The organism is Enterobacter sp. RHBSTW-00175 (genome assembly GCF_013927005.1).
Lineage (GTDB): Bacteria > Pseudomonadota > Gammaproteobacteria > Enterobacterales > Enterobacteriaceae > Enterobacter.
Map to the genome: position 1 here is coordinate 2,185,639 of NZ_CP055930.1, position 55,299 is coordinate 2,240,937.

General features: G+C 55.1%; 58 protein-coding genes and 1 tRNA gene (1 of these 59 only partly in view). 29 read left to right on the plus strand and 30 right to left on the minus strand.

The annotated features are described in order from the left end of the window. Positions 1 to 317: 317 nt before the first annotated feature. The 9 genes from HV107_RS10315 (at position 318) to uhpT (ending at position 8,414) form a co-directional block, all read left to right on the plus strand. On the plus strand, positions 318 to 632 hold the full coding sequence (locus HV107_RS10315; RefSeq protein WP_182063105.1) for a type II toxin-antitoxin system HigB family toxin: 315 nt from the start codon (positions 318 to 320) through the stop codon (positions 630 to 632). Then, positions 629 to 1,048, plus strand: a complete 420-nt coding sequence (locus HV107_RS10320) for a type II toxin-antitoxin system HigA family antitoxin (RefSeq protein WP_182063106.1) — start codon at positions 629 to 631, stop codon at positions 1,046 to 1,048. Before HV107_RS10315 ends, HV107_RS10320 begins: the two co-directional genes overlap by 4 nt. Before the next feature lie 149 nt (positions 1,049 to 1,197). Then, positions 1,198 to 1,296, plus strand: a complete 99-nt coding sequence (gene ivbL, locus HV107_RS10325; protein ID WP_182063107.1) for an ilvB operon leader peptide IvbL — start codon at positions 1,198 to 1,200, stop codon at positions 1,294 to 1,296. Positions 1,297 to 1,398: 102 nt separating this feature from the next. After that, entirely contained in the window at positions 1,399 to 3,087 is a 1,689-nt protein-coding gene (gene ilvB, locus HV107_RS10330) for an acetolactate synthase large subunit (RefSeq protein WP_182063108.1), read from the plus strand. Positions 3,088 to 3,090: 3 nt separating this feature from the next. Then, entirely contained in the window at positions 3,091 to 3,378 is a 288-nt protein-coding gene (ilvN, locus tag HV107_RS10335; RefSeq protein ID WP_182063109.1) for an acetolactate synthase small subunit, read from the plus strand. A gap of 77 nt (positions 3,379 to 3,455) precedes the next feature. Further along, entirely contained in the window at positions 3,456 to 4,049 is a 594-nt protein-coding gene (gene uhpA, locus HV107_RS10340; RefSeq protein ID WP_182063110.1) for a transcriptional regulator UhpA, read from the plus strand. Beyond that, complete coding sequence (uhpB, locus tag HV107_RS10345) at positions 4,046 to 5,545, plus strand: signal transduction histidine-protein kinase/phosphatase UhpB (protein ID WP_182063111.1); 1,500 nt, start codon at positions 4,046 to 4,048, stop codon at positions 5,543 to 5,545. Before uhpA ends, uhpB begins: the two co-directional genes overlap by 4 nt. A 9-nt stretch (positions 5,546 to 5,554) precedes the next feature. Beyond that, positions 5,555 to 6,874, plus strand: a complete 1,320-nt coding sequence (locus tag HV107_RS10350; RefSeq protein ID WP_182063112.1) for an MFS transporter — start codon at positions 5,555 to 5,557, stop codon at positions 6,872 to 6,874. Between the two features lie 142 nt (positions 6,875 to 7,016). Then, on the plus strand, positions 7,017 to 8,414 hold the full coding sequence (gene uhpT, locus HV107_RS10355) for a hexose-6-phosphate:phosphate antiporter (protein ID WP_182063113.1): 1,398 nt from the start codon (positions 7,017 to 7,019) through the stop codon (positions 8,412 to 8,414). An 85-nt stretch (positions 8,415 to 8,499) separates the two neighbouring features. On the opposite strand, the gene HV107_RS10360 is transcribed toward uhpT, so the two are convergent. From HV107_RS10360 to HV107_RS10375, 4 genes are all read right to left on the minus strand, one after another. Next, complete coding sequence (locus HV107_RS10360) at positions 8,500 to 9,000, minus strand: type VI secretion system tube protein TssD (RefSeq protein WP_182063114.1); 501 nt, start codon at positions 8,998 to 9,000, stop codon at positions 8,500 to 8,502. Positions 9,001 to 9,002: 2 nt separating this feature from the next. Beyond that, positions 9,003 to 9,332 carry a putative T6SS immunity periplasmic lipoprotein gene (locus HV107_RS10365; protein WP_182063115.1) on the minus strand — a complete coding sequence of 110 codons (330 nt, stop codon included), beginning with the start codon at positions 9,330 to 9,332 and terminating at the stop codon, positions 9,003 to 9,005. After that, complete coding sequence (locus HV107_RS10370) at positions 9,329 to 9,889, minus strand: type IV secretion protein Rhs (protein WP_182063116.1); 561 nt, start codon at positions 9,887 to 9,889, stop codon at positions 9,329 to 9,331. The genes HV107_RS10365 and HV107_RS10370 overlap by 4 nt, the downstream gene beginning before the upstream one ends. Positions 9,890 to 10,143: 254 nt before the next feature. Continuing rightward, positions 10,144 to 11,046 carry a LysR family transcriptional regulator gene (locus HV107_RS10375; protein WP_182063117.1) on the minus strand — a complete coding sequence of 301 codons (903 nt, stop codon included), beginning with the start codon at positions 11,044 to 11,046 and terminating at the stop codon, positions 10,144 to 10,146. A gap of 99 nt (positions 11,047 to 11,145) precedes the next feature. Here HV107_RS10375 and HV107_RS10380 point away from each other — a divergent pair, with 99 nt between their 5' ends. The 5 genes from HV107_RS10380 to HV107_RS10400 all read left to right on the plus strand — a co-directional run bounded on the left by HV107_RS10380 (position 11,146) and on the right by HV107_RS10400 (position 14,142). After that, complete coding sequence (locus HV107_RS10380) at positions 11,146 to 11,598, plus strand: DUF1198 domain-containing protein (RefSeq protein WP_182063118.1); 453 nt, start codon at positions 11,146 to 11,148, stop codon at positions 11,596 to 11,598. 97 nt (positions 11,599 to 11,695) lie between these two features. Beyond that, positions 11,696 to 12,214, plus strand: a complete 519-nt coding sequence (locus tag HV107_RS10385) for an SRPBCC domain-containing protein (RefSeq protein ID WP_182063119.1) — start codon at positions 11,696 to 11,698, stop codon at positions 12,212 to 12,214. A gap of 167 nt (positions 12,215 to 12,381) precedes the next feature. Then, complete coding sequence (gene nepI / locus HV107_RS10390) at positions 12,382 to 13,572, plus strand: purine ribonucleoside efflux pump NepI (RefSeq protein WP_182063120.1); 1,191 nt, start codon at positions 12,382 to 12,384, stop codon at positions 13,570 to 13,572. A gap of 56 nt (positions 13,573 to 13,628) precedes the next feature. Beyond that, positions 13,629 to 13,901 (plus strand): type II toxin-antitoxin system Phd/YefM family antitoxin, encoded by a 273-nt coding sequence (locus HV107_RS10395; RefSeq protein WP_182063121.1) that lies wholly within the window; start codon positions 13,629 to 13,631, stop codon positions 13,899 to 13,901. Next, entirely contained in the window at positions 13,876 to 14,142 is a 267-nt protein-coding gene (locus HV107_RS10400) for a Txe/YoeB family addiction module toxin (RefSeq protein ID WP_182063122.1), read from the plus strand. The genes HV107_RS10395 and HV107_RS10400 overlap by 26 nt, the downstream gene beginning before the upstream one ends. Before the next feature lies 1 nt (position 14,143). On the opposite strand, the gene HV107_RS10405 is transcribed toward HV107_RS10400, so the two are convergent. From HV107_RS10405 to HV107_RS10435, 7 genes are all read right to left on the minus strand, one after another. Next, a complete protein-coding gene (locus tag HV107_RS10405) occupies positions 14,144 to 15,049 on the minus strand; it encodes a DMT family transporter (RefSeq protein ID WP_182063123.1) in 906 nt (301 codons plus the stop codon). A gap of 141 nt (positions 15,050 to 15,190) precedes the next feature. Next, positions 15,191 to 16,345, minus strand: coding sequence for an IS481 family transposase (locus HV107_RS10410; RefSeq protein WP_182059390.1), 1,155 nt, complete (start codon positions 16,343 to 16,345; stop codon positions 15,191 to 15,193). Between the two features lie 138 nt (positions 16,346 to 16,483). Continuing rightward, positions 16,484 to 17,863 carry a carbohydrate porin gene (locus HV107_RS10415; RefSeq protein WP_182063124.1) on the minus strand — a complete coding sequence of 460 codons (1,380 nt, stop codon included), beginning with the start codon at positions 17,861 to 17,863 and terminating at the stop codon, positions 16,484 to 16,486. Positions 17,864 to 18,003: 140 nt separating this feature from the next. Next, complete coding sequence (locus HV107_RS10420) at positions 18,004 to 18,306, minus strand: PTS lactose/cellobiose transporter subunit IIA (RefSeq protein ID WP_014068296.1); 303 nt, start codon at positions 18,304 to 18,306, stop codon at positions 18,004 to 18,006. Positions 18,307 to 18,317: 11 nt separating this feature from the next. Further along, positions 18,318 to 19,691 (minus strand): glycoside hydrolase family 1 protein, encoded by a 1,374-nt coding sequence (locus HV107_RS10425; protein WP_182063125.1) that lies wholly within the window; start codon positions 19,689 to 19,691, stop codon positions 18,318 to 18,320. A 17-nt stretch (positions 19,692 to 19,708) separates the two neighbouring features. Next, a complete protein-coding gene (locus HV107_RS10430) occupies positions 19,709 to 21,034 on the minus strand; it encodes a PTS sugar transporter subunit IIC (RefSeq protein WP_182063126.1) in 1,326 nt (441 codons plus the stop codon). Positions 21,035 to 21,045: 11 nt separating this feature from the next. Then, positions 21,046 to 21,360: a PTS sugar transporter subunit IIB gene (locus HV107_RS10435; protein ID WP_023333974.1), complete on the minus strand. Its 315-nt coding sequence runs from the start codon at positions 21,358 to 21,360 to the stop codon at positions 21,046 to 21,048. Between the two features lie 294 nt (positions 21,361 to 21,654). On the opposite strand from HV107_RS10435, the gene HV107_RS10440 reads away from it, so the two are divergent. Beyond that, the gene (locus tag HV107_RS10440; RefSeq protein ID WP_182063127.1) at positions 21,655 to 22,605 is read left to right on the plus strand and encodes a LacI family DNA-binding transcriptional regulator; all 951 of its coding nucleotides are present in this window, start codon (positions 21,655 to 21,657) and stop codon (positions 22,603 to 22,605) included. Positions 22,606 to 22,633: 28 nt separating this feature from the next. On the opposite strand, the gene HV107_RS10445 is transcribed toward HV107_RS10440, so the two are convergent. From HV107_RS10445 to HV107_RS10470, 6 genes are all read right to left on the minus strand, one after another. Next, complete coding sequence (locus tag HV107_RS10445; RefSeq protein WP_182063128.1) at positions 22,634 to 22,930, minus strand: YicS family protein; 297 nt, start codon at positions 22,928 to 22,930, stop codon at positions 22,634 to 22,636. A gap of 87 nt (positions 22,931 to 23,017) precedes the next feature. Next, on the minus strand, positions 23,018 to 24,172 hold the full coding sequence (locus HV107_RS10450) for a multidrug effflux MFS transporter (RefSeq protein ID WP_182063129.1): 1,155 nt from the start codon (positions 24,170 to 24,172) through the stop codon (positions 23,018 to 23,020). A 51-nt stretch (positions 24,173 to 24,223) separates the two neighbouring features. Next, entirely contained in the window at positions 24,224 to 25,585 is a 1,362-nt protein-coding gene (locus tag HV107_RS10455) for an efflux transporter outer membrane subunit (protein WP_182063130.1), read from the minus strand. Continuing rightward, entirely contained in the window at positions 25,585 to 28,695 is a 3,111-nt protein-coding gene (locus tag HV107_RS10460; RefSeq protein ID WP_182063131.1) for an efflux RND transporter permease subunit, read from the minus strand. The genes HV107_RS10455 and HV107_RS10460 overlap by 1 nt, the downstream gene beginning before the upstream one ends. Next, on the minus strand, positions 28,695 to 29,816 hold the full coding sequence (locus HV107_RS10465) for an efflux RND transporter periplasmic adaptor subunit (protein WP_182063132.1): 1,122 nt from the start codon (positions 29,814 to 29,816) through the stop codon (positions 28,695 to 28,697). Before HV107_RS10465 ends, HV107_RS10460 begins: the two co-directional genes overlap by 1 nt. 147 nt (positions 29,817 to 29,963) lie before the next feature. Beyond that, on the minus strand, positions 29,964 to 30,533 hold the full coding sequence (locus HV107_RS10470) for a TetR/AcrR family transcriptional regulator (protein WP_182063133.1): 570 nt from the start codon (positions 30,531 to 30,533) through the stop codon (positions 29,964 to 29,966). Between the two features lie 187 nt (positions 30,534 to 30,720). Here HV107_RS10470 and HV107_RS10475 point away from each other — a divergent pair, with 187 nt between their 5' ends. Further along, on the plus strand, positions 30,721 to 31,140 hold the full coding sequence (locus HV107_RS10475) for a GNAT family N-acetyltransferase (RefSeq protein ID WP_182063134.1): 420 nt from the start codon (positions 30,721 to 30,723) through the stop codon (positions 31,138 to 31,140). Here the strand turns inward: HV107_RS10475 and HV107_RS10480 are convergent. Continuing rightward, entirely contained in the window at positions 31,137 to 31,784 is a 648-nt protein-coding gene (locus tag HV107_RS10480) for a TetR/AcrR family transcriptional regulator (RefSeq protein WP_182063135.1), read from the minus strand. The genes HV107_RS10475 and HV107_RS10480 overlap by 4 nt on opposite strands. A 93-nt stretch (positions 31,785 to 31,877) precedes the next feature. Between HV107_RS10480 and HV107_RS10485 the strand changes: the two genes are divergently transcribed. The 4 genes from HV107_RS10485 to HV107_RS10500 all read left to right on the plus strand — a co-directional run bounded on the left by HV107_RS10485 (position 31,878) and on the right by HV107_RS10500 (position 36,238). After that, entirely contained in the window at positions 31,878 to 33,365 is a 1,488-nt protein-coding gene (locus HV107_RS10485; RefSeq protein WP_182063136.1) for an MDR family MFS transporter, read from the plus strand. Between the two features lie 170 nt (positions 33,366 to 33,535). Next, the gene (nlpA, locus tag HV107_RS10490; RefSeq protein WP_182063498.1) at positions 33,536 to 34,354 is read left to right on the plus strand and encodes a lipoprotein NlpA; all 819 of its coding nucleotides are present in this window, start codon (positions 33,536 to 33,538) and stop codon (positions 34,352 to 34,354) included. Positions 34,355 to 34,478: 124 nt separating this feature from the next. After that, positions 34,479 to 35,258 carry an MBL fold metallo-hydrolase gene (locus tag HV107_RS10495; protein WP_182063137.1) on the plus strand — a complete coding sequence of 260 codons (780 nt, stop codon included), beginning with the start codon at positions 34,479 to 34,481 and terminating at the stop codon, positions 35,256 to 35,258. Positions 35,259 to 35,284: 26 nt separating this feature from the next. Then, positions 35,285 to 36,238, plus strand: a complete 954-nt coding sequence (locus HV107_RS10500; protein WP_182063138.1) for a GlxA family transcriptional regulator — start codon at positions 35,285 to 35,287, stop codon at positions 36,236 to 36,238. 28 nt (positions 36,239 to 36,266) lie between these two features. Here HV107_RS10500 and HV107_RS10505 read toward each other — a convergent pair whose 3' ends face one another. Together HV107_RS10505 and HV107_RS10510 are read right to left on the minus strand one after the other, a co-directional pair. Next, on the minus strand, positions 36,267 to 37,355 hold the full coding sequence (locus tag HV107_RS10505; protein WP_182063499.1) for an AAA family ATPase: 1,089 nt from the start codon (positions 37,353 to 37,355) through the stop codon (positions 36,267 to 36,269). A gap of 54 nt (positions 37,356 to 37,409) precedes the next feature. Then, entirely contained in the window at positions 37,410 to 38,375 is a 966-nt protein-coding gene (locus HV107_RS10510; RefSeq protein WP_182063139.1) for a LysR family transcriptional regulator, read from the minus strand. Positions 38,376 to 38,489: 114 nt separating this feature from the next. Between HV107_RS10510 and HV107_RS10515 the strand changes: the two genes are divergently transcribed. Both HV107_RS10515 and HV107_RS10520 read left to right on the plus strand, forming a co-directional pair. Continuing rightward, on the plus strand, positions 38,490 to 38,804 hold the full coding sequence (locus HV107_RS10515) for a DUF1330 domain-containing protein (protein WP_182063140.1): 315 nt from the start codon (positions 38,490 to 38,492) through the stop codon (positions 38,802 to 38,804). A gap of 11 nt (positions 38,805 to 38,815) precedes the next feature. Beyond that, complete coding sequence (locus HV107_RS10520; protein WP_182063141.1) at positions 38,816 to 39,343, plus strand: NAD(P)H-dependent oxidoreductase; 528 nt, start codon at positions 38,816 to 38,818, stop codon at positions 39,341 to 39,343. An 83-nt stretch (positions 39,344 to 39,426) separates the two neighbouring features. On the opposite strand, the gene HV107_RS10525 is transcribed toward HV107_RS10520, so the two are convergent. The 3 genes from HV107_RS10525 to HV107_RS10535 all read right to left on the minus strand — a co-directional run bounded on the left by HV107_RS10525 (position 39,427) and on the right by HV107_RS10535 (position 41,723). Further along, positions 39,427 to 40,386 (minus strand): DUF523 and DUF1722 domain-containing protein, encoded by a 960-nt coding sequence (locus tag HV107_RS10525; protein ID WP_182063142.1) that lies wholly within the window; start codon positions 40,384 to 40,386, stop codon positions 39,427 to 39,429. Positions 40,387 to 40,488: 102 nt separating this feature from the next. Continuing rightward, positions 40,489 to 40,863 carry a hydroxyisourate hydrolase gene (gene uraH, locus HV107_RS10530; RefSeq protein ID WP_395675796.1) on the minus strand — a complete coding sequence of 125 codons (375 nt, stop codon included), beginning with the start codon at positions 40,861 to 40,863 and terminating at the stop codon, positions 40,489 to 40,491. A gap of 134 nt (positions 40,864 to 40,997) precedes the next feature. Continuing rightward, the gene (locus tag HV107_RS10535; protein WP_182063144.1) at positions 40,998 to 41,723 is read right to left on the minus strand and encodes a MerR family transcriptional regulator; all 726 of its coding nucleotides are present in this window, start codon (positions 41,721 to 41,723) and stop codon (positions 40,998 to 41,000) included. Between the two features lie 117 nt (positions 41,724 to 41,840). Between HV107_RS10535 and HV107_RS10540 the strand changes: the two genes are divergently transcribed. Further along, positions 41,841 to 42,365, plus strand: coding sequence for a lipocalin family protein (locus tag HV107_RS10540; protein ID WP_182063145.1), 525 nt, complete (start codon positions 41,841 to 41,843; stop codon positions 42,363 to 42,365). A 77-nt stretch (positions 42,366 to 42,442) separates the two neighbouring features. Continuing rightward, complete coding sequence (locus HV107_RS10545) at positions 42,443 to 43,441, plus strand: class I SAM-dependent methyltransferase (protein WP_182063146.1); 999 nt, start codon at positions 42,443 to 42,445, stop codon at positions 43,439 to 43,441. Between the two features lie 485 nt (positions 43,442 to 43,926). Here the strand turns inward: HV107_RS10545 and HV107_RS10550 are convergent, their stop codons facing one another. Continuing rightward, positions 43,927 to 44,535 (minus strand): hypothetical protein, encoded by a 609-nt coding sequence (locus HV107_RS10550; protein ID WP_182063147.1) that lies wholly within the window; start codon positions 44,533 to 44,535, stop codon positions 43,927 to 43,929. A 176-nt stretch (positions 44,536 to 44,711) separates the two neighbouring features. Here HV107_RS10550 and HV107_RS10555 point away from each other — a divergent pair, with 176 nt between their 5' ends. Next, on the plus strand, positions 44,712 to 45,149 hold the full coding sequence (locus tag HV107_RS10555) for an acetyltransferase (RefSeq protein ID WP_182063148.1): 438 nt from the start codon (positions 44,712 to 44,714) through the stop codon (positions 45,147 to 45,149). A gap of 109 nt (positions 45,150 to 45,258) precedes the next feature. On the opposite strand, the gene HV107_RS10560 is transcribed toward HV107_RS10555, so the two are convergent. Then, positions 45,259 to 45,438 (minus strand): hypothetical protein, encoded by a 180-nt coding sequence (locus HV107_RS10560; RefSeq protein WP_182063149.1) that lies wholly within the window; start codon positions 45,436 to 45,438, stop codon positions 45,259 to 45,261. Positions 45,439 to 45,491: 53 nt separating this feature from the next. Then, on the minus strand, positions 45,492 to 45,776 hold the full coding sequence (locus HV107_RS10565) for a SymE family type I addiction module toxin (protein ID WP_182063150.1): 285 nt from the start codon (positions 45,774 to 45,776) through the stop codon (positions 45,492 to 45,494). Positions 45,777 to 45,901: 125 nt separating this feature from the next. On the opposite strand from HV107_RS10565, the gene HV107_RS10570 reads away from it, so the two are divergent. Both HV107_RS10570 and HV107_RS10575 read left to right on the plus strand, forming a co-directional pair. Continuing rightward, the gene (locus tag HV107_RS10570) at positions 45,902 to 46,093 is read left to right on the plus strand and encodes a toxin-antitoxin system HicB family antitoxin (protein WP_182063151.1); all 192 of its coding nucleotides are present in this window, start codon (positions 45,902 to 45,904) and stop codon (positions 46,091 to 46,093) included. Positions 46,094 to 46,155: 62 nt separating this feature from the next. Next, positions 46,156 to 47,367: a DUF3644 domain-containing protein gene (locus HV107_RS10575; protein ID WP_182063152.1), complete on the plus strand. Its 1,212-nt coding sequence runs from the start codon at positions 46,156 to 46,158 to the stop codon at positions 47,365 to 47,367. An 8-nt stretch (positions 47,368 to 47,375) separates the two neighbouring features. Here HV107_RS10575 and HV107_RS10580 read toward each other — a convergent pair. Then, positions 47,376 to 47,470 (minus strand) — tRNA-Sec (locus HV107_RS10580). Positions 47,471 to 47,797: 327 nt separating this feature from the next. Here HV107_RS10580 and yicI point away from each other — a divergent pair. Beyond that, the gene (gene yicI, locus HV107_RS10585; protein ID WP_182063153.1) at positions 47,798 to 50,116 is read left to right on the plus strand and encodes an alpha-xylosidase; all 2,319 of its coding nucleotides are present in this window, start codon (positions 47,798 to 47,800) and stop codon (positions 50,114 to 50,116) included. 60 nt (positions 50,117 to 50,176) lie between these two features. Here yicI and HV107_RS10590 read toward each other — a convergent pair whose 3' ends face one another. Continuing rightward, positions 50,177 to 51,880, minus strand: a complete 1,704-nt coding sequence (locus HV107_RS10590; RefSeq protein WP_182063154.1) for an AsmA family protein — start codon at positions 51,878 to 51,880, stop codon at positions 50,177 to 50,179. Positions 51,881 to 51,999: 119 nt separating this feature from the next. Then, a complete protein-coding gene (locus HV107_RS10595; RefSeq protein ID WP_182063155.1) occupies positions 52,000 to 53,391 on the minus strand; it encodes an NCS2 family protein in 1,392 nt (463 codons plus the stop codon). Between the two features lie 225 nt (positions 53,392 to 53,616). Here HV107_RS10595 and gltS point away from each other — a divergent pair, with 225 nt between their 5' ends. Further along, the gene (gltS, locus tag HV107_RS10600) at positions 53,617 to 54,819 is read left to right on the plus strand and encodes a sodium/glutamate symporter (RefSeq protein WP_182063156.1); all 1,203 of its coding nucleotides are present in this window, start codon (positions 53,617 to 53,619) and stop codon (positions 54,817 to 54,819) included. 2 nt (positions 54,820 to 54,821) lie between these two features. On the opposite strand, the gene recG is transcribed toward gltS, so the two are convergent. Next, positions 54,822 to 55,299 carry the end of an ATP-dependent DNA helicase RecG gene (gene recG, locus HV107_RS10605; RefSeq protein WP_182063157.1) on the minus strand. Its footprint extends 1,604 nt past the window's final position, so 478 of the gene's 2,082 nt are visible here — the last part of the coding sequence; the start codon falls outside the window, past its right edge; the stop codon is at positions 54,822 to 54,824.

Sequence of the window (55,299 nt, forward strand, 5' to 3'; positions counted from 1 at the left end):
CGCGCACTGCGAACACCCTGAGTATAGATAAATACTGTATATATGAACAGTATTTTATAGACAAAGATTGTCAGAGGGTACATACTCAGAAACGTCAAAATCCGTGCCTTAAATTGCGCGTTCGTCGCCGATCGCGTATACTTTTTGCGTTGACGTAACACAGTGTGTTCTGCGGTTACCAGCCGCAAACCCTGAAAAAAACCTCGCTCCGGCGGGGTTTTTTGTTTTCCGGGCAAATACAACAAACGAGTCAGTTGACTAAATGGCAATGCATGTTATTGTTGCCATATTGGCAACGGACGCGGTGGGAATGCAGGATGCATTTAATTTCTATGAAGGCAATTTTGGATGCAGTCATTACCTTTCCACAGCATAAGGAAGAACTCCTTTTTCTGGGGAGAGTCATCGAAAAGAGCAATTGCCCTACGCCTGCTGCGCTGAAAAAGCTGTTTCCAACACTTGATAATTTTAAGTATCTGGATAAGCACTATGTTATTGATATAGCGAACAACAATCTCAGAGTGGTGGCTCTCATATTCTTTGAAAGCCAAAAGTTTTATGTGCGCCATGTTTTTACTCATAAGGAATATGACCGTTTTACGGAGAAACATCGCACTAAGGGGAAGAAATGATGATCGTTGCTGATGCAATGAAAGCTACGTATGCCCTTGTTGCGGCTGTTCCTCTGCTGGGTGAACATCCTAACGAACAGGATTACAAAGACGCTCTGGAACTGGTTGAGTATCTTCTTATGAACGAACCGGGTAGCCCTTTACTGGATATCGTATGTGCAAGAATTAGCCGCTACGAAGCGAACCAGCCAGACATTGTCGCGTTACGTCTGGAGATGGAATCTGTACCTGTCGGTATTGCGGTTTTAAGAACCTTAATGGATCAGTACAACCTGACGATATCTGATTTTCAGGATGAAATTGGCAGTAAATCAATGGTTTCAAGGGTGCTTAACGGCCAGAGGCAGCTCACTCTGAACCACATTAAAAAGCTTGCAGCCCGATTTGGTGTATCGCCCGCGCTATTTATTGAATGACAAAAAATCAGGCTTTTTTTGTTTTCATCACTCAACAAACGAAACGTGATCTTTGACGCATTTTTGCGCAGATGAAAATATTTCCATTGTCACGCCGAAAAACCTGTGTTTGTATGAATTCTATCAATGATTCCAAACACAGGTCCCCAATGACTTTATCCATGAACACCGCGACCCTACTAAAAACTGCGCTACCAGCCGCAGTGGTCGTCGTGCGTGTGGTGGTGGTCGTCGGCAATGCGCCGTAGGGACTGGAACAACACACGATTCCAAAACCCCGCCGGCGCAAACCGGGCGGGGTTTTTAGTTTAAACGCCTCCCGGAAAGTCGGCCCATAAAAGGACTGGAGCATGGCAATTTCGGGCACAACATCCACAAAGACGCGTTTCACCGGCGCGCAGCTGATCGTTCATTTGCTGGAACGTCAGGGCATCACCACGGTTGCGGGTATCCCTGGCGGGACAGTGCTGCCGCTGTATGATGCGTTAAGCCAAAGCACGCAGATCCGTCACGTACTGGCACGTCACGAGCAGGGCGCAGGTTTTATCGCCCAGGGCATGGCGCGTACGCAGGGTAAACCGGCGGTTTGTATGGCCTGTAGCGGGCCGGGTGCGACCAACCTGGTCACCGCCATCGCCGATGCGCGCCTCGACTCCATTCCGCTGATCTGCATTACCGGCCAGGTGCCGTCCTCGATGATCGGTACGGATGCATTCCAGGAAGTGGACACCTACGGCATCTCTATCCCCATCACCAAACATAACTATTTAGTTCGCGATATCGCCGAGCTTCCACAGGTTATCAGCGATGCATTCCGCATTGCCCAGTCTGGCCGTCCGGGCCCGGTGTGGATAGACATTCCTAAGGATGTACAAACCGCAGAAATCGACATCGACGTGCTGCCTGAGCCGGGCGGCCGTGCCCCCGCGCCGGAATTCAGCGCTGATAGCGTGCGTGATGCAGCGGCGATGATTAATGCCGCCAAACGCCCGGTGCTCTACCTGGGCGGCGGGGCGATTAATGCTTCAGAAGAGGTGCGCCAGTTCGCTGAAAAAGCCAACCTGCCAACCACCATGACCCTGATGGCACTTGGCATGTTGCCAAAAGCGCACCCGCTGTCACTGGGAATGCTGGGAATGCACGGCGCGCGCAGCACCAACTACATTCTGCAAGAATCTGATTTATTGATTGTTCTTGGCGCACGTTTTGATGACCGGGCGATAGGTAAAACCGAGCAGTTCTGTCCGAACGCCAAAATCATTCACGTGGATATCGACCGCGCCGAGCTGGGTAAAATCAAGCAGCCGCACGTTGCTATTCAGGGCGATGTTGCCGAAGTTCTGGCGCAACTGATCCCACAAACAGACGCGACCGGGCGTGAAGACTGGCGTCAGCTGGTAGCCGACCTGCAAAAAGAGTTCCCGGGCGCCATCCCGACCGAAGGCGACCCGCTCAGCCATTACGGGCTGATTAACGCCGTTGCCGCCTGCGTGGATGACAGCGCCATCATCACCACCGACGTGGGCCAGCATCAGATGTGGACTGCACAGGCTTATCCGCTGAACCGTCCGCGCCAGTGGCTGACCTCCGGCGGGCTGGGCACTATGGGCTTTGGCCTGCCTGCGGCGGTTGGCGCGGCGCTGGCTAACCCGGATCGCAAGGTTATCTGCTTCTCCGGTGACGGCAGCCTGATGATGAACATTCAGGAAATGGCGACCGCGGCCGAAAACCAGTTAGACGTGAAAATCATTCTGATGAACAACGAAGCGCTGGGGCTGGTGCATCAGCAGCAAAGTCTGTTCTACAAGCAGGGCGTGTTTGCTGCGACCTATCCCGGTATGATCAACTTTATGCAGATTGCCGCCGGTTTTGGCCTGCATACCTGCGATCTGAACGCAGAAGAAGACGCGCACGCGGCGTTGCAGGCGGCGATTTCACGCCCGGGCCCGGCGCTGATCCACGTGCGTATCGACCCTGAACAAAAAGTGTATCCGATGGTACCGCCGGGTGCGGCAAATACTGAGATGGTGGGAGAATAAGCCATGCAGAAACAACATGATAACGTCATTCTGGAACTCACCGTCCGTAACCACCCTGGCGTCATGACCCACGTCTGTGGGCTGTTTGCCCGTCGCGCGTTTAACGTAGAAGGCATTCTCTGCTTGCCGATTCAGGGCAGCGAACACAGCCGCATCTGGCTACTGGTTAACGACGATCAGCGTCTGGAGCAGATGATGGCGCAGATCGATAAGCTGGAAGATGTCACCAAAGTGGAACGCAACCAGTCCGATCCCACTATGTTTAACAAAATTGCGGTGTTCTTCGAATAAATCGCTCATTGCTTGAACACCCACGCGCTTATCGATAAGGTAAGCGCGTTTTTTTATCCGCCCGCCAGGAACGCGCCATGACCACTATCGCCCTTATCGACGACCACCTTATCGTCCGCTCAGGATTTGCTCAGCTTCTGAACCTTGAACCTGATTTTCAGGTGGTGGCCGAGTTTGGTTCTGGCCGCGAGGCGCTGGCCGGTTTGCCCGGGCGCGGGGTGCAGGTCTGTATCTGCGATATCTCAATGCCGGATCTCTCAGGGCTGGAGTTGTTAACCCAGCTGCCAAAGGGAATGGCGACCATCATGCTTTCGGTTCACGACAGCCCGGCGCTGGTGGAACAGGCGCTTAACGCGGGGGCGCGCGGATTCCTTTCCAAACGCTGTAGCCCGGACGAACTTATCGCCGCCGTACGCACCGTCTCCACTGGCGGCTGCTACCTGACGCCGGATATTGCCATCAAGCTGGCGGCAGGACGCCAGGATCCGCTGACCCGACGCGAACGCCAGGTGGCGGAGAAGCTTGCTCAGGGAATGTCGGTAAAAGAGATTGCAGCTGATCTGGATCTGTCACCCAAAACCGTCCACGTCCACCGTGCCAACCTGATGGAAAAACTCGGCGTCAGCAACGATGTCGAGCTGGCGCGCCGCATGTTTGATACCTGGCAATGAGTCCCGTTTTCTCGCGGCTGATTGCCGTGGTCGCCAGTTTTTTTATCTTCTCTGCCGCCTGGTTTTGCCTGTGGAGTATCAGCCTGCATCTGGTTGAACGCCCGGCGCTGGCGGTGCTGCTGTTCCCCTTCGGCCTGCGTCTGGGATTGATGCTGCAATGCCCGCGCGGTTACTGGCCGGTGCTGCTCGGCGCTGAGTGGCTGATGCTGGTGTGGCTGGCGCAGGAAGTGGCGCTGGCGCATCTGCCCTTATTGATTTCCGGCAGCGTGCTCGCGCTTATCCCGGTTGCACTTATCTCCCGATACCGTCACCAGCGCGACTGGCGCACGCTGTTGCGTCAGGGGGCGGCGCTGATTGCCGCCGCGCTGCTCCAGTCCCTGCCGTGGATGGGTGAAAAAGAGATGCTCAACGCGCTGCTGCTGACGCTCACTGGCGGCCTGACGCTCGCGCCAACCTGCCTGGTTATCTGGCATTACCTCACCAGCACCGTCTGGCAGCCGCTCGGCCCGGCGCTGGTGTCTCAGCCGGTAAACTGGCGCGCGCGGCATCTCATCTGGTATCTGCTGTTATTCGTCGTGAGCCTGTGGTTGCAGCTCGGCCTGCCTGCGGAGCTTTCGCGCTTTACACCGTTTTGTCTGGCGCTGCCGATCATTGCGCTTGCCTGGCATTACGGCTGGCAGGGGGCGCTGATCGCCACACTGATGAACGCCATTGCCCTGATTGCGAGCCAGACCTGGCACGATCATCCGGTAGATTTACTCCTTTCTCTGCTGGCGCAAAGCCTGACCGGGCTGCTGCTTGGGGCGGGCATTCAGCGTCTTCGTGAACTGAACCAGTCCCTGCAAACCGAGCTGGCGCGTAACCGTCGTCTGGCAGAACGCCTGCTGGAAACCGAAGAGACTGTACGACAGGAGGTGGCGCGTGAGCTGCATGACGATATCGGCCAGACCATTACCGCCATCCGCACCCAGGCGGGCATTGTTCAGCGTCTGGCGGCGGAAAACGCGGGCGTGAAGCAGGGAGGGGCGCATATCGAACAGCTTTCGCTCGGGGTGTATGATTCGGTTCGCCGCCTGCTGGGGCGGCTGCGTCCACGTCAGCTGGACGACCTTTCCCTTGAGCAGGCCGTGCGTTCCCTGATGCGCGAGATGGAGCTGGAAAGTCGCGGAATTGTCAGCCATCTCGACTGGCGCATCCATGAGCCAGGGCTGAGCGAAGGCCAGCGCGTCACGCTGTTTCGCGTCTGCCAGGAGGGGTTGAACAATATTGTTAAGCACGCCAGCGCCAGCGCGGTAACCCTACAGGGCTGGCAGCAGGATGAACGTCTGATGCTGGTGATTGAAGATGATGGCTGCGGCCTGCCTCCGGGTTCGGGCCAGCAGGGTTTTGGCCTTGCGGGGATGCGCGAACGCGTAACGGCGCTCGGCGGGACATTGACCCTCTCCTGCACCCACGGCACGCGCGTTAGCGTCAGCTTGCCGCTGCGTTACGCATAAGGACTCACCATGTTTAAAACGCCTGCCAACGCCACCCCTATAAGCGATAAAGCAGAAATCGACGCCCGCTACCGTTACTGGCGACGCCATATCCTGGCAACCATCTGGCTCGGTTACGCCCTGTTCTACTTCACCCGCAAAAGTTTTAACGCCGCAGCACCCGAAATCCTGGCCAGCGGCGTGATGGTGCGCACCGATATCGGCCTGCTGGCGACGTTGTTTTACATCACCTATGGCCTGTCGAAGTTCTTCTCCGGTATTGTCAGCGACCACTCTAATGCCCGCTATTTTATGGGCTTCGGGCTGATTGCCACCGGGGTAGTGAATATCCTGTTTGGTTTTTCCACCTCGCTGTGGGCCTTTGCGTTGCTGTGGGCGCTGAACGCCTTTTTCCAGGGCTGGGGCGCGCCAGTGTGCGCCCGCCTGCTCACCACCTGGTATTCGCGCAACGAGCGTGGTGGCTGGTGGGCGATATGGAACACCGCGCATAACGTTGGCGGCGCGTTGATCCCGATTGTGGTGGGTGCGGCGGCGCTGCACTACGGCTGGCGGGCGGGAATGATGATTGCGGGCGGCCTGGCAATACTTGCCGGGGTATTCCTGTGCTGGCGTTTGCGCGACAGGCCGCAGACCGTGGGGCTGCCTGCGGTGGGCGACTGGCGGCACGACGAAATGGAAATCGCCCAACAGCAGGAAGGCGCAGGGCTGACCCGCAAAGAGATCCTCACCAAATATGTGCTGAAGAACCCCTATATCTGGCTGCTGTCGCTCTGTTACGTGCTGGTCTACGTGGTGCGTGCGGCGATCAACGACTGGGGTAATTTGTATATGTCCGAAACGCTCGGCGTGGATCTGGTAACGGCGAACTCGGCAGTGACCATGTTCGAGCTGGGTGGGTTTATCGGCGCACTGGTGGCGGGCTGGGGTTCGGACAAGCTGTTTAACGGCAACCGTGGCCCGATGAACCTGATTTTCGCCGCCGGGATATTGCTCTCGGTCGGCTCGCTGTGGCTGATGCCGTTTGCCAGCTACGTGATGCAGGCGGCGTGCTTCTTCACCACCGGTTTCTTCGTGTTCGGCCCGCAGATGCTGATCGGTATGGCAGCGGCAGAGTGCTCGCACAAAGAGGCGGCAGGCGCGGCAACGGGCTTTGTCGGGCTGTTTGCTTACCTGGGGGCATCGCTTTCCGGCTGGCCGCTGGCACGGGTGATCGACATCTGGCACTGGAGCGGTTTTTTTGCGGTGATCGCCATTGCAGCGGGGATTTCTGCCCTGCTGTTGCTGCCATTTTTAAACGCTCAGGCCCCACGCGAAACCAGTGTGATGTGATGCGCTTCACCTTTTCGCCCCGAGTGGTGCAAAACCAGGAAATTTTCCCGGTTTCACCTGGACGGTATCTCAGGCGTCTCTCCCGGCTGATTTTTACAATGCCTGCCATTCGCAGGTATAAAAATCAGCTCAGGAGCAAACCATGCTGGCCTTCTTAAACCAGGTACGTAAGCCGACCCTGGATCTGCCGCTCGATGTGCGGCGCAAAATGTGGTTCAAACCCTTCATGCAGTCCTACCTGGTGGTCTTTATTGGCTACCTGACCATGTACCTGATCCGCAAGAATTTTAACATCGCGCAGAACGACATGATCTCGACCTACGGGCTGAGCATGACGCAGCTGGGGATGATTGGCCTGGGCTTCTCCATCACCTACGGCGTGGGTAAAACGCTGGTTTCCTATTACGCCGACGGCAAAAACACCAAGCAGTTCCTGCCGTTTATGCTGATCCTCTCCGCCATCTGTATGCTCGGCTTTAGCGCCAGCATGGGCACTGGCTCGGTCAGCCTGTTCCTGATGATCGCCTTCTACGCACTCAGCGGTTTCTTCCAGAGTACCGGCGGGTCGTGCAGCTATTCCACCATCACCAAATGGACGCCGCGTCGTAAGCGTGGGTCGTATCTTGGCATGTGGAACATCTCCCACAACCTCGGGGGGGCGGGTGCGGCTGGCGTGGCGCTGTTCGGTGCTAACTATCTGTTCGACGGGCACGTGATCGGCATGTTTATCTTCCCATCGATTATCGCCCTGATTGTCGGTTTTATCGGCCTGCGCTTTGGCAGCGACTCCCCGGAATCTTACGGCCTTGGTAAAGCTGAAGAGTTGTTTGACGAGGAGATCAGCGAAGAGGACAAAGAGACCGAAGAAAACGAGATGACCAAATGGCAGATCTTTGTTGAGTATGTGCTGAAAAACAAAGTGATCTGGCTGTTATGTTTCTCAAACATCTTCCTGTACGTGGTGCGTATTGGTATCGACCAGTGGTCTACCGTGTATGCCTTCCAGGAGCTGAAGCTTTCCAAAGAAGTCGCGATCCAGGGCTTTACCCTGTTTGAAGTGGGCGCGCTGGTCGGCACGCTGCTGTGGGGCTGGCTTTCTGACCTTGCCAATGGCCGTCGTGCGCTGGTGGCCTGCGTGGCGCTGGCCCTGATCATCGCGACCCTTGGTGTTTATCAACATGCCAGCAACCAGTACGTTTACCTCGCATCGCTGTTCGCGCTTGGCTTCCTGGTGTTTGGCCCGCAACTGCTGATCGGCGTAGCCGCCGTCGGCTTCGTGCCGAAAAAAGCGATCGGCGCTGCCGATGGAATTAAGGGCACCTTCGCGTACCTGATTGGCGACAGCTTCGCCAAGCTCGGTCTGGGGATGATCGCCGACGGCACACCGATTTTCGGCCTCACCGGCTGGGCAGGCACCTTTGCCGCGCTGGATGCAGCAGCCATTGGCTGTATCGTCCTGATGGCGATGGTCGCGGTGCTGGAAGAGCGTAAGATCCGCCGCGAAAACCGCGCACAGAAGCAGAAATTGAAAGCAGCCTGAGTGTGCAGGTAACGTTTTGCCCGGTGTGATGCCGGGCTTTTTTATGCCTGCCGCTAAGGCGCATATCATTTAAATCTCAACTGATTTATCTGTTATTTTCTTGCTGCTTTGACGGCTTTATCCATGCATCATCATACTTTATATTTCCTTTATGGTAGTTCCATTCAATCTCTCTAAATCTTAGCCCTATAACTTCATGCATATTTGGCACAGAGCTTCCCGGATAGTAGATATGAGTAAAATCGACAGAGGAGATAACTACGCTTTTCAGCGTAATGCTATAAACTTCTACCTCAAATCCCGCCTCTGAAGTTTCATAATATTTAAGTACGGCTTTCTGTAATCGTCTGGATTCACAAACGGCAATAGCAAAGAAGGGACTTGTTTTATCTAATTGCTTATGAATTTTTATCGGGTCATGCTGTCGCGTTCCCGTCATGCTTCCCGTAAAACTATCAACACTTTGCCTTAAACCGTAGCTACTATTCAAAACCTCAATCGCCCCTTCTCTACCTGGAGCCTGACAGTCGCTATTGACCTGCACTCCATGGTCATCGTATAAAAATAAATATGCTGGCAGTGTCATATCTATAATCCTCCATCTTTATCAATAAAGAATGCATCAGTGTATTGTTTACCATTGAGGCCATAGTAAATATTATACTGATAACCATTTTCTAATTTAACGTTGATGCATGTTTTAGGGTAAGATAATTGAATGTTATCTTTTGCTGCGATAACCGTGTATTTACCTTTCGGTGAGTAGTAAACATTATAATGGTTTAGTATATCTGTTTTGTTCACACTAAAGCAGATGGTGCCAGCTTGAATAAAAACACTACGGTGCGCAGGAGCTGGTTTACCGCCTGGGCAGCCAGAAAGAAGGACTGTAAACGAAGCAACGATTAACCTTTTCATCCAGGGAACCCATTCATGGCAGAACGATATTTATGAATCAAGGTGTAAATAGATTCGTCAGGAGTATAATCAAGATATTCATATAACCCTTTATTACCTTCAAAACCGTAATTGAGTAATAGCCAATAATCGCTGGCTATTGATGCTTGTTGCTCTAAGCCGTAATGAAGAAAATGAGATTTATCTAAGCTGTAACTATAATCTGCAAACCGGGAAAACATGCCTCGTGTTCTGACAAACATTCCTTTTTGTGATTGCCATGCATGAACCATTTCATGCATGAATCTAAGCTTTTTTGTTAGATCTTGTTCTAATGAGAAGTCTGGTGAATATGTTTCCTCTCTGAACCAAAGTTCACCGTTGGGCGTCATTGCAACATCTACAGGTTGAAGGTTAAAGGGGAGATGGCTTTCACGATGTACCCAAATTAAACTGTAATTGAGACTTCCACCGAAAAGTGTTTTAGACAGCGCGATCTCGCCTATCGTAAGTTGTCTTACCCCTCCAGGCATTATGGCTGTCCCTGAGGTGGGTCTAATTCGTTCATCTACTGACATTTAATATCTTCCCAGTCCCTGATTATTATTTTTCTCTCTAACTTAATGAAAAGGGTGTGTGAATCTTGTGATAAAACTCTCAAAGCTAAAGTCTTTTGAGGTAATTTTATTTAAAATCCAATGCGGGGTCTGAAATAAAATTAATGGAAAAGATAATAAGCAGAGGAGTGACGTTAATCATTGCTAATGTCAATATTATTGAGCAATGTTATTTATCCATTGCTCTTATAAATACAAATATTACCGGTTTCAATTTATTGCCGCCCGCTCGTCTCCAGCAACAACTCCCTCAGCCACTGCTGCGCCGGGTTACGGTGCGTGCGTCCGTGCCAGGCCATGCTTTTGGTGAATCCGGCTACCGGAACAGGCGTGTCACACACAAACATATCCGCCCGGTTTTCGGCCATGCGCTGCGGCACTACGGCGATCATATCGCTGATGGTCAGCACCTCCGGCAGCACCAGGAAGCTGCTCACCGATAATCCCACGCGTCGCTCGCGCCCGGCCTTTGCCAGCGCATCGTCGGTCACGCCGTGGAAGCTTTCGCCCTCATAAGACACCAGCACATGCTCCAGAGTACAAAAGCGCTCAAGTGAAAGCGGTTTGCCCGCATCCGGGTGATCGGCGCGCATCATGCAGACGTACCGTTCATCATAAAGCGCGCGGCTGTGGAGCTCATCAGGTGTGGTGTGCGGCGTCAGCAGGGCGAGGTCGATTTTCCCCTGCTCAAGCTGGGCGACGAGGCGCTCCGGCTCTACCGGCACCACGCGCACGCGGATGTGAGGGGCCTGCACCTTAAGGGCGGCAATAAACGGTACGATCACCGCGCGCAGGGCGTAGTCGGTGGCGGCGAGGGTCACGGTGATGCTCGCCGTGAGCGGGTCAAAAATGACGGGCTGCAACAGCACATCGATATCCGCAAGAATGCGCTTGATGGGCGCGGCCAGCGCTTCCGCGCGGGTGGTTGGCACAATGCCGTGTGGGGCGCGGATAAACAACGGGTCGTCGAAGTAATCGCGCAGGCGGTTTAGCATCCCGCTCACCGCAGGCTGCGTAAGGGCAAGGCGCGCCGCGGCTCGGGTGACGCTGCGCTCGTCCAGCAGGGCATCCAGTGCTTTCAACAGGTTAAGATCCAGCGTGCGCAGATCTGCTTTCATGACGATTTTCCACCTCTTTTCAGTTCACTATTATGGCGCTGCCTGCTGTTGACGCTGCGCGTTTCCCGATATGATGAGCGGCTTATTTAAGGAGAACGCATGGTCTGGATAATGCTGGCAACCCTCGCGGTGGTGTTCGTGGTCGGATTTCGTATCCTGACCTCTGATTCCCGCCGCGCGATCAAACGTTTAAGCGAGCGTCTGGGTATCACCCTGGTGCCGGTAGAATCGATGATCGATCAGTTTGGTAAAACGCCCGGCAATGAGTTTATCCGCTACCTTGAGCGCCCGGACGAAGCCCATCTGCAAAACGCGGCGCAGGTGCTGCTGATCTGGCAGGTCTGTATCGTCAACGGCAGCGAAGAGAACCTGCACACCTGGCACCGGCTGCTGCGTAAAGCCCGCCTGGCGGCACCGATTACCGATGCGCAAATCCGCCTCGCGCTGGGTTTTATGCGCGAGATGGAGCCAGACCCGCAGGAACTTAATGCCTTCCAGCTGCGCTACAATCAGCTCTTCTTGCCGCAAGAGGGCGTGTTTTACCTGCACTGATATCACGAATCGTGATGAAGAGTATAAAGTATCATCATTAGATTTATACCACTCGCGAGCGCAACATCACCTCATCAACAACATGACGAGGTGAACCATGAAACAATCCGCGATTATCTGGCCGAACGACTATCTGCCAGGCACCACCGATAACTTTGCATCTAACGAAATCATCGTCGCCGGGCTGAGCGCCAAAGACATTTGGGCGCAGCTTAACGACACGACTCTGTGGCCGGGCTATTACAGCAACGCTGAAGATATCCGCTTCCATGACGGCAGTGGTCCTGAACTGAGTGCCAACGCCCGTTTCCGCTTCACCACCTTTGGCTTCCCGGTTGAAGCGCAGGTGACGGAATATGTGCCGCCGGTTGACGGTGAAGCGGCACGTATCGCCTGGCACGGCTGGGTGGAAGGAGAGGCGAACTCGCGTCTGGACGTGATCCACGCATGGCTGTTTGAAGACCTGCCCGGCAACCGCGTGCGCATCCTGACCCAGGAGTCACAAAAAGGCGTTCCGGCACAGGAATTAGCGCGTACCGTGCCGAACCCGATGATTAACGGCCACCAGGAGTGGATTGTCGGATTAGCCAATGCCGCCCTTAAGGCTCGCGGGTAATTTTGCCCGGTGGCGCTTTGCTTACCGGGCCTACAAACCCCGTAGGCCAGTGCAAGCGCAGCGCCGCCCGGCAAAAAAAGCTGCGAAAGTTGTCAAAACGTTAAATCCGTCACACTTTTGATGATAAACTGCGCAGCTTTTCCGCACATTTATCTTCAGGTGACGCCATGACCGAACATATCCAGCCCACGACCAGACCGCAGACCAAAGAGGTTTCACGCCCGAACTGGTCGGCGGTTTTCTCCGTGGCATTCTGCGTTGCCTGCCTGATTACCGTCGAGTTTTTACCGGTCAGCCTGCTGACGCCAATGGCGCAGGATTTGGGTATTTCCGAAGGTGTAGCGGGGCAGTCCGTTACCGTAACTGCGTTTGTGGCGATGTTCGCCAGCCTGTTTATCACCCAGGTGATTGGCACGATTGACCGCCGCAAAGTGGTTATCCTTTTCAGCGTGCTGCTGACGCTCTCCTGCCTGCTGGTTTCTTTTGCCAATAACTTTACCCTGCTGCTGCTTGGGCGCGCCTGTCTGGGGTTAGGGCTGGGCGGTTTCTGGGCAATGTCGGCATCTCTCACCATGCGCCTGGTGCCCGCGCGCACGGTGCCTAAAGCCTTGTCCGTTATCTTTGGTGCCGTGTCTATCGCACTGGTGATCGCCGCGCCGCTGGGCAGTTTCCTCGGTGGGATTATCGGCTGGCGAAATGTGTTTAACGCGGCGGCAGTCATGGGTTTGCTGTGCATTATCTGGGTGTGGAAAGCATTGCCGTCCCTGCCGGGTGAAGCGGCGCATCATAAACAGAACATGTTCAGCCTGCTCAAGCGCCCGGGCGTGCTGGCGGGGATGAGCGCCATCTTTATGGCCTTTGCCGGGCAGTTTGCCTTCTTTACCTATATCCGCCCGGTGTTTATGACCATGGCGGGGTTTGATGTGGATGGCCTGACGCTGGTGCTGTTGAGCTTCGGTATTGCCAGCTTTGTCGGTACGTCGCTCTCATCCCAGTTCCTGAAACGCTCCCTGAAGGTGGCGCTGGCGGGTGCCCCGCTGGTTCTGGCGATAAGTGCAGCGGTGCTGGTGCTGTGGGGCAGTGATAAGTGGGTGGCGTCGGCGATTGCGATTATCTGGGGCTTTGCCTTTGCGCTGATCCCGGTGGGTTGGTCGACGTGGATCACCCGAACGCTTGCCGATCAGGCCGAAAAAGCCGGGTCGATTCAGGTGGCGGTGATCCAGCTGGCGAACACCTGTGGTGCGGCGGTCGGCGGCATTGCGCTGGATCATCTGGGGCTGACCTCACCGCTGGTGATTTCCGGCACGCTGATGCTGTTGACGGCATTGCTGGTGGCGGGGAAGGTTAAGGCACGTTGATTGATAAATAGTCACTTCGGCGATATACTTGTACCGTAACTTGTACAGGAGGCAGTATGCAGGTTGTGACTTTTACTGAAGCCCGAAGCCGGCTCAAAGATGTGTTAGATGATGTGAATGAAAATGTGGAGACGACAATAATCAGCCGCCGCAACGGTGGGGATGCAGTTGTCATGTCTCTTCAGCACTATAACTCGATGATGGAAACCATCCATCTGATGAGCTCGCCTGCCAACGCCAGCCGACTGATGGAATCAATCGCTCAGGCAAATACGGGAAAAACCACACAGAGGGATCTGATAGATGACCAGGCTTCTGATTTGGACTGATAACGGCTGGGATGATTACCTGTGGTGGCAACAGCAGGACAAGAAAACGCTTCGCAGAATCAACAAGCTGATTGAAGATGCGAAGCGCCATCCTTTCGACGGACTGGGCAAACCGGAACCGCTAAAAGGCAACCTTTCCGGCTATTGGTCACGCCGGATAAACGATACTGATCGCCTTGTTTATGGCGTAACGGATAGCGCCATTACCATCCTGATGTGCCGCTATCACTATTATTCCTGAATTACGCCGAGGTCTTCACCCGTCTTCTCGAATCCATCGAAATCAACACCACCGACGACACAATCAATAGCGTGCCCAGCCAGTCCGGCAGGGTGAACGCCACGCCCAGCAAGATGACAGACAGCAATGCGCTGCTCAGCGGCTCGGCGCAGCTCAGAATGCTCGCCTTCGGCCCGCCAATCATCTGTGCGCCTTTCAGATACAGGCTGAACGTCAGCGCTGTACCGATCACGACCAGATAGAAAAACGCCAGCAGCAGGCTGCCATCAATGACAAACGTTGTTCCGCGCCCGGCGTAGAACGGCGCCAGCATTAACCCGGCAATCAACATACTCCAGCCGACAATCGGCAACGTGCCGTAGCGGGCAATCAGCGTCGACGGATACGTCGTGTAAAACGCGGCGGCAAAGGCCGAAGCGATCCCGAAGAACAGGGCCGCAGGCGAAATGGAGAGCGAGGTGGGATCGCCATGGGTCACCAGCAGAAACGTGCCGATCAGTGACGTCATAATCGCGGACAACACAAATATCCCCGGACGCTTTTTCCGCGCCAGCGCAAACCACGCCACGATGATGGTCGGCGACAGGAATTGCAGCACGGTGGCAGTGGCGGCGTTGGATTTTTCAATCGTCAGCAGGAAGGTGAGCTGCACGGTGAGCGCGCCAACCAGCGAGAAAATCAGCAGGCTGATGGCATCTTTGCGATTTTTGATGACCGAGAAAATCTTGTCGCCGTGAACGAAGGAGAGCGTGAGCAGGATAACACCGGTAAACAGCAGGCGAACCATGGTCAGGTAAGGCGAAGAAATGTGGCTTTTCTCCATGATGTATTGCGCGCAAACCCCTGAACTGCCCCATAAAACGGCGGCGATCAGAACGTTCAGCATCCCTTTACGTGTGGAACCCATGTTCTCCCCTGCTATGTTGTCGTTAATTCGGTCAACAGCATAGCATGGTTGTGTGCGACCTGATGCCCTCACCCCGGCCCTCTCCCACTGTACGTTCCGGGGACATGGTAGACAGGTGTTCGGGGACATGGTGAACACTTTTTAACATCCTTTACCCATGGTGATCGACTTTTTCTTCAGGTCGATCACCCCCACTTTCGTGCTGTACCACCACACCTCGTAGCTGCCGTCTTCCTGCATCTCCTTCAGCCCGACCCGTTCTCCCCTGAACGCCTTGCCTGCGCTCAGACTTACCCCTTTCACGCTCAGCTTTCCGCTGATATCCACTTTCCTGACCATCACGCCCTCGTCGTATTCCGGGGGCGTGGTGTTGCCGCTGTACTGCCGCTCTGACGGCTTATACCGCGACCCCGGTACCGCCATATCCAGCGCCTCATGCGGGCGTTCAAGGTTATAGACTGTCCGCCAGTGGTCGAAGGCGCGCTGCAGTTCGCCCCCGCTCGCGAACCACTTCCCCTGCAGCACTTCTGCCTTCAGGCTCCGGTGAAAACGCTCCAGCTTACCCTGCGTCTGCGGATGATACGGCCGGGAGTGCCCCACCCGGATACCCAGACGCATCAGCCACAGCTCCAGCGCCGTCCAGGTGCCGGTGGTGTCTCCCCACGGAGAACCGTTGTCCATCGTCATCCGGTCCGGCAGGCCGTAGCGCTCAAACACGCTGACCAGCTGCTGCTGCACGGTCTCGCGCCGTTCATCGGTACAGTGCGCCAGGCACAGGGAAAATCGGGAGTGGTCGTCCAGCAGGGTGAGCGGATGGCAGCGGCCGCCTCCAAAGGGAAAGTGGCCCTTAAAATCCATCTGCCAGAGGCGGTTCGGCGCGTCATGTTCGAACCGTCCCGTGGCGGGAATGCCCGGTGAAGTGCCCGGCAGCAGACCGTGACGGGCCATGAGGTTATGGACGGTGCTGAAGGCGGGCATGGTGTGCCCCTGGTCTTCCAGCCAGCGCTTTATCTTGCGTGCGCCCCAGCGTTCATGGCGGTCATGTGCTATACGCAGCAGGGCAGTGATGTCGTCAGATGAGCGGTTCGGGGAATGGTGCGGTATGCGCGGGCGGTCCTGAAGGCCGGAGGCCCCTTCCTCCGCCCAGCGGCGAAGCCACTTATAGCCGGTGGCAGGTGAAATGCCGAAGCGACGGCAGAGGGAACGGATGTTCGCCCCGTCCTGCGAGGCGAACAAAACAAACTCGGTACGTAATGACATGGTATCTCTCGCATCCCAGGACATAAGCGACTCCATAAACGGGTTCTTATGCCTTAGTTGTAAGTGTCTACCATGTCCCCGAACAAGTGTTCACTATGTCCCCGGACCGTACACCCACGGGGAGAGGGAGCAAACACTAAAAACGGCAACTTGCGTTGCCGTTTTGCTTTTATCTTAGAACCACGCTTCCCACATTGCGCCGACGTTGAAGTCGTCGAGGGTTTCGTCTTTTGTATTATTCACGCGAGCGGTGTGTTCGTTATCCACTTTGCCGCCGGTCACGTAGAAACGCAGCATCGGGCGGAACTCTGGCCCCATGGCGATAGACATGTTCTGCGACAGGGTCAGCTTCCAGCCTTTGTTATCGCCGCCATTGTCATAATCAACGTGCTGCCAGCCCGCTTCCAGCCAGGTGGAGTGAACGTCGTTCCACCAGTGCATCGGGCGAATAATGGCGTTGTAGTTTTTGCGGTTATCGCCCTTGTCGCGGCTATTGTCGTAGTCGTGGAAGGCAAGGATGTACTCCACCTGGGTCTGCGGGGTGAATTTGTACAGCCCTTCGAAGCTGGCGTACACCGTGGTCAGATCCTCGGTTTTGTTAAACACGCTGTTGTCCGAGTTATCCGAGTAACGGGCAATCACTTTGTTTACGCCGCTGTCATTGGTGTGGCTCAGCACCACGCCGCCCTGCCAGGCATTCAGACGCTTATCGCTTTCAACCGCTTTGGAGTCAAAGCCATAGTTGGCGTACAGCTCCAGATCCAGCGGGCCAACCTTCATGCCGTGGATTTTTGAGGTGGCCGCGTAGTTACCTTTGTCGCCCGTGCCGGAGCCGCCGGTACAGGTGATGCGCGATGGGTTTGCTTCGTCTGCCATCACTTCCGGGCTACAGGATTCCACTGCCGCCACGGTGGCGACGTCAAACTGCACGCCGCCGATATCGAAGTTTTTCACCCCGGCGCCCTGGCCGTCGTGGTTCATCCAGAAGTAGTCGTTGATGCCCTGTTGCGGGCGCTGGTGGAAGTCACGACCTGCCCAGAAATAAGCGTTAGGGTTAGACGCCATAATGTTGGTCACCCCCGCGTAGGCTTTTTTCAGGTTAACTTCGTCGCTCCAGTGGTCAATCATCACGTTGATGTCCCAGATGGCGCCATTTTCGCCCTTGAAGGCTTTAGAAAGCTGGAATTCACCGCCGTTGCCTTCGTTACCCAGACGACCAATCGCGGATGCGCCGTTGTAGGAGCCATCCACCGCCACGTATTTCTGATCGGCGGCCTGGAAGTGCGCGCCGTAGCGGGCGTAGCCGGTAAATTTGATGCCGAACGGGATAGCCATATCCGGGGATTGCGCCGCGCTTTGCGGCTCAGTCACCACGTCGACCTTTTTCGCCACCGCCGCATCCATTTTGGCCTGACGGTCTGCCAGGGCTTTATCCACCGCTTTGGCCACAATGGCGTCGATTTGCTCCTGCGTGAATTCTTGTGCGAGGACAGAAATTGGGCAAAGCGCGGCGATAACCGCCATTGTTAATGGAAGTTTTTTAATATTTTTCATTGTCATCTCTATTAATTTACATTTTATTCAGACAATAACCATCCCATTCCGATTTGACAGAATATGTCGCTATCATCAGAAACAGAGTGATTTATATTTTCAGGTACAGAGGTATTACATTAACTTTATTTCGCCATAAGCTATCTCTGGTATAAATGAATAATTTCTTCGGATAATTCACGCGCCAGCAGGGAATTCATTAAATGATCCTGGGCGTGCACCATAATTAACGTCATCGGCTGGCGGGCTTCGCCCGCATCTTGCTCGATCAGTTTGGTTTGCATCTTGTGTGCCTGGCGCGCGTAGCCATCGGCTTCGCGCAGCAGGTTTTTGGCTTCGTCAAGGTTGCCCTGACGCGCAGCGTGCAGTGCTTCAAAGCACAGGCTGCGCGACTGACCAGCATTGACGATGATTTCCATTACGGCTTCTTCTAAGGCAACCATCATCTCTTTCTCTATTTATCGAAACTATTATTTAACGAGGTAGCGGCAAACCACTCACCGCTCTTTTTAACGGTGCGTTGCTGCGTATCTAAATCGAGCTGGATAAACCCATAGCGATTTTTATAGGCATTACACCATGACCAATTATCAATAAATGTCCACATATGGTAACCAAGACAATTACACCCTTCGCTAATACCTTTATGCAGCCAGGTTAAATGCCCGGAAATAAAATCAATGCGGTATTGATCGTTTATTTGGCCATTTTCAATAAAGCGTTGTTCATTTTCGACACCCATACCGTTTTCAGAAATAAAGCAGCGTGGGTTGCCGTAATTGTCGCGAAGATTAACCAGAATATCGTAAATACCGGGTTCATAGATTTCCCAGCCACGATAAGGGTTCATCTTGCGGCCTGGCATTTCGTAGTTATCAAAGAACCACTCCGGCATAAAGGGCGCCTGTGGGTTCACCGCGCTGTCACGGCACTTCACGCGACGCGGCTGATAATAGTTAATGCCGAGCAGGTCGATTTTCCCTTCTGCAATCAACGCGCTGTCTTCCGGTTTACAGGCCGGAAGCTGATCGTAGGACTTCAGCAGAGTCACCAGGTCGGCCGGATACTCGCCGCGTAACACCGGGTCGAGGAAGCTGCGGTTAAACATCAGATCCGCAATGTGCGCCGCTTTCACATCGGCCGGGTTTTGTGAACGCGGGTACGATGGTGTGAGGTTTAGCACAATGCCAATTTCCCCCGCGTAATGGCCCGCTCGGTAAGCGCGAACGGCCTGCGCATGAGCCAGTACCGTGTGGTACGCCACCGTTGCCGCGCGGCGGAAATCCACCACGTTCGGATAATGGAAGTCGTACAGATAACCGCCTTCAACCGGGACGATCGGTTCGTTGAAGGTAAACCAGTGCAGCACGCGATCGCCAAACAGCTCGAAGCAAATTTGCGCGTAACGGGCATAGGCTTCCACCACATCACGGTTTTCCCAGCCACCGATCTCCTGCATTGCCATCGGCATGTCGAAATGGAACAGGGTGATAAACGGCGTAATGCCCTGTTCAATCAGCTCATCAATGACCTGATTATAAAAATCGACTGCCTGTGGGTTCACTTCACCGATACCGTCGGGGATCAGGCGCGCCCAGCTAATCGAGGTACGAAAGCTGTTGTGGTTCAGCTGCTTTAATAGCTGAATGTCCGTTTTCCAGTGCTGATAGAACGTGGAGGTCTGCTGCGGCCCCACGCCATTGTGAAAACGGTTCGGCTCGCGGGCAAACCAGTAATCCCATGTGGTTTGACCCTCTCTTGTCCCTTCGGTCTGGAGAGCGGAGCTTGCGCTGCCCCACCAGAAATGCTCGGGAAATGAATATTTCATGACGCTTCCTCTTTGACTTAATTGCTTGCTGTTTCAGCGGCACCCACGGTTGCCTGAGCTTTCTGCTCTTCGTTTTTGAGCAGTGAACGCTCATAAGCACGCAGGAACGGTAAATACATCAGCGCGGACATCACCATGCAGACGACGCACATCACCACCGGACTTAACGCCCAGTTCGCCGCCCATGAGGCACCAATTGGCGCGGGGGTGGTCCACGGCGTTAACGACACAACCTGTGCCAGCCAGCCAAGTTTCGTTGCGCCGTAGGCCAGGCAGGCGTTTACCAGCGGAACACACACGAACGGGATGAACAGCATCGGGTTCATGATGATTGGCGCGCCGAACAGAATCGGTTCGTTGATGTTAAAGAAGCTTGGCACAACGCCCATTTTTCCGATGGTGCGCAAGTGCGTTACGCGGCTACGCAGCAGCAGGAACGCCAGCGGAAGCGTCGAGCCTACACCGCCAATCAGCAGGTAGTGATCCCAGAAACCTTGCAGATAAACGTGTGGCAGCGCCGCACCAGCAGCCAGTGCCGCCTGGTTTGCCGACAGGTTTGCCATCCAGAACGGGTTCATGATGCCGGTGACAATCAGCGAGCCGTGGATACCCGCGAACCAGAAGATCTGGCACAGCAGCACAGAAAGCAGAATGGCAGGCAGGGAGTCAGACGCAGAGACCAGCGGCTCCAGCAGGTGCATAATCGCCTGCGGAATAATCATCCCGGTTTGCGCTTCAATAAACAGGTTCAGCGGGTGCAACGTGCCGATGACCACCATCACCGGGATCAGAATTTCAAACGAACGCGCCACGCCGGTTGGCACTTCTTTCGGCAGGCGAATGGTCACGTTGTTCTGCTTCAGCCAGGCATACACGCGGGTAGAGTAAATCGCCGTGATAAGCGCGGTGAAAATCCCCTGACCAGACAGATACTGGGTAGAGATTTTGCCGTCGGCATACGGTGCTGCAACCAGCAGAAACGCCATAAAGGCCAGCAGGCCGGACATCACCGGGTCGAGGTTAAACTGACGCCCCAGGCTCGCACCAATCCCCACCGAAATGAAGAAGGTCATCACCCCCATGCTGAGGTTAAACGGCAGCATCAGCTGTTCGCGGTAGGTCTGGGAGAAATCCAGCCAGCCGCGGGCGAAGCTGTTGGTGGTATCCGCTGAGAACGGCGGGAAGATGAACACCAGCATAAACGAGCCGATGATCATGAACGGCAGGGCGGCGGTAAAGCCGTCGCGGATCGCAATCACATACTTCTGCTGTCCGAGCTTCGCCGCCAGCGGGGTAATAGATTGCTCAATAACCGCGACCATTGATTGATATAACGAACTCATGTGAACACCTTTTAGTGTGCCGCTTCGATGAGCGACAGTGCATAGTCCAGTACTTTATCGCCACGTTGCATCCCGTAGTCCATCATGTCGATGGGTTGTACCGGAATACCTTGCGTAGCCGCCTTGTCTGACAGTGTCTGTAACATGTATTTCACTTGCGGTCCGAGAAGTACAACCTGGTACTGCGGAAACTGCGTATCAAATTCGGAAACCCCGTACGCATCAATCTTGACCGGCAAACCACGTTCTTTCGCGACATCGACCATTTTGCTGACCAGCAGGCTTGTGGACATCCCGGCAGAGCAGCACAGCATAATCTTGAACATCGACAACCATCCTCTAAATGTAAAAAGTTATTGCGAGGATGATTGGACATCATACGGAAACCGGTTTCCATTTATAAAAGAAAGAAATGTGACAGCCATCAAGAAGCGGTGCTTATGGGGCTTGTTACCACGATCTGTGTCACAGAATTTGGCGATTAAGACCTCATTTTGAGTGGAAACGGAAAATCGGTTTCCATGAAAATAGGAAACGGATATACTCCATTCTGGCTATAATGTGAGCCGTAGCGGTTATGGATTTTACAGGTGCGGGTTGTTGCCTGTCAGGGGAGAGAGATGTCTACAATCAACGATGTATCACGTCTGGCCGGGGTGTCCAAAGCCACGGTATCACGGGTGTTGAGTGGGTCGCGTGGCGTAAAGGAAGCCAGCCGTCTGGCCGTTCTGAAAGCGGTGGAAGAGCTGAACTACCGGCCGAATGTGATTGCACAGTCGCTGCTGAGCCAGTCTACGGGCTGTATTGGCGTGATTTGTGCGCAGGAGAATATTAACCAGACCACGGGTTATCTCTACGCGCTGGAAAAACATCTCAGTCAGCATCAAAAACACCTGCTGTTGCGCTTTGCGCATACCAAAGCGGAAGTGATGCACGCCCTTGAAGAGCTCTCCTGCGGGTTATGTGATGACATCCTGGTGATTGGCGCGCGTTTCCCGCTGGATATCGACATGGAAAACGTCATTCTGGTCGACTGTATGGAAACCGATAACGCCAACAGCATTCAGTTTGATCATGCTTTCGCCGCCGAAACCGCCTGTAACTACCTCACCAGCCAGGGGCGCCGGCAGATTGCGCTGATCCAGCCGCAGGGTAGCGGTTTTGCCGACCAGGTGCTGCTGGGCTATAAGCACGCGCTGGAGAAAAACTTCCTGCCCTTTAACCGTAATCTGGTCTTTATGGAGGCAACCTCTTCTTCCGTTGCGCTTCAGGAGCTGCTCAACAACGCCACCACGCTGAATTTTAACGCGCTGCTGGTGGCTGATGAGCAAGAAGCCCAGCGCGTTATCCCGCAGTTGCAGGCGTTTAATAAATCCGTACCGGACGACATTATGGTCTTCAGCCTTGCCGGCTCGCTGCACCTGCCGGGTATCCCGGTGATCCCGGCCATTGAGTATTCGATGGATGCGATGGCAGCGAGAATTGTGGCCTGGCTGAACGAGAAAACACAGATGCTTGGATCCTACGTCTTACGCGGCGATTTAATCATTCCGGATATACGTAAGCGCTAAAAAAAAGCGTGAAGCTCAGGCTTCACGCTTAATAATCTTCCATACAATCAATCTGCCCGACTGCCGCCCAGTAGCCATCCAGATTGTCGCGCTTCACCGCCGTAATGGCGTTTTTCACCAGCAGCTGATTTGCCTCGGATGACAAAATCATATCCTGCCATTCTTTATCACTCTGCTTTCGCTGTGGTGTGCAGGTTTTCTTGATGTCTTTGAGCACCTGCTGCTTAATCTGCGCATCCTTGGCCGGGCTTTCTTCTTCCTGGGCATGGACGAACGCAGCAAACAGCAGGCAGACGATCAGGCAAAAAAGGTGTGCAGATTTCATTGAAACCTCCGTCATTGAGTCACATGTTTCACCTGAAATATATAGTTACATTCACCGTTCCGACTCAAGCCGAAAGTATGAATTTACTCATTCGCGCGTATGAGTACCGATTACCAGTGCAATGCTATAGCTGACGACCACGGCGATACTCATTTTCAGCATAGTTTCTCCACCAATCCCGGCAAGTGGTGCCGCAATCCCGCCGAACAAAAACATCAGCATCCCCAGAATGGCCGATGCCGTGCCCGACTCGCGGGACTCGACGGCGCTCATGGCCTCTGAGCCCGCAATGGTGCTGATCCCGCTGTTAAACGCGACGGTAAAAAATAACGCGATCAGCGCAAGCGCTGAAAGGTGCATCCAGGCGAAGAGCAGCGTTAATGCTGCCGTGGCAACGGCCAGCACCAGACCCATTTGCATCAACCCTTCCGACGGATGGCGGCGGGCCAGGCGTGAAAAAATCAGCGCGGAAATAATCAGCCCAATCCCGTTTACGCCAAACAGCAGGCTAAATTGCATGGCGCTCAGGCCATACTCGTTTTGCAACACAAACGAGGAGGCACCGATATAGGAAAACAGGCCCGCCAGCATAAAGGCCTGAATCAGGCAGAAGCGCATAAAACGGCGGTTTTTCAGCACCGTTTTCGCCGTGCCCAGCAGTGATCCCGCGCCGGATTTTTCGCTGAGTGATTCACGGATAAACAGTTGGCTGGTGATCAGCAGCGCCAGACCCGCACCGGCCATCACCCAGAACAACATCCGCCAGTCGAAGTGTGACGAGATATAGCCCCCAAGCACCGGAGATACCACCGGTGCAATGCCGTTAACCGTCATCAGCAGGGCAAAGAACTGCGTCAGCATCGTGCCGTGATAATTATCGCGGGCGATAGAGCGCGCCAGAACCGAGCCGCCCGCCCCGGCAACGCCCTGGACGAACCGCCAGCCGATCAGCGCGTAGATATTCTGCGTGGTGGCGCACAGCACAGAGGCCATCACAAACAGCAGCAGCGAAATCAGGAGCGGTATTTTACGCCCCATGCGATCGCTCAGCGGGCCGAAAAAGAGCTGCCCAAGTCCCAGGCCAATCAGCGCCGAGGTCAGCGAAAGCTGCGTCAGCGTGGTGGAGGTGTGCAGATGCGTGGCGATCTCCGGTAGCGCCGGAAGATAAAAATCAGAGCACAATGGCCCGATGGCCGTCAGCAGGCCAAGAATGGCCGCAAATGAGAACGAGAGTTTTGCCATATTAATCTGTCCCGCAGGCCGGGCAAGCTTCGCGCCGCCCGGCGAACCATACTAAAGACCGCCACCCAGCGACTGCCATAAGGTGATGCGGTTTTCCTGGTCGGTTTGTTGTAATGAAATCAGCGATGCCTGCGCCGACCACAGCGACCGCTGCGCGGTGAGCACCGTCAGATAATCCCCCGCGCCGGCCTGATAGCTGCGCATTGCCACATCCAGCGTTTTTTGCTCGGCGGCCACGTATTCACGCTGGGCATCAAGCTGCTCGCTCAGCGTTTCGCGACGCGCCAGCGCATCGGCCACATCCCTGAACGCGCTCTGGATGGTTTTCTCGTAGGTGGCAATCAGCCCTTTTTTCTCGGCCTCAGCGTAGCGCAGCTGCGCCATGTTGTTGCCACCGCTAAACAGCGGCAGGGTGATGGATGGCGCGAACGACCAGACCTTCATGCCGTGGCTGAACAGGGACGACAGCGAATCGCTGCCCACACCTGCGCTGGCGGTGAGCGAAATGGTCGGGAAGAAGTTGGCGCGCGCTGCGCCAATATTGGCGTTCGCGCTCAGCAGGTTATGTTCGGCTTCCTGAATATCCGGGCGGCGCAGCAGTGTGCTCGAGCTGACGCCTGCCGGGATCAGGGTGATGGCGTTATCGCTCAGGCTCTCCAGCGTGCCGGGCAGCAGGTTATCCGGTACGGTCGCGCCCGCCAGCAGATTAAGGGCGTTTTTGTCCTGCATCACCTGGGTTTGATAACTCGCCACGCTGGCTCGCGCCTGCTGGTAAACCGCCATTGCTGAGCTGACGTCCGTGGCTGCCGCGACGCCGACTTGCTGCTGACGCTTCACAATGTTGAGCGAATTTGCGGCGCTCTCCATTGTTGATTTCGCCAGCGCCAGGTTGCTGTTATCGGCGGCGAGGGTAACCCAGGCTGTCGTCAGCTCGCTGACCATCGTCAGGCGGGTGTTCTGGGCGGTGAATTCGCTGGCAAGCCAGGTTTCGCGCGCCGCCCGGGAGAGGCTCTGGTTACGGCCAAACAGATCCAGCTCGAAGCTGGATACCGCGCCGTTGGCTTCGTCGCTGGTGGTCACACCGCTTGCCAGCGTGCGGCTGCGGGTGTGGCTCAGTTCTGCGTCCACCGTCGGGAACAGTGTCGAACGGGTTTCACCGTACTGGGCGCGGGCGGCGTCGATATCCGCAATCGCTTTTTGCACGTCGCGGTTGCTGTTGAGCGCCATCGTCACCACGCTTTTCAGGCGCGAGTCGTTCATCACCTGCTGCCACTGGCTGACCACGGCAGTCGCTTCACCGTGTGCACCCGGCAATGTCGCCGGGACGGGCGCGTCAGGGCGCTGATAAGTTGGGTCTAACGAGACACAGCCTGCGCTCAGCAGCGCTAACACTAAAACAGATACACGAAACATTATGGCCTCCGGTTTGCGTGCTTACCGGAGAACAGACGTTTCACCAGTACAAAGAATAAAGGGACGAAGAAGATAGCCAGCAGCGTTGCGGCGAGCGTCCCACCGATGATGCCCGTACCGATCGCCACGCGGCTGTTGGCCCCTGCACCGGTTGCCACGGCCAGCGGCGTCACGCCTGCAATAAACGCCAGCGAGGTCATGATGATTGGGCGCAGACGCGTCTGGGCGGCGCGTATGGCGGCGCGGGTCAGGGAATACCCTTCAGCCACTTTCGCCTCGGCGAATTCAACAATCAGAATGGCGTTTTTCGACGACAGGCCGATGGTGGTCAACAGCGCCACCTGGAAGTAAACGTCGTTGTTCAGGCCGCGCAGGGTGGCTGCCACTGTAGCCCCCAGTACGCCAAGCGGGATAACCATGATCACCGAAATCGGCACTGACCAGCTCTCATACAGCGCGGCCAGACACAGGAACACCACCAGAATGGAGAGGGCATACAGGCTCATCGCCTGGCCGCTCGCCAGTTTCTCTTGCAGCGACAGGCCGCTCCACGCCCATGTCGTACCGGATGGCAGGTTGTTGGCCAGTTGTTCCATTTTGCTCATCGCAGTACCGGAGCTGGAGCCGCTGGCGTTTTCGCCCTGAATCTCATAGGCCGCCGAGCCGTTGTAGCGCACCAGGCTTTCCGGGCCATATTCCCAGCGGGTGGTGGCGAAAGCAGAGAACGGCGTCATGGTGCTGTCACTGCCGCGGACATACCATTTGTTAAGATCGGACGGCACGGCGCGGTAATCGCTGTCCCCCTGGATATAGACCTTTTTCACGCGACCCCGGTCGATAAAGTCGTTCACGTAGGTCCCGCCCCAGGCGCTTGAGAGCGTGTCGGTCACATCGCTGAGGGAGAGCCCCAGAGACACGGCTTTGTTGTTATCAATATCCACCTGCAACTGCGGCATCTGCGGCAGATCGTTGGCACGCACAGCGTGCAGGTCGCTATCCTGATTGGCCTCGCCAATCAGCTGGTTACGCATTTTCAGCAGGGTTTCACGGTCGGTATTACCGGCCGCCATCAGCTCGAAGGTAAAGCCGTTACTCTGCCCCAGGCCGTCGACCGAAGGCGGCGTCATGGCAAAAATGGTGGCATCACGAATGGTGCTCAGCTCCTGCGTGGCACGCAGGGCAATCGCCTGGGCGGTGTTCTCAGAGCCTTTACGCTCAGACCAGTTTTTCAGCGAGACAAACGCCATCCCGGCATTCTGGCCGCTACCGCTAAAGCTAAAGCCCTCAACGGTAAAGATGACATCGGTATTGGCTTTCTCTTTGTTGAGGAACCATTCGCGCACCTGGCGGCTCACCTCTGCGGTACGCACGGCTGTTGCCCCTGCTGGCAGGGTGTACTGCACCATGATTTCGCCCTGGTCTTCCGTTGGCAGGAAGCTGCCCGGCAGTTTCAGCATCGCCAGCCCCATCGCACCGCAAAGCAAGGCGTAGATAGCCAGCATCCCGCCGGAGCGGCGCAGTGCGCCCAGCACCTTGTTCTGATAGCCGCGTTCGGTTTTGCTGTAGAAGCGGTTAAACGCGCCGAAGAAACCTTTTTTGTGCGGTGGGGTGTGGCTCAGTACCGAGCCGCAGAGCGCTGGCGTCAGGGTTAGCGCCACCACGACCGAGAGGATCATTGCCGAAATAATGGTGACCGAGAACTGACGATAGATAACCCCGGTGGAGCCGCCGAAAAACGCCATCGGCAGGAACACCGCGGAAAGCACCAGCGCAATGGCGACCAGCGCGCCAGAGATTTCGCCCATCGATTTTTCGGTGGCTTCGCGGGCGGGCAACCCTTCGTCGCGCATAATACGCTCGACGTTTTCCACCACCACGATGGCGTCATCCACCAGAAGCCCTATCGCCAGCACCATCGCAAACAGCGTCAGGGTATTGATGGAATAACCGAACAGCGCCAGGACGCCAAACGTACCCAGCAGCACTACCGGCACGGCCAGCGCCGGGATCAGCGTGGCGCGGATGTTTTGCAGGAACAGGTACATCACCACCACCACGAGGATAATGGCTTCGAACAGCGTCTGGATCACGTCCTCAACCGAGATCTTGATGAACTCGGTGCTGTCTTTCGGATAGGCAACGTCGTAGCCTTCCGGCATCGCACGTTTAAATTCAGCGATTTTGTTCTTCACCGCCGTGGCGGTATCCAGCGCGTTGGCACCCGGGGAGAGCATCACCGCCATACCCGCTGCCGGGTGGCCGTTCAGCTTTGCGGTCGCGGTGTAATCTTCACTGCCCATTTCCACGCGAGCAACATCGCTTATGTGCACGACCGCGCCGTTGGACTGGCTCTTAACAATGATGTTTTTGAACTGATCGACCGTTTGCAGACGCGACTGGGCGCGCACGGTGGCGGTCAGTTGTTGGGCGTTTGATGACGGCAGCGCACCGATTTTACCGGCAGAGACCTGCACGTTCTGCGCTTCAATCGCGCTTTGCACGTCGGACGGCATCAGCGAGTAAGAGGCCAGCTTCGCCGGGTCGAGCCAGATACGCATGGCGTATTCAGCGCCAAACACCTGCAGGCTACCCACGCCTTCAACACGCGCCAGCGGGTCCTGCATGTTACTGACCATCCAGTCGGCGATATCGGAGCTGCTGGATGTGTCGGTCTTATCGTACACGCCCATGATCAGCAGGAAGTTACTCTGCGATTTTTCGACGGTGATGCCAGATTGCTGCACTTCGGTCGGCAGGCGTGATTCCGCCTGCTGGACTTTGTTCTGCACCTGAACCTGCGCGGTGTCCGGGTCGGTTCCCTGTTCGAAGGTCACATTAATGCTGACCGAACCGTCCGAGCTGCTGGTGGAGGTGAAATAGAGCAGGTTATCCAGCCCGGTCAGCTGTTGCTCTATGACCTGAGTGACGCTGTTTTCCAGCGTCTGTGCCGATGCACCGGTATAGGTGGCGGAAATTTTGATCGACGGCGGAGCGACGTCCGGGTACTGCGCAACCGGCAGTGTGCGGATCGCCAGCATCCCCGCGAGCATAATCAGAATGGCGATCACCCAGGCAAATACCGGGCGACGCACAAAGAAACGGGAAAACATCAGGCGTTTCCTCCGTTGGCTTTCATCTCTTCGGCTTTCACTTCCTGACCGGCAGCGACTTTGTCGGTGCCTTCGACAATCAGTTTATCGCCGGCTTTCAGGCCGCTCAGCACCAGCCATTTGTCGCCGTAGGTATCACCCGTTTCCAGCTGACGCTGTTCCACTTTGTTGCTGGCATCAACGACCAGTGCGGTGGCGTTGCCTTTGGCATCGCGGGTAATGCCTTGCTGTGGCGCGAGGATCGCATCGTCCATGATGCCTTCATCCACTCTGGCGCGGACGAACATCCCCGGCAGCAGCAAATGCTGTGGGTTCGGGAAGACGGCGCGCAGCGTAACCGAGCCGGTCGATTCATCGACTGCGACCTCGGTCAGCGCCAGGCGGCCTTTTTCGCTGTAGGTACTGCCGTCTTCAAGCAACAGGGATACGCTCAGGGTGTCGCTGTTGCTGGCGAGGGTCTGTTTGCGTAAGCGCAGCAGGTCGGCGCTGGAGCGGGTTAAATCAACGTACATGCTGTCCAGACCACGAACGGTGGCCAGCGCGGTGTCCTGCTGGGCGGTGACCAGCGCGCCTGGCGTGACGGAAGAGATCCCAATACGCCCGGCAATCGGCGCGGTGACGGTCGTCCAGTTGAGGTTAATGCGTGCGCTCTCCTGGGCGGCTTTTTTCGACTCCACGCTGGCTTTGTCCTGCGCACAGGTGGATTTCGCGTCTTCTGCATCCTGGCGCGATACGCCGTCGTCTTTCACCAGCAGCGCATAGCGCTGGGCTTTCTGGCAGTCGGCTGTTACCAGCGCCTGCGCCTGTTTCAGTGCCGCTGCGGCTTCATCGTAAGCCGCGCGATAGCTTGAGGGATCAATCTGATACAGGGCTTGCCCGGCTTTAACGGTATCGCCTTCGGTAAATAGCCGCTTCTGGATAATGCCGCCGACCTGTGGGCGCACTTCGGCGCTCATGGCGGCGGTGGTGCGGCCGGTCAGCTCGCTGACGACCGACACCGGCTGGCTCATAAGGGTGACTATACCCACTTCCGGGAGGGGGCGCTGGGGAGCAGATGTTTGCGCATTATCGCACCCTGTCAGGAGGAATAATGCCGCGATGGAGGTTGTTATGGTTTTCATAATTTTTTCCAGGGTGAACGATGCCTGCCCTGTTAATGGATTAACAAGGAGGAGGGCTATTTAAAGGCACAGCGATACCGCATCTCCGGCAGCGCCGGAAATGTAAAAACGAGAAATTACCTATCTCTTTTAATTATTCACATACGATTACTTTGCAGTGAAAAGCATATTTAAAATATCCTGGTAAATGGGCTGTAACTGTTCTGATGGCACCTTTAAGGGTGTTAACCGACGGTATATGGTGCCCTCGATCATCACGGCGGTGATCTCCACGCAGCAGCGGATATGCTCGTCGCTGAGGTGGGGAAATTGCTTTTTCAGGTGTGTGCAGGCGTTGGCAAACATGCGGGCTTCGGCCTCGATAAGCATGGTCGCCACCTGCGGGTTGCGTGTTGCTTCGGCGGACATTTCGAGCATCAGCGCATCGTCATCTTCGTTAAGCGTCAGGCGTGAGGCCAGGGCTTCCGGCATTCCTTCTACCAGCGTTTTGCCTTCCATCTCTTCGATGCGCGAGTCGATAATCCGGCGGATCATCTCTTCGATAATGGCATCTTTGTTACTGAAATAACGATAGATTTGCCCGACGCTGAGCTTCGCCTCGCTGGCGATTTGCGACATGCTGGCAGCGTGAAATCCGCTGACGCGAAAACAGCGTCGTGCCGCAGTGAGGATCTCGTCCTGGCGTAATTTTTGGCGTTCTGCAAGCGTTGGGCTCATCGTTGGTTACCGTGCAAAAGTGAGGGTGATCGTTCTCATTATATGTTTTAAGAGCGTATTGGAAAGAGTTTTTTTTAATTACATTTTGAATGAATATTTCCAGATAAAAAGAATGAAGGAATTAAGGAGTTTCTGTGAAGGAAAGGCTGTGAGATATTAAGAATGCACAGAAAATAAGGAGAACAATATGCACCTGAGCACGACTGATAATGTCACACAGCAAGAGAAAGACGAGTTATTAACGGGATTGAGAGCCTACAACGGGCAATTTTTGGATCTGATGACCTTTAGTAGTGATATTGGCGTTTATGTGCGAGACGATAAAGGCGTAATGTTGGGTGGGTTAATCGGCGTGCGTAAAGGCGACTGGTTAAACATCGACTTTCTGTGGGTCAGCGATAGCGTGCGGGGTTCCGGCGTAGGCAGCCAGATTATCAAAACGGCAGAAGATGAAGCCCGACGCAAAGGCTGCAAGCACGCGCTGGTGGATACAGCCAGCTTCCAGGCGCGCCCGTTCTATGAAAAGCTGGGGTATCGGCTACAGATGTCCCTGCCGGACTACCCGTATCCGGGAATGCAGCGGCACTACCTGACCAAATCTCTCTAACCGCCTATCCCATGGCCAATCACCGCTAAGGCATGGCGCACAATGATCTCCGGCGAGAGGGTTTTCAGCCTCTCGTCATTGCGCATCCGCGAGAAGGGCACAAGCACCAGGCTCAGCAGCGTGGTGAATAACAGCTCCGGCGCAAGCTCACGATTCAGTTTTCCTTCCTGCTGCCAGCGTGTGATGGCGGTAAGCGTTGCCTGATATTTCTCATCGCCAAACCGCGCGTGCAGGTGCGTGCGCAGAACCGGCATCTCGCCAATCACTTCCTGCATCCACAGCGGCGCAAACCAGTGGTGTTGCCCGGCCAAATCGGCCAGAGCCTGCACCATCTGCGTCAGGGCTTTCACCGGGGAGTCCGGGTATTCGGCAAAAACAGCGCCGATCTTGCTGCGTAATGGCAGGAAACGTTCCTCAATCATTGCATCGAGCAGCTGTTCCCGGGAGTTAAAGTAGTAGTGCAGCATCGCAGGCGTCACGCCCGCTTCTTTCGCAATCGCGTTCAGCGACGTATTGGCAATCCCCTGGCGGGAAAAGAGATGCAGCGCGATATCCAGCAGCTGCTCGCGGCTGGCGGTAACACGTTTGCCACCGCGCGGGCGGCCAGGGCGGCGGGGTTCAGAATTGTCCTTTTGTGCTGACATGGTCACAGTATCTCTTGATCTTATTCATCACTTACACAAATATTAATTATCCAATTAATTAATTTCAAGTGATGTCTTATGGAGTCCGACGTAATGGCTCAAACTGCGCAAAAAGCGCCGTCGATTAAGCTGCTGTTCAGCGCACTGCTGCTGGTGATGCTGCTCTCTGCGCTGGATCAGACGATTGTCTCCACGGCGCTGCCGACCATTGTTGGCGAGCTGGGCGGGCTGGATAAACTCTCCTGGGTGGTCACGGCCTACATTCTCAGCTCCACCATCGTGGTGCCGCTGTACGGCAAATTTGGCGATTTGTTTGGCCGGAAAATCGTCCTGCAAATTGCGATTGTGCTGTTCCTGGCGGGCTCCGCGCTGTGCGGGCTGGCACAAAACATGACCCAGCTGGTGCTGATGCGTGCCCTGCAAGGGCTGGGTGGCGGCGGGCTGATGGTGATTAGCATGGCCGCCGTGGCGGACGTTATTCCGCCTGCCGAGCGTGGACGTTATCAGGGACTGTTTGGCGGCGTGTACGGCCTGGCAACGGTTATTGGGCCGCTGATTGGCGGTTTTATCGTGCAGCACGCCTCCTGGCGCTGGATTTTTTACATCAACCTGCCGCTGGGACTGTTTGCCCTGCTGGTGATTGGCGCGGTGTTTCATGGCAGTGCCCGGCGCAGCAAGCACGAGATTGACTACCTGGGGGCGATTTACCTCAGTATGGCGCTACTGTGCATCATTCTGTTCACTACTGAAGGCGGGACCATCCGCCAGTGGAACGACCCGCAGCTGTGGTGCATTCTGGCTTTTGGCCTGACGGGGATCATCGGGTTTATTTACGAGGAACGCCTGGCCTGGGAGCCGATTATCCCGCTGTCGCTCTTCCGCGATCGCAGCTTTCTGCTGTGTAGTCTGATTGGTTTTATCATCGGGATGTCGCTGTTTGGCTCGGTGACCTTCCTGCCGCTCTATTTGCAGGTGGTGAAAGACGCCACGCCAACGCAGGCCGGTTTGCAGCTGATCCCGTTGATGGGCGGATTGCTGCTGACCTCGATTATCAGCGGGCGGATAATCAGCCATACCGGGAAGTACCGCCTGTTTCCGATCCTCGGCACGCTGCTGGGTGTGGTCGGGATGGTGTTGCTGACGCGCATTTCGATTCACTCCCCGACCTGGCAGCTGTACCTGTTCACCGGTGTGCTGGGAATGGGGCTTGGGCTGGTGATGCAGGTGCTGGTGCTGGCGGTGCAAAACAGCGTGTCGGCAGATCAGTACGGTGTGGCGACCTCCGGTGTGACGCTGTTTCGTTCCATCGGGGGGGCGATTGGCGTCGCGCTGTTTGGCGCGGTGTTCACGCACATGCTGCAATCCGGCCTGATGGACCGTTTACCGGAAGGGGCTAACCTGCCGCGCGCGCTGGATCCGACCGCTATTCATCATCTGCCTGAGACCCTGAAGCTGGATTATCTGGATGCGTTCGGCTCGGCTATCCACGCCGTGTTCCTGCTGGCTGCGAGCATTATGGTGCTGGCGTTTGTGCTGTCGTGGTTTTTACGTGAAGCGCCGCTGCGCAAAAGGTATGAGTGATTTCCTTCGCCCGGTGGCGCTACGCTTACCGGGCCTACAACTACCACTCACGGAGGCCGGGTAAGCGCAGCGCCACCCGGAAAAAAATTGTATATAACTTATCCTTCTTATTGATTCCTTTTCGGTTTTTAGCACGCCGCTTCGTTGTCGATATAGTCATCAAAACGTTTATCAAAAGGAACTGTCTGGTGAAATTTCGATTGGGTGCTCTGGTTCTCGCGGGCCTGCTGCTGGCGGGTTGCGATCAAGGTGGCAGCGATGCCAAACACATTAAAGTCGGCGTGATTAACGGCGCGGAGCAGGATGTGGCGGAAGTCGCCAAAAAGGTCGCAAAAGAGAAATATGGCCTGGATGTCGAGCTGGTGGGCTTTAGCGGATCGCTGCTGCCAAACGATGCCACTAACCACGGTGAACTGGACGCCAACGTCTTCCAGCACCGACCGTTCCTGGCGGAAGATAACAAGGCGCACGGCTACAAGCTGGTGGCGGTTGCCAATACCTTCGTCTTCCCGATCGCCGGTTATTCCCGCAAGATAAAATCCGTGTCTGACCTGAAGGATGGCGCGACCATTGCCATTCCGAACGACCCGACCAACCTTGGCCGCGCGCTGTTGCTGCTGCAAAAAGAGAAGCTGATTACCCTCAAGCCTGACGTTGGCCTGCTGCCGACGGCGCTGGATATCACCGCAAATCCCAAAAACCTGAAAATCATGGAGCTGGAAGGGGCGCAACTGCCACGCGTGCTGGATGACCCGAAAGTCGATGTCGCCATTATCAGCACCACCTATCTCCAGCAAACCGGGCTGTCGCCTGTGCATGACGGGGTCTTTATCGAAGACAAAAATTCGCCGTACGTGAACATTGTGGTGACGCGTGAAGACAACAAAGACGCAGAGAACGTGAAAGAGTTTATTCAGTCGTATCAGTCACCTGAGGTGGCGAAAGCGGCAGAGACTATCTTTAACGGCGGCGCGGTACCTGGCTGGTAAGCACTCTGGCGGGGAAACCCGCCTTTTCATATTGACCCGATTCCATCGATCATCGCCCTTTAGCCCACATCACAAAACGGCTCATCTGGCTATTCTCCTTATCACACCAACCGGAGGATAACCCATGAACATCACCCAAATTCGCAATGCCACCCAGCTGATTACCTACGCCGGAAAACGTTTTTTAATTGACCCGATGCTGGCACCAAAAGGCGCGTATCCCGGCTTTCCTGGCACGGCGCGCGCAGACATTCGCAACCCGATGGTCGAGCTGCCCGTTGACGTAAAAACGCTGCTGGATGCCGATGCGGTGATTGTCACCCACACCCATGACGATCACTGGGATCATACGGCCATTGAGCTTATCGCCAAAGACAAGCCTGTCTACGTGCAAAACGACAGCGATGCCGCGCTGCTGCGCAGCCAGGGATTCACTCACCTGACGGTGATGACCGAAGAGACGACCTTTGGCGATATCCGCATTGCGAAAACCCACGGCGGCCAGCACGGTACCGACCGCGCTTACGCTGTGCCGGAGCTGGCAGAACGTCTGGGCGAAGCCTGCGGCGTGGTCTTCCGCCATTCTGACGAGAAGACGCTATACATCGCAGGCGATACCATCTGGCGTGAAGAAGTGGCGGCCGAACTGCAAAAACACCAGCCGGATGTGGTAGTACTGAATGCCGGTTATGCGCATGTGCTTGGTTTCGGGCCGATTATCATGGGCGAGCAGGATGTGCTGAACGTCCATTTCCTGCTGCCGCAGGCGCAGATTGTGGCGACCCATATGGAGGCGATCAATCATTGCCTGTTAACCCGTCGCGCCCTGCGCGAATATGCCGAAGCCAACCAGTTCAGTGATGCGCTGAGCATTCCCCAGGACGGCGAAAGCGTTATATTCTGAACACCACAAAGGGAAAGGAGAGACTGATGCCGCCAGTAAACGTCGCGATTGTCGCGGTGGATGGGTTTAGCCCGTTCCACTACTCCGTTCCCTGCATTCTGTTTGGCGATACGGTATCGGGTGAAAAGCGCTTTAACGTCACGATCTGCGCCGAAAAGCCGGGATTGCTGACCTCCAGAGACGGCTTTGCGCTGAATGCCTCGCAGGATTATTCCGCGATTGCGCAGGCCGATATCGTGGTAGTGCCTTACTGGCAGCACGTTCTGGAGCGCCCGCCGCAGGTATTGCTCGAAAGCCTGGTCCAGGCCAGGGACAACGGCGCGGAGATCGTCGGCCTGTGTCTGGGCTCGTTTGTGCTGGGCTATGCGGGCATTCTCGACGGCAAACGCGCGGCAACCCACTGGGAGTTTGAGCACCAGTTTGCGTCACAGTTCCCCGACGTGAAGCTGGATATCAACGCGCTCTATGTTGATGACGACAACATCATCACGTCCGCAGGCACCGCCGCCGCACTGGATTGCTGTTTGTATATCATCCGCCAGCGCTTTGGCAGCGTGGTGGCTAACCAGATTGCCCGGCGGATGATTGTACCGCCGCACCGTGAAGGCGGGCAGGCGCAGTTTATTGCCCAGCCGGTGCCAAAAGATACCCGCGATGCGCAGATTAACTGCCTGATTGATTATCTCCAGCAGCATATTACCGAGCCGCATAATCTGGACTCTCTGGCGGAGGTTGTTTCCATGAGCCGCCGTACCCTGACCCGCCATTTTGTTAAGGCCACGGGCATGAGCGTTGCCGACTGGCTGACCGCCGAGCGCCTGCGGCGCAGCCAGATCCTCCTTGAAGCCGGAAATCTGCCGATCGAAAGCGTGGCCGGGCAGGTGGGATTTGTGTCGGCGGTGACGTATCGCCAGCAGTTTAAGGCGCGTTTTGGGGTCAGCCCGGCGGAATGGCGCAAGACCTTTCGGACTCATTCGTAGGCCGGGTAAGCGTAGCGCCACCCGGCGTTTATCCCAGCCTCTCCATCCTCGTTTCCCCCTCTACCATCGACAGCTGATACAGCGAAAACGAACGGTGTTTTTCAATCAGCTTTGCCAGCTCTGGTGAGTGGCTGGTGAGCCAGATCTGTGAGTAGCGGCTGGCCTCGGCAATCAGGCTCGCCAGCGCGGGCAGCATCTGCGGATGCAGGCTGTTTTCCGGCTCGTTGAGGGCGATAAAGGCCGGTGGGCGCGGGCTTAACAACGCCACCGCCAGACACAGGAAACGCAGCGTGCCATCGGAGAACTCAGCCGGCTCCAGCGGTCGGCTTAACCCCTCGCGCTGCATCATCATCCGAAAACGTCCGCCAGAATTGTCGCTGTAAAACACGCAGCCGGGGAACGCCTGATCGAGGATGCGCATCAGCAGCAGCTCGTCGCCAATTTCGATAGTCGTCTGAAACGCCGCAGCCAGGTTGGAACCATCGCTGGCCAGCACCGGCGAGCGGAAGCCAACCTGCGGGGCGCGGATCGCCGAGCCGGATGAGACAGAAAACTCGTGATAAAAACGCCAGTTCCGCAGGGATTCACGCATCTGCGACACTTCCGGGTAGAGATGCGGTTCGCCGAGCTGCCCGAACACCGATTCGTTCTCATACAGCGTGCCGCTGTGGGTCACTTTTTCGTGATGCACGTTATTCAGAAACACGGCCTGGTTTTTGCGCTTCATCAGCTGTGACGACGGGCGACGATGCTGGCCGCTCAGCCAGATGGACTCCTCTTTGATCACCGGGTCGAGCTGAAACTGCGACGGATAGGGCAGCTTTTCGACAAAACCCACCTGCAATTCGTATTCGTAGGTTTCGGTTTCCACCGCCAGGTTCATGCGCCGCAGCTGGTCGCTGCGCGTTTTGCCTGCCCAGAATACCTTCAAAATCCCGCCCTCATTCGCCAGCGCCTGAGAAAACTGCCCCTGCGCCGCGCTGTGCATCAGGTAAATCGCCTTATAGATATTCGATTTCCCGGTGCCGTTTGGGCCGAAGACGATGTTGAGCTGTTCCAGCTTCAGCGACATGTCGCGGATTGAACGGTAATTCTGAATGTGCAGGGTGTTAATCATCAGCGAGGGCCTGTTTTTTGAAAAAAAAGTCATCGTCTTTGTTATTCATATCATTTAAACCACTAAAACGGCGGCGTAATCCGCCAGCCTTTCGGGTGGGAAATGCAGCGATGCATCCTGGCGAAAAGCATCCAGCAGATACTCCACTGTGGCTTTCACGCGCGGCGCGACCAGCGCACGGTGGGGATACTGGATAACCATCTCGTAATTACCAGGGTCGTGCTGACCGACCAGCACGGCTTTTAGCGCCCCGGCCTGCAAATGCGCCAGCGCGTGATGCACACCCACCTGAGCAATACCCAACCCCAGCAGTGCCGCTTGTGTCTGGGCTTCCGGTGCGGAGAGCGTCACTGCCGCGGCGTCTGGCTCAAGTGTGGTCAGGCTGCCATCGCTTCCCCTGAACCCCCATGGCGAGACACGTCCCCCTAAAAAACGCCTGGCGATAAGATGATGATGCGCCAGGTCAGCAGGTGTTTTGGGTACGCCGCAACGCGCCAGATACTCAGGCGAGGCAACTAGCGCGGTTTTGAGCTGGCAGACGGGCCGCGAAATCAGCGACGAATCGACAATGCGCCCGCCGCGAATGGTCAGGTCGTAGCCGTCGGCAATCAGGTCTGTCACCCGGTCGTCAAAATCCACTTCGACTGAGATACCCGGATAACGTGCCCGCAGCCCCGGCAGCACCGGGAGCAACTGCTCGCGCCCGAAGGCGGCGCTGGTGGAAATGCGTACGTGACCGCGGGTTTCCATTTTGCGAGCCACCACGGCATCCATCGCCGTATCCAGCGCGCCGATAGCAATCCGTGCCTGTTGCAAAAAGGCGGTTCCCTCTTCGGTCAGGCTCAGCGTGCGCGTGGTGCGGTTCATCAGCCTGACGCCCAGCGCCTGTTCCAGCCCGGCGATGTTTTTACTGACCGCGGCAGGGCTGATCCCCTGGCTGCGTGCGGCGGCGGCAAAGCTGCCCGCACTGGCGGCTTCTACGAATGAGACAATCGCGCGAACTCGCTGTGATAACTCCATGTTTCACTCCCGTATTCACAACCTGAAGTTGATTATCTATTAACCATAACCCTAATTCTCGTTACGAGTAAACGGGCACATACTCTTGCCATCAACCCACAGTGAGGAACTTGTATGAACGTGTCCGAGCCTGCTTATTTCATTTTTGATGTGGTTATTCATGACCCTGCGGCGATGCAGCCGTACCGGGAAAAAGTCGAGGCCAGCTATAAAGCCTTTGGCGGTAAACGCCTGGTGATGGGAGGCCGGTGCGACACCGTGGAAGGCAACGGCCCGCAGGGGATGCTGGTGATGTTGCAGTTCGACAGCGCGGAACAAGCGCACGCCTGGCACGATTCCCCTGCGTATCAGGAGATCATTCACTACCGACACGCCGCCGCCAGCACCAACGCCTGGCTGGTAAAAGGCGTAATGCCGGAACAACAATAAAGGAGACACCCATGAAAACCTTAGCGATTGTATCCCATCCTTATGCGTCTCAGTCTCGTATTATCAAGGCCTTACAGCAGACGGCAGAGGGTGTAGATAACGTCATCGTCCGCAATCTGGAAGCGATGTACGGCAACGACGTGAACGCCATTAATGTGGCGGCAGAACAGGCGGCGTATGACGGCGTTGACCGCGTGGTGTTTATCTACCCGACTCACTGGTTCAACCTGACGCCAATGCTGAAAGGCTATCTGAATGAAGTATGGCAGTACGGCTGGGCGTTTGGTGCAGGTGGCGAAGCCCTGAAAGGGAAAAGCCTGATGGTGGTCACCTCCGCAGGAGCCAGTCCGTTTACGTACTCCCACGAAGGGCTGATCCAAAGTTCGATGGATGAAGTGCTCAGCCCAATGAAAGCCAGCGCGCTGTATGTGGGCATGAACTGGCTGCCACCGCTGGCGTTTTATGAAGTGGCAGCGGCGAATCGCGACAAGTTACCGCAGTTCCGCGAGGCGCTGGCTCAGGCGCTGTGCGCGGCGTAAAAAAAAGACGACAGTGAGGTGTCGTCTAAACGGGGTACTGCCTGAGGCCTCTTTCGTTCCATGGACCCTTTGCATACTTTCTTTCAGGTGATAGCCAGGCGCAGACCTAAATCGTCCGGGTAGGGATCAAAATAGTTTTGCGTCATCAGATACCGGTCAGGATATTCGGCCATGTAGTGTTTGAGCAGAGTCAGCGGCGCGAGGATAGGCAACAGCCCATCGCGATAGTGCAGGATCACATCGCGCAGTTCGCCACGCTGGCTGCTGTTGAGCTGATTACGAAAATAACCCTGAATATGCATCAGCACGTTGGTGTGATTTTTCCGCGAAGCGGGTTTCTTCAGGATTGTCATCAGCTTATCGCGGTACGCCACAAAGAAGGCGTCCAGATCCTCCCACTCGTGCAGCGAAGCGACGAACGGGCCGATTTCGCGGTAACCCGCCTGATGGTGCGCCAGCAGCTGTAGTTTATAGCGGCTGTGGAAGTCCAGCAGCGCGCGGCGCGTCAGGCCGTTGGCACGCAGGGTGTTCAGCTCATGCAGGGCAAAAACGCGTTCGATAAAGTTTTCCCGCAGCACCGGGTCGTGCAAACGACCATCTTCCTCTACGGGCAGCCACGGCCGGGATTCAAGGAGGGCGGAGGTGAACAGCCCGACACCCTCCTTGCGGCCCCGGTTGCCGTTTTCATCATACAGCCGCACACGCTCCATACCGCAGCTTGGCGATTTCGCACAGACGATAAATCCCGCCAGATCGTCGATTTTAGGCAGATAATCCGCCGTAAAGTCCGCCATTTTCTGCGTGAGGTTTTCGTGAGGCGGCTTGCTGAAACGCAGCTGCGTATCACCGCTTTCTGTCAGCGTTAAACGAATAGCAGGGCGCGGCGTAGGCAGGCCAATCGCCATTTCAGGGCAGACGGGCCTGAAACCGACCCACTGGGCCAGTTCATCCATCACAAAGCCCATACGCTTGTGTCCGCCGTCAAAGCGAACGGCGGAACCGGTCAAACATCCGCTAATACCCAGCACAGGTTTCGTTGTCATGGTGTGTATCTCCAGTTCATATCATTAAAACTTACACAACATGTCTAATTTGTCCAAGTATTAGCGGAATTGTTTTTTCTTTCCGTTTAAAATCAATGGTGATCAACTACCCTTGTAAGTCGAATATCCGTACTGGCTAAGCAGGAGCGGGATGTGCAACTTTTCGTTGGTGCGGGTCACGGTAAACAGCACCGGGATTTCCGGGAAGAACGTGTCCAGTTTCTTCGCGTGGAAGTAATCAGCCGTTTTGAACGTCACTTTGTAGACGCCTGGCTGCATATCCTGATCCTCCGGATAGAGGGATTTGATGCGTCCGTCATGGTCGGTTTTACCGCTGGCAAGCGGGGTCCATTTATCCTGCTGCTGCTTTTCCAGCGTGACGGTAACGCCCGGTGGCGGTGTGCCGGTTTGCTGGTCAAGAATGTGAACACTCAGCGTACCGACAGGGGCGCTAAACGCGGCGGGGGCGAAGGCCATGGTGGCCAGGATCAGCAGGGGGGTTGTCTTTTTCACGGTATTTCCTGTGGAGTTATCAGTCACAGGAAAACGTTAGCATCTGCGGTGCGGAAAAATATTCAACTTTTCGTGAAGTTTCCCGCAGAGGAAAATAATCAGAGGATAATGACGTCCAGCGATACCTGCTGCTGCCACTGTTCCACCTGTTTTTTCCGCGCCACGGTGAGTTTGCCACGAGTCACCAGCAGCCATTTCCTGTCCGGAAAAATCTCCGGTGCCAGCATGGCTGGGGGGGTGGGCAAAACATCAATGCGGTGGCCCTGGCCGGTACGCGTTAAGGCTTCGAGCCAGATTTCACCCGGGTCGTTCAGGTGCCAGCCGGTCAACAGAAGGTTATCACCCGGCGCTTTTTTATCGCCCTCCAGGCAAAAGGAGGTATAGGCGATGATAATACCGTCGAAGATATCGCGCAGGGTCATGGCCGCAGGGATGTTGGCCGACATTTGGCTTCGCACCGGACGCAGAACATTCGCTACCAGTTCAGGGCGCGGATATTCGCGACCGGCGTCGTAAATCATCTGGCGCAGGGACTCGATTTTGCCCTCCTGCAGACGTTGAAGCATGTTTTGTTGCAACGTTTGCCAGTTGTTGGTACGACGCGGCACCGGGCGTTCCAGCAACGGTTTGACCTGGCCAATCGGAACGCCTTTTTTTACCCAGTCGAGGATTTTCAGCGCCTGTTGAACATCTTCTTCGCTGTAAAGGCGATGACCACCCTCCGTGCGCTCTGGCTTAAGCAGGCCGTAACGGCGCTGCCACGCCCGGAGCGTGGTGGCGGTGATGCCGCTGAGTCTGGCGAATTCGCCGATGGAGTAAGCCATGTCAGTGCCCGGAGAGGTAGAATAATCTCAATATACTACGAATTTTTGCTGACGGGATGAAGCACCTTCACGGTGCACTACACTTAACGTCCGATCGTGCAAATGAAAGGAATTCTCATGAGGATATGGCCTGTTGTGACCGGTGTCGCCATTGCCCTGAGTCTGGTGGCCTGTAAATCTCCCACGCCGCCGAAAGGCGTGCAGCCCATTACTGGCTTTGATGCCAGCCGCTATCTCGGCAAATGGTACGAAATTGCCCGCCTGGAAAACCGCTTTGAGCGCGGGCTTGTGCAGGTGACTGCAACCTATGGCGAGCGCGGAGACGGCGGTATTAGCGTACTTAACCGGGGTTACGATCCGGTGAAAAACGAGTGGAACGAGAGCGAGGGTAAAGCGTACTTTACCGGCGCGCCGACTACCGCCGCGCTGAAGGTGTCGTTCTTCGGCCCGTTCTACGGCGGCTATAACGTGATCGCGCTGGACGATGCGTACCAGTTTGCGCTGGTCAGCGGTCCGAATCGTGATTACCTGTGGATCCTGTCGCGCACGCCAACCATTCCCGATGAAGTGAAACAGGAATACCTGAATACTGCACGTAGCCTGGGCTTCCGGGTTGACCAGCTGGTGTGGGTGAAGCAGTGAAGATCGTGCTTTCTTCGTAGGGTATTACTGGCCTGCCTGGATAGACTTCCGTTAAAAGCGCAACGGGGGACGATGAGATGAACTGGCAGCCTTTTCGCGGCAACGCGCCGGAAAATATGACCATTTTTAGCGCCTCATTTCCCGACGTCAGCGACCAGTGGCCGATGAAAGACGACACCATCCGCGAAATAAACGCTATCGACCAGGCACTGAAAGCGGATACCCGGCTCATGTCCCCGTTGCTGGATTACGAAGAAGGCGGGCTGCCGATTCTGGTGCCCCGGCACCGTTATTCTGAACAAGCCTACCGCAACCGCCCGGCGCTGGAAGCCTGGCGCACCCGGCTTGTCCCCACTGCGCTGGCGCTGTTTGTGCTGCAAAATCCGCTGGAGGAACGCCTTCCCGAAGGAACAAAAATGGACAGCGACAGCCGCCAGTGGTTTATCCACGCCAACGATGCCATCGGCATTCGCTCTCGCGCCAGGGTGTTGGGCGCACTGGTCGGAAAGTATATTCACAACAATATCGAAAGCGACTGGGTTAGCCTGGCGTGCGGCGCGGCGATTCCGGTGCTGGAGGCATTGCGCATCGCCAGACTGAATGGGCAAAACGTGCATCTTTCGCTGGTGGATAAAGACCCGGTTGCCCTGAGATGGGCGGAAACGATGGCGGCGCAGGATGGGCTGACCGTGGATGAACAGCTGACCCTGCTCAGGCGTGATCTGGTACATACCCTGGTGCGAAACGAAGATTTACTGCTGGAGCTGGGCGAGCATCAGGCCGACCTGGTGGATGCGCTGGGGATTTTCGAATATTTCAACGACACGGATGCGGCGGTTTTTTTGCAACGCGCACTGCGGCTGGTGAAGCCTGGCGGCGCGGTGATTGTGTCGAACATGCTGACCAGTAGCCCGCAAATCGACTTTGCCCTGCGCTGCATTGGCTGGGAACACATCTTCCCGCGTTCGTTGCAGCAGTTGCAGGATATTCACCTCGCGGCGGGTGTGCCGGTGGAAAATGTCACCGTGATTGTGCCGAAGGACGGGGTGTATGCGGTGATGGAGATTAGAACGTAGCGCGATCGGTTCCCTTTCCCCGTGGGCTGAGGGTTCCCCAGTAATTTTTGTCTTTAATTCAGCGATGATATTACGCCATTGAATTAAGGGACTTACAGCGGTGTCATGGTCCGGCTGAAAATCGCCGAAGCGTTTACGGAAGGCCGGGGTGATGCGCGGCGAGGGCGGCTTTACAGGGATGTTTCATCCGCCCGTCCCCGATTAGCCTGGAGCAAACGCTGAGGGCATCGCGAAGCGACGATTTTCTTGCCGGGAGCCCGGGTCGCCAGGGTAGCGGCGGTGAGCTACCCTGGCACGTTCACCGGTATTGTGGTGACAGAGTAGCAAGGAACGTAAAGTGAACGGAATGACCACCGCAGCCGTATGTTCCCCTCACCCCAACCCTCTCACCAAAAAGGAGAGGGAGCCGTCCGTGCTCGTATTTTTGTGGGGATTCCTCAACCCCGTGGGAGAGGGTTAAGGGGACAGGTCGCAGAGAAGCGTTATTATTTGCTCAAGATACAGACATAGGCGGTTGAGGGTACTGTAACCCCTGGCACAACTTGTGACAGAACACATGTAGGTTTGCATGGATCAGAGGGAGGCTTATCCGCTAGTGAATCTATTACCCCTATCAAAATGCAGAGGACAATAATGAGCGAATAGGGTAGATGAACAAAATCCTGAAATGCGGCGCTTCTGAATCGTTGCCATTTTTTGGCTGGTCTGTAGGCGGTTTCGTAACCGTAGATGGGTTCATCTTTCGAGTAAGACTTAAACCACCAATGATAAATTTGTAATGGCTTCGGATCTTTGAATAACACATGTGGGTCCTGGCGAAAGTGCGCTTCAATAATCCGGATTCGATCCGCAATAGCATACTGGAACGTTTTCCATTTTGCCTCGAGATACCAAAAACACAGGGCGATCAACGAAATAGCAAACAGAGTGAGTAATGTTACATGTTTGTCTGCATTGGTACCCAATGCGAACCCAGCCAATGCCCCAGCGCCAATCCATCCCTTTATCACTAAAGCTCTGCGATCGTAGTCTTCATATTGGTCCTGTAGCTTTAAATATTCATCTTTGAGAAAGCCATCGCTTTGATCTGCCATTTCAGGATCTCCAGCCGCTTATGTAGCCATCGTATTCAGATCGTAGTTTTGTTCTTGGCTGGCGCTTTCACATTCATGCCTTTGCATTAGCCCTGCAACTTTTTCCCTTTGGCCTAAGACTTTTCTCTACTTCTGATGGCTTGATTTTAGGTTGGCTGATAGCCATGATCCCCCCCATGAAAATAGAAAACGCAGTCCCCTCACAATTCGAACGTCTTGTCGCGATCTGGGAATCTTCCGTTCGTGCCACTCACCACTTTTTGCAGGAAAGCGATATTGCGGCGCTGCGCCCGTTATTGCTTAACACGTATTTACCCAACCTCCGGGTCGTGATTGCCCGCGATGAAGCGGGAGTGATTCACGGCTTTTTAGGTGTTGATGAAAACCGCATTGAAATGTTATTTGTCGATGACGTAAGCCGTGGGAAAGGTGTCGGCAAATTACTGCTGAAATACGCCATTGAACATTTTGGCGCGAACGAAGTGGATGTTAACGAGCAAAACCCGCAGGGCGTCGCGTTTTATCGCCATATGGGGTTTGAGCAGGTTGGCCGCTCAGAACTGGACGGGCAGGGGAATCCGTTTCCGCTGCTGCATATGCGGTTGGGGTTATAATATTTACCCCGCTGGGGCTCAGAACATCCCCTCAAAAAATGTCTGCACGAACGTCCTCTCTCCCTTTGGGAGAGAGGACGACGTCACCGAACATGAATAATGATGCTTATTATGAGTTCTTAACCCCTGGTGGAACTTGTAAGTCCGGCTTACAAGTTGCTTGCGACAGCTTTTCCTCTTCCTCATCCAGTTGCAGATCGATTGCATGGCTCATTTCCTCTGCCATCTCTTTAACTCGCAGCTGGCTTTCCGGTGGACGGGATGCAATCGCTTCATTTAACGTTTTCATTTTGTTGCCTCCAGGCTTACCCGTCTGTTTTGTTATCCAGGTTTCCGGAAAAACTAATGAGCCAATGCACCCTGGATTTCGGTCAACTTCGCTTGCGCGTGTTTGTAATCGTCCAGCAACTTCTGCTCGTTCTCGCTATACGCCATCAACACTATGCAGCCTTTCATGACTTTCACCGTGACCTGGTGTCCGGTTTCAAACCCCGCCGCGCGCAGCCATTTGCCGGAAAGAATAATATTGGGTGTAGATTTGTCGTGAACCTTCGGGCGATATCCCACAATTAACGAACGCTCGGTTCCGGTTTCGTCGGTGTCTGGGGTAGAATGCAAATCAGCCATAATCAACTCCTTGATAGTTGGTGAGGTTAGACGCTCCGGTTGTGTTCCCGCACATCGGGGCGTTGCAAGTAAAGGAGGTTTAGGTGGCCTCCTATGTGCCTCAGAGTAGATGGATAGGTGGCCTCATGTCAATCATATCGCGCGAAAAAAAACCAAAAGGCGGCGGGCAGTCTCCGCAGTTTAAAATGCGTATTGATCCGGCATTGAAGGAGCAGTTGGATGCTATGGCTGCTGAGGAAGGGGTGAGCCTCGCCAGCTGGTTGAAGGAGCTAGCGAGGGAGGAGTTGAGAAGAAAAGGATTTGAGCCAAAAGGATAAGGAATCTACTAGGTATAACTAATCAGCAAGTTGCATTGATTAAGTGGATAAAAGGAATTTTTATGACACGCACAGTTAATCAGTTAAAATTACTAGAATCGCTAAGAATAAACGAAAAAAATAATAATACATTTACACCGTTAGATTTAGCCAAAGAAACAGGTTATTCAGAGAACAGTATAAGGAAATATATAAATGAAAAGTTGAATGGAAAATATGTACATAGCGCAGATGGAAAGACTTGGAGATGCCAAGGGATTTTGAAAATATCAAATGATGAATTCATTTCATTAATGTCCCAATCTTTAAAAGCTAAATCATTAACTCCGGATATAAAAATTTATAGGTCACTCTTAAAAAGAAGCCTAGATGCATTTATATTATCCTTGGAGGTTTATAACAGACCTAGTCTAGATAATAGAATCGAAGCATTTTGTATTTTGTCGGTAAATGCTTGGGAGCTTTTATTAAAGGCTGAACTAATAAAATCCTCAGGTTTGACGACGGTTTTCAACAAAAATGGATATTCCATCTGTATTTCTGATGCAATAAATAAACGTTTGCAGCAAAATGATCCTGTAAAGAAAAATTTAGATGTTTTAATTGAACTTAGAGATGGTGCAATACATCTTCTCCTCCCTGAGTTGCAACCAGAATTATCTCGTCTTTTTCAGGCAAATGTTTTAAATTTTCAACAAAGATATTTAAATGAAACTGGAATGTCCCCATTAGCAGGACAAAGCGTAGGGATGCTTAGTCTAGTTATTGATGGACCTAAAAGTAATTTAGCAACGATTAAAGAAAATTACGGAGAGATGACGGCAAATGTAGCAAAGGATTTTCTAACACGGTTTCATAATACTGTTGAAGAGCAAAATTCAAATGAATTCAGTATATCCATTGATTATAGACTGACGCTAACTAAATCAGAAAAAGACAGCGATCTGTCTCTAGGTGTAGGAAATAATGGAAGTAACGCTATTATTATCAGGGAAACCCGTGATCCAGATATCACACATCCTTATTATCAAGGATCTGCAATTGAGCGAATCAATCAATTGTTAAATAGTAAAGCGATAACAAAATATTCTTTTAATGCCATAATTAAAAAACACAATATCCAAAAATCAAAACGTTCTGAAATGCACTATACAATTGATGAACGTCATCGTTACTCTGAAAGGTTCATTCAATGGATAGTTAAGAATTTGGAGCAACCAAAATGGTTAGATGAATCAATTACATTTTATAAAAATATAACGAAGAAAAAATAGCAAACTATTGGCGGAAGATCACAGGAGTCGAACCTGCCCGGGAACGCTGGCGTCCCCAACTGGATTTGAAGTCCAGCCACCTCACCGGAGATGACGATCTTCCGCGCCTGCATTGCTACATGGAGGCGGGGCGCATTATAGCTACTTTCAGGCATTTACCACATACCCCGACACACTTTTTTCACGTCTCTTTTGACCTGTATTAAGTCATTTAAGTTAATTCTTAAGAAAATCCTCATGTTAGCCCTGCGTGCTCCCAACATTTACCTCGATCACAAAAAACAAGAAACGTAATTTGCTAACCAGAAAACGCAATACTCGCCCCTGGAACAATGGTTTAAAACCTCTGTAACCGGTCTCAGTGACCTTATCGCTACAGGGCAGGCATCTGACGACCAGCAAAGAATTACAGAACTAAGAGGACGATAAGATGAAAATCAGTGATGGAAACTGGCTCATTCAACCTGGCCTGGAGGTAACTTACCCGGTGCAGGTATTTGATGTGGAACAGCAGGGCAACGACCTGGTGGTCTACGTTGCGCCGCGTGATGTGCGCGAGCGCGCCTGGCAGCTCGACAGCCTGATGTTTACGGTTCGTCTGTTCGCGCCACAGGAAGGGATTGTCGGGGTGCGCATTGAGCACTTCCAGGGGGCGCTGGATAACGGCCCGCACTATCCGTTGAACGTGCTGAAAGACGTGAAGGTAGAGATTCAAAACAATGCGGAATTTGCCGAGCTGAAAAGCGGCAACGTCAGCGTACGCGTCACCAAAGGTGAGTTCTGGGCGCTGGATTTCCTGCGTAATGGCCAGCGTATTACCGGCAGCCAGCTGAAAAACAACGGCTACGTGCAGGACAGCAACACCGATCGCAACTATCTCTTCGAACGTCTGGATCTGGGTGTGGGCGAAACGGTCTACGGGCTGGGCGAGCGCTTTACCGCACTGGTGCGCAATGGCCAGACGGTCGAAACCTGGAACCGCGATGGCGGCACCAGTACCGAACAGTCGTACAAAAATATCCCGTTCTATCTCACCAACCGCGGCTACGGCGTGCTGGTGAATCACCCACAAAACGTCTCGTTTGAAATCGGCTCTGAGAAAGTCTCCAAAGTGCAGTTCAGCGTTGAAGGCGAACATCTGGAATATTTCGTGATCGACGGCCCGACGCCGAAAGAGGTATTAAACCGCTATACGCAGTTCACCGGGCGTCCGGCGCTGCCGCCGGCATGGTCTTTCGGCCTGTGGCTGACGACCTCGTTTACCACCAACTATGACGAAGCCACGGTAAACAGCTTCATCGACGGTATGGCCGAGCGCGACCTGCCGCTGCACGTTTTCCACTTCGACTGCTTCTGGATGAAAGCCTTCCAGTGGTGCGATTTCGAGTGGGACCCGGTGACCTTCCCGGACCCTAAAGGGATGATCCGCCGCCTGAAGGAAAAAGGACTCAAAGTCTGCGTGTGGATCAACCCGTACATTGGCCAGAAATCACCGGTGTTTAACGAGCTAAAAGAGAAAGGCTATCTGCTTAAACGCCCGGATGGCTCTCTGTGGCAGTGGGATAAGTGGCAGCCGGGTCTGGCGATTTATGACTTTACCAACCCGGAAGCCTGTAAGTGGTACGCCGACAAGCTGAAAGGCCTGGTGGATATTGGCGTGGATTGCTTCAAAACCGACTTTGGCGAGCGTATCCCGACCGACGTGCAGTGGTTTGATGGCTCGGATCCGCAGAAAATGCACAACCACTACGCCTACATCTATAACGAACTGGTGTGGAACGTACTGAAAGAAACCGTCGGCGAAGAAGAGGCGGTGCTGTTTGCCCGTTCAGCGTCTGTGGGGGCGCAACAGTTCCCGGTGCACTGGGGCGGTGACTGCTACGCCAACTATGAATCGATGGCAGAAAGCCTGCGCGGTGGGTTGTCGATTGGTCTGTCTGGCTTTGGCTTCTGGAGCCACGATATCGGCGGGTTCGAAAATACGGCCCCGGCGCATGTCTACAAACGCTGGTGCGCGTTCGGGCTGTTCTCCAGCCATAGCCGCCTGCACGGCAGCAAATCCTACCGTGTGCCGTGGGCGTACGATGACGAGTCCTGCGACGTGGTGCGCCACTTCACGCAGCTGAAATGCCAGATGATGCCGTATCTGTATCGCCAGGCCGCGCTGGCGCGTGAGCTGGGCACCCCGATGCTGCGGGCGATGATGCTGGAATTCCCGGACGATCCGGCGTGCGATTATCTCGACCGCCAGTACATGCTCGGCGATTCCATGATGGTTGCGCCGGTGTTCTCCGAAGCGGGTGATGTGCAGTTCTATCTGCCGGAAGGACGCTGGACACACCTGTGGCACAACGATGAAATCCAGGGCAGTCGCTGGCACAAACAGCAGCACGACTTCCGCAGCCTGCCGGTGTACGTGCGCGATAACACCCTGCTGGCGCTGGGTAACAACAACCAGAAGCCAGACTACGCGTGGAACGAGGGCACTGCCTTCCAGCTGTTTAACCTGGGCGATGGCGCAACGGCAGTCAGCGAAGTGCCTGCGGCGAATGGCTCGGTGGTGTTTACGCTGAAGGCGTTACGTCAGGGCGACGTCGTGACCTTTACCGGCGCGGGAGAAGCGAAAAACTGGTCGGTGTGCTTGCGCAACGTGCAGAAGGTGAGCGGCGTGAAGGGCGGTTCACACGCGGGCAGCGAGTGGGGCGTGGTGGTGAAAGCGGAGGGGGATGAGGTGGTGGTTCACCTTTAATTCCCCTCACCCTAACCCTCTCCCCAAAGGGGCGAGGGAATGGTTTGCTCCCTCTCCCTTTCAGGGAGAGGGCTGGGGTGAGGGTGGTGTTGAAACCACACCGCCCGTCATCGTCTGCTGCACCTGCTGTTTATCCATATTCACCGCGTTCAGCTTGCCGTTCACCGTTGGCTTCAAGGGCGCACTGGCCTGCACGCTGCCGCTGGCGGTCAACTGCACATTGCCATCTCCCGCAATCGGCAGCGCTGGCCAACCCCAGTGCTGGATCACGTTCAGCGGCACGCCTCGCCCGTTCAGGCTGACTGTGGTTTGCCGCTGCGGCAGTTGTGAAACCGTCGCGGTGGCCTCCAGAATGCCTTTCTCGGTAAAGGCGCTCAGCTCGCTGATGTTAACGGTCGATGCGTTGGCATTCAGCGTGAGCGACGGGCGTCGTACGTCCACGCGGTTAAAGGTCGCTGCTGCGCCATTCAGCGTTGCGCTGCCGCTCCACACGCCCCACTGGTGGTCTTTTGCCAGTTGCAGGTTTGCGCCGTAGCCGTCCAGAGAGGTAACTTGCCACGGGAAGGCCGGATCGATATCAATCACCAGGTTGCGGCTCAGGCCGAATTTTTTCAGCGTCACGCTGTTCAGCCATTCAGGCAGCGGGTCCATCCACAGGGTTTTCCAGTTCTGCGGCAGAGTGTATTCCAGCCCGGCAATGGCGGCATCGTCCAGCACCAGCGATTTGCCGTCGCGCTGCCAGTTGCCGGAGGTGCGCACCATGCCGCCCTCCCAGCGAGAGGTAAACTGGCGCAGCGCAATGCCCTGCGGGGCGAATTCTGCATTCAGGATCGGGTCAAACAGATGCACAGAGCCATAGATAAACTCACTGGCGTTCATCGATAACCACCCCTCCTGGCTTTGCCAGTCACCTTTGCTCAGGGTCAGGTTGCGCAAGCTTAAATCGAGATCCGTCACTGCCCAGTCCGGGCCTTGCAGACGCGCGTCGGTCACCTCCAGCCGGCCAATCTGCAAGGACGGCAGCGTGGTTATGGGGGCAAAGAAATCCATCAGTGATTTATCGCTTTGCAGGCGGATGTCATTCAGGCGCATAGAGTCGATAATCCAGCTGCCATCGGCGTTACGCAGGGCCGAGCCGGTAAGTGAGCCGCGCGCCATATCCGCGCCAATGGTGTTCAGAACCACCTCTTTACCGTTGAGCTGCCCCTGGATCAGCACGTTACTGGCTGGTACGCCATTCAGGGTGAGCGACCCAGCACTCATCTGGATCTGCGCGTTTTTACCCAGCACGTTACCTGCCTCTGGCTGCCACGGGGTCACGCCGCCCGTCACTTTCTGTGCGCTCAGGTCCCAGTCGGTATTCGGGCTGTTAAAGGCCATGTTGTTTAACTGCAAGCGGTCTGCCTGGAAGGGCAGAGGTGCCGTTTGCGGAGAGAGATTCAGCGTTCCGTCATACAGGGTGATGGTATCCACGTGCAGCGGATCGGTTATCTGGCGGCTGCTTAAACCGATATCTACTTTTTTCGCCACCAGAGTGGCGGGTTTGCCGTCACGGCCAAAGGTGATGTTTTCCAGAATGATGTGGGAAGGTGACGAGAAGCGATGATCCATCTGGTCGAAACTGAGTTCGTAATCGGTATTGACCGTGACCCAGCTACTGACCTCAGACGCACCCCAGCGAGTCTGGAGCAGGAAATAGAACGCCAGAACCACAATTAACAGGGCTATCAGAAGATAAACGAGCAGCTTTCCAATAAATTTCATGGTCTTCCATCCCGCGAAACGCACATAAAGGAGTTATGCACGATTTATGCGCAATGCTCAAGGCGGGAATGGTGTAATTAGATGTCACGGCAGGCATTGACTGCCTGCCGTGATGGCGATCAATTTTTTTCAGGCGGGAAAACGAGGTTCAGTACGATGGCCGTAATACCGCCAGCCGCGATGCCGGAAGAGAGCAGGTTTTTCAGCCAGTCTGGTGCGAACTGAAGGATCAGCGGCTGCTGAGAAACACCCAGGCCGACAGCCAGAGACAGCGCGATAATCATGATCGCACGACGATTCAGCGGCTCGCGCGAGACAATGCGCACACCCGATGCGGCGATAGTCCCGAACATCACAAGCGTAGCGCCGCCAAGCACCGGCTCAGGAATGTGCTGCACAAAACCACTTACTGCCGGGAACAGGCCGAGCACGATCAGCATCAGTGCCACCACAAAACCGACGTAGCGGCTGGCAACGCCGGTCAGCTGGATCACGCCGTTATTCTGGCCGAAGCAGGAGTTCGGGAAGGTGTTGAACACCGCAGAGACAAACGAGTTCAGGCCGTTTGCCAGCACGCCGCCTTTCAGGCGTTTCATGTACAGCGGGCCAGAAACCGGCTGCTCAGAGACATCAGACGTCGCCGTAATATCACCGATGGTTTCCAGCGAGGTGATCATAAAGACCAGCATCAGCGGCACCAGCAGACCCCAGTCAATGCCCAGGCCGTAGTACAGCGGGGTCGGGATGGTGATTAATGCACTGCTGGCGGGGGCAGCATTTTCCGGCAGCATCCCCAGCGCCCATGCCAGCAGATAGCCGGCAGCCATGGCGATCACCAGTGACGCGACGCGCAGGTAAGGGTTACGCTGACGGTTAAGCAGAATAATGATCGCCAGCACCACGCCTGCCAGCAGCAGGTTTTTCGGTGCGCCGAAGGTGTGGTCGGCCATTGCGCCATAACCGCCGCCGATGGAGGTCAGGCCAACCTGAATCAGAGACAGGCCGATAATCATCACTACCACGCCGGACACCAGTGGGGTGATCACGCGGCGCGCCAGGTGCAGAACGCGGGAGATAACCATTTCCGTGCAGCTTGCCAGCATCAGGGTACCGAACAGGGCTGCCATCATGGTCGGGACATCGGCACCACCGGTTTTCAGCGCCGTGCCGCCCATAATCAGCGGTGCCACAAAATTAAAACTGGTGCCCTGAATCGACAGCAAACCCGAACCCACCGGACCCCACGCTTTAATCTGAATAATCGAGGCCACGCCAGAGGCGAACAGGGACATGCTGATGATGTGTTGTGTGTCCTGAGCCGGTAAACCAAGCGCCTGGCAAATCAGCAGAGCAGGCGTGATCACCGCAACAAACATCGCCAGTAAATGCTGACAAGCGGCAAACAGGGTTTGAGGCAGCGGTGGGCGATCTTCAAGGCGGTAGATTAATTCACTGTTCTGCGGCTGCGCAATCGGTTGCGCATCGGGAGACTCTATGGTGTTAACGGACATCGGCAGCAATCCCACGGTAGAAAAGCGGGCATTTTATCTGACCAGTTGGTAAAAGCAAACGATTGCCAGCAAAAAAAGATAAGAAAATCTGCCGCTGCGGGCACCTTTTTTACACGCCGTCAGGAAAAAAAATTACACTTTTTACGCGGGTGGCTCATGACGAGCGCAAACCCGCCAGGATAACGCCGCGTGTGAGTGGAATACGCGCAGAATAAGGAGCCCTCTATGATTCACCTCGATACGTTGTCGACACTTGTTGCCGCAACGCTGGTCTTACTGCTTGGCCGTAAACTGGTACACAGTGTTTCCCTTCTCAAGAAGTACACCATTCCTGAACCCGTTGCCGGTGGATTACTGGTGGCGCTGGCCCTGCTGGTGCTGAAAAAAAGCATGGGCTGGGAAATTGATTTTGATATGTCCCTGAAAGACCCGCTGATGCTGGCTTTCTTTGCCACCATCGGCCTGAATGCCAACCTGGCGAGCCTGCGCGCGGGCGGTAAAGTGCTCGGCGTATTTTTGATTGTGGTGGTTGGGCTGCTGCTGATGCAAAACGCTATCGGTATCGGCATGGCCACGCTGCTGGGGCTGGATCCGCTGATGGGGCTGCTGGCAGGGTCAATCACGCTGTCTGGTGGACATGGCACCGGTGCCGCGTGGAGCAAGCTGTTCATTGAGCGTTACGGCTTTGAAAACGCAACGGAAGTGGCGATGGCCTGCGCAACCTTCGGCCTGGTGCTGGGCGGGTTGATTGGTGGCCCGGTGGCGCGCTATCTGGTGAAGCACTCCACTACGCCAGACGGCAGACCGGACGATGAACTGGTGCCCACGGCGTTTGAAAAGCCGGATGTCGGGCGCAGTATTACTTCGCTGGTGCTGATTGAAACCATCGCGATGATTGCCATCTGCCTGACCGTGGGCAAAGTGGTTGCGCAATGGCTGGCAGGCTCCGCATTTGAACTGCCGACATTTGTTTGCGTGCTGTTTGTCGGGGTGGTGCTGAGTAACGGTCTGGCCGCAATGGGCTTCTACCGCGTGTTCGAACGTGCCGTTTCGGTGCTGGGTAACGTCTGCCTGTCACTGTTCCTGGCGATGGCGCTGATGAGCCTCAAGCTCTGGGAACTGGCCTCTCTGGCGCTGCCGATGGTCGCTATTCTGGCGGTTCAGGCCCTGTTTATGGCCCTGTATGCCATGTTTGTCACCTGGCGCATGATGGGTAAAAACTACGATGCTGCGGTACTGGCTGCGGGGCATTGCGGGTTTGGTCTGGGTGCGACGCCGACCGCTATTGCCAACATGCAGGCGATCACCGAGCGATTCGGTCCCTCTCATATGGCGTTTCTGGTGGTTCCGATGGTGGGGGCGTTCTTTATTGATATCGTCAACGCGCTGGTGATCAAGCTGTACCTGATGCTGCCAATGTTTGCCTGATATCAGGCGTTGGAATAGCGCTCGGTTTCAGGCATCCAGCGTTCAATAAGCGCGGTTGCCTGATCCGGGTAACGTTCATGAATATGGCGGGCAAGGCGCTGAACTTCGGGGATCATGGCCTGATCGCGCAGCAGATCGGCCACCTTGAATTCGGCGTTCCCCGTCTGGCGTGTGCCCAGCAATTCGCCCGGGCCGCGGATCTCCAGATCTTTTTGCGCAATCACGAAGCCATCGTTGCTGTCGCGTAACACCTGCAAACGCATTTGTGCCGTTTTCGAAAGCGGGGCTTTGTAGAGCAATACGCAGTGGGAAGCCACGGCGCCACGTCCGACACGGCCACGCAGCTGGTGGAGTTGCGCAAGGCCAAGACGTTCCGGGTTTTCAATGATCATCAGGCTGGAGTTAGGAACATCCACGCCCACTTCAATGACCGTGGTGGCAATCAGCAAATGCAAATCACCCTGTTTGAATGACTGCATC

What these genes read in the sequence shown, in the direction of transcription:
- HV107_RS10315 (WP_182063105.1), top strand. Translation starts at nt 318, where the DNA reads ATGCATTTAATTTCTATGAAGGCAATTTTGGATGCAGTCATTACCTTT.
- HV107_RS10320 (WP_182063106.1), top strand. Translation starts at nt 629, where the DNA reads ATGATGATCGTTGCTGATGCAATGAAAGCTACGTATGCCCTTGTTGCG.
- ivbL (WP_182063107.1), top strand. Translation starts at nt 1,198, where the DNA reads ATGACTTTATCCATGAACACCGCGACCCTACTAAAAACTGCGCTACCA.
- ilvB (WP_182063108.1), top strand. Translation starts at nt 1,399, where the DNA reads ATGGCAATTTCGGGCACAACATCCACAAAGACGCGTTTCACCGGCGCG.
- ilvN (WP_182063109.1), top strand. Translation starts at nt 3,091, where the DNA reads ATGCAGAAACAACATGATAACGTCATTCTGGAACTCACCGTCCGTAAC.
- uhpA (WP_182063110.1), top strand. Translation starts at nt 3,456, where the DNA reads ATGACCACTATCGCCCTTATCGACGACCACCTTATCGTCCGCTCAGGA.
- uhpB (WP_182063111.1), top strand. Translation starts at nt 4,046, where the DNA reads ATGAGTCCCGTTTTCTCGCGGCTGATTGCCGTGGTCGCCAGTTTTTTT.
- HV107_RS10350 (WP_182063112.1), top strand. Translation starts at nt 5,555, where the DNA reads ATGTTTAAAACGCCTGCCAACGCCACCCCTATAAGCGATAAAGCAGAA.
- uhpT (WP_182063113.1), top strand. Translation starts at nt 7,017, where the DNA reads ATGCTGGCCTTCTTAAACCAGGTACGTAAGCCGACCCTGGATCTGCCG.
- HV107_RS10360 (WP_182063114.1), bottom strand. Translation starts at nt 9,000, where the DNA reads ATGACACTGCCAGCATATTTATTTTTATACGATGACCATGGAGTGCAG.
- HV107_RS10365 (WP_182063115.1), bottom strand. Translation starts at nt 9,332, where the DNA reads ATGAAAAGGTTAATCGTTGCTTCGTTTACAGTCCTTCTTTCTGGCTGC.
- HV107_RS10370 (WP_182063116.1), bottom strand. Translation starts at nt 9,889, where the DNA reads ATGTCAGTAGATGAACGAATTAGACCCACCTCAGGGACAGCCATAATG.
- HV107_RS10375 (WP_182063117.1), bottom strand. Translation starts at nt 11,046, where the DNA reads ATGAAAGCAGATCTGCGCACGCTGGATCTTAACCTGTTGAAAGCACTG.
- HV107_RS10380 (WP_182063118.1), top strand. Translation starts at nt 11,146, where the DNA reads ATGGTCTGGATAATGCTGGCAACCCTCGCGGTGGTGTTCGTGGTCGGA.
- HV107_RS10385 (WP_182063119.1), top strand. Translation starts at nt 11,696, where the DNA reads ATGAAACAATCCGCGATTATCTGGCCGAACGACTATCTGCCAGGCACC.
- nepI (WP_182063120.1), top strand. Translation starts at nt 12,382, where the DNA reads ATGACCGAACATATCCAGCCCACGACCAGACCGCAGACCAAAGAGGTT.
- HV107_RS10395 (WP_182063121.1), top strand. Translation starts at nt 13,629, where the DNA reads ATGCAGGTTGTGACTTTTACTGAAGCCCGAAGCCGGCTCAAAGATGTG.
- HV107_RS10400 (WP_182063122.1), top strand. Translation starts at nt 13,876, where the DNA reads ATGACCAGGCTTCTGATTTGGACTGATAACGGCTGGGATGATTACCTG.
- HV107_RS10405 (WP_182063123.1), bottom strand. Translation starts at nt 15,049, where the DNA reads ATGGGTTCCACACGTAAAGGGATGCTGAACGTTCTGATCGCCGCCGTT.
- HV107_RS10410 (WP_182059390.1), bottom strand. Translation starts at nt 16,345, where the DNA reads ATGGAGTCGCTTATGTCCTGGGATGCGAGAGATACCATGTCATTACGT.
- HV107_RS10415 (WP_182063124.1), bottom strand. Translation starts at nt 17,863, where the DNA reads ATGAAAAATATTAAAAAACTTCCATTAACAATGGCGGTTATCGCCGCG.
- HV107_RS10420 (WP_014068296.1), bottom strand. Translation starts at nt 18,306, where the DNA reads ATGGTTGCCTTAGAAGAAGCCGTAATGGAAATCATCGTCAATGCTGGT.
- HV107_RS10425 (WP_182063125.1), bottom strand. Translation starts at nt 19,691, where the DNA reads ATGAAATATTCATTTCCCGAGCATTTCTGGTGGGGCAGCGCAAGCTCC.
- HV107_RS10430 (WP_182063126.1), bottom strand. Translation starts at nt 21,034, where the DNA reads ATGAGTTCGTTATATCAATCAATGGTCGCGGTTATTGAGCAATCTATT.
- HV107_RS10435 (WP_023333974.1), bottom strand. Translation starts at nt 21,360, where the DNA reads ATGTTCAAGATTATGCTGTGCTGCTCTGCCGGGATGTCCACAAGCCTG.
- HV107_RS10440 (WP_182063127.1), top strand. Translation starts at nt 21,655, where the DNA reads ATGTCTACAATCAACGATGTATCACGTCTGGCCGGGGTGTCCAAAGCC.
- HV107_RS10445 (WP_182063128.1), bottom strand. Translation starts at nt 22,930, where the DNA reads ATGAAATCTGCACACCTTTTTTGCCTGATCGTCTGCCTGCTGTTTGCT.
- HV107_RS10450 (WP_182063129.1), bottom strand. Translation starts at nt 24,172, where the DNA reads ATGGCAAAACTCTCGTTCTCATTTGCGGCCATTCTTGGCCTGCTGACG.
- HV107_RS10455 (WP_182063130.1), bottom strand. Translation starts at nt 25,585, where the DNA reads ATGTTTCGTGTATCTGTTTTAGTGTTAGCGCTGCTGAGCGCAGGCTGT.
- HV107_RS10460 (WP_182063131.1), bottom strand. Translation starts at nt 28,695, where the DNA reads ATGTTTTCCCGTTTCTTTGTGCGTCGCCCGGTATTTGCCTGGGTGATC.
- HV107_RS10465 (WP_182063132.1), bottom strand. Translation starts at nt 29,816, where the DNA reads ATGAAAACCATAACAACCTCCATCGCGGCATTATTCCTCCTGACAGGG.
- HV107_RS10470 (WP_182063133.1), bottom strand. Translation starts at nt 30,533, where the DNA reads ATGAGCCCAACGCTTGCAGAACGCCAAAAATTACGCCAGGACGAGATC.
- HV107_RS10475 (WP_182063134.1), top strand. Translation starts at nt 30,721, where the DNA reads ATGCACCTGAGCACGACTGATAATGTCACACAGCAAGAGAAAGACGAG.
- HV107_RS10480 (WP_182063135.1), bottom strand. Translation starts at nt 31,784, where the DNA reads ATGTCAGCACAAAAGGACAATTCTGAACCCCGCCGCCCTGGCCGCCCG.
- HV107_RS10485 (WP_182063136.1), top strand. Translation starts at nt 31,878, where the DNA reads ATGGCTCAAACTGCGCAAAAAGCGCCGTCGATTAAGCTGCTGTTCAGC.
- HV107_RS10495 (WP_182063137.1), top strand. Translation starts at nt 34,479, where the DNA reads ATGAACATCACCCAAATTCGCAATGCCACCCAGCTGATTACCTACGCC.
- HV107_RS10500 (WP_182063138.1), top strand. Translation starts at nt 35,285, where the DNA reads ATGCCGCCAGTAAACGTCGCGATTGTCGCGGTGGATGGGTTTAGCCCG.
- HV107_RS10505 (WP_182063499.1), bottom strand. Translation starts at nt 37,355, where the DNA reads ATGATTAACACCCTGCACATTCAGAATTACCGTTCAATCCGCGACATG.
- HV107_RS10510 (WP_182063139.1), bottom strand. Translation starts at nt 38,375, where the DNA reads ATGGAGTTATCACAGCGAGTTCGCGCGATTGTCTCATTCGTAGAAGCC.
- HV107_RS10515 (WP_182063140.1), top strand. Translation starts at nt 38,490, where the DNA reads ATGAACGTGTCCGAGCCTGCTTATTTCATTTTTGATGTGGTTATTCAT.
- HV107_RS10520 (WP_182063141.1), top strand. Translation starts at nt 38,816, where the DNA reads ATGAAAACCTTAGCGATTGTATCCCATCCTTATGCGTCTCAGTCTCGT.
- HV107_RS10525 (WP_182063142.1), bottom strand. Translation starts at nt 40,386, where the DNA reads ATGACAACGAAACCTGTGCTGGGTATTAGCGGATGTTTGACCGGTTCC.
- uraH (WP_395675796.1), bottom strand. Translation starts at nt 40,863, where the DNA reads ATGGCCTTCGCCCCCGCCGCGTTTAGCGCCCCTGTCGGTACGCTGAGT.
- HV107_RS10535 (WP_182063144.1), bottom strand. Translation starts at nt 41,723, where the DNA reads ATGGCTTACTCCATCGGCGAATTCGCCAGACTCAGCGGCATCACCGCC.
- HV107_RS10540 (WP_182063145.1), top strand. Translation starts at nt 41,841, where the DNA reads ATGAGGATATGGCCTGTTGTGACCGGTGTCGCCATTGCCCTGAGTCTG.
- HV107_RS10545 (WP_182063146.1), top strand. Translation starts at nt 42,443, where the DNA reads ATGAACTGGCAGCCTTTTCGCGGCAACGCGCCGGAAAATATGACCATT.
- HV107_RS10550 (WP_182063147.1), bottom strand. Translation starts at nt 44,535, where the DNA reads ATGGCAGATCAAAGCGATGGCTTTCTCAAAGATGAATATTTAAAGCTA.
- HV107_RS10555 (WP_182063148.1), top strand. Translation starts at nt 44,712, where the DNA reads ATGAAAATAGAAAACGCAGTCCCCTCACAATTCGAACGTCTTGTCGCG.
- HV107_RS10560 (WP_182063149.1), bottom strand. Translation starts at nt 45,438, where the DNA reads ATGAAAACGTTAAATGAAGCGATTGCATCCCGTCCACCGGAAAGCCAG.
- HV107_RS10565 (WP_182063150.1), bottom strand. Translation starts at nt 45,776, where the DNA reads ATGGCTGATTTGCATTCTACCCCAGACACCGACGAAACCGGAACCGAG.
- HV107_RS10570 (WP_182063151.1), top strand. Translation starts at nt 45,902, where the DNA reads ATGTCAATCATATCGCGCGAAAAAAAACCAAAAGGCGGCGGGCAGTCT.
- HV107_RS10575 (WP_182063152.1), top strand. Translation starts at nt 46,156, where the DNA reads ATGACACGCACAGTTAATCAGTTAAAATTACTAGAATCGCTAAGAATA.
- yicI (WP_182063153.1), top strand. Translation starts at nt 47,798, where the DNA reads ATGAAAATCAGTGATGGAAACTGGCTCATTCAACCTGGCCTGGAGGTA.
- HV107_RS10590 (WP_182063154.1), bottom strand. Translation starts at nt 51,880, where the DNA reads ATGAAATTTATTGGAAAGCTGCTCGTTTATCTTCTGATAGCCCTGTTA.
- HV107_RS10595 (WP_182063155.1), bottom strand. Translation starts at nt 53,391, where the DNA reads ATGTCCGTTAACACCATAGAGTCTCCCGATGCGCAACCGATTGCGCAG.
- gltS (WP_182063156.1), top strand. Translation starts at nt 53,617, where the DNA reads ATGATTCACCTCGATACGTTGTCGACACTTGTTGCCGCAACGCTGGTC.